63 protein-coding genes (2 of these 63 cut by a window edge) are annotated in these 56,390 nt (G+C 39.3%); 43 read left to right on the top strand and 20 right to left on the bottom strand.

The window, feature by feature from the left end; translation table 11 throughout:
- Positions 1–59: the end of a bifunctional D-glycero-beta-D-manno-heptose-7-phosphate kinase/D-glycero-beta-D-manno-heptose 1-phosphate adenylyltransferase HldE gene (gene hldE / locus I6E69_RS11665; protein WP_197121297.1), read on the top strand. The gene continues 1,381 nt to the left of window position 1, outside the view; only the last 59 of its 1,440 coding nucleotides appear in the window; the start codon falls outside the window, past its left edge; the stop codon is at positions 57–59.
- A 99-nt stretch (positions 60–158) separates the two neighbouring features.
- On the opposite strand, the gene I6E69_RS11660 is transcribed toward hldE, so the two are convergent.
- The gene (locus tag I6E69_RS11660) at positions 159–1,664 is read right to left on the bottom strand and encodes a capsule assembly Wzi family protein (protein WP_149603118.1); all 1,506 of its coding nucleotides are present in this window, start codon (positions 1,662–1,664) and stop codon (positions 159–161) included.
- Positions 1,665–1,875: 211 nt separating this feature from the next.
- Between I6E69_RS11660 and I6E69_RS11655 the strand changes: the two genes are divergently transcribed.
- Together I6E69_RS11655 and I6E69_RS11650 are read left to right on the top strand one after the other, a co-directional pair.
- Positions 1,876–2,949 carry a glycosyltransferase gene (locus tag I6E69_RS11655; protein ID WP_197121296.1) on the top strand — a complete coding sequence of 358 codons (1,074 nt, stop codon included), beginning with the start codon at positions 1,876–1,878 and terminating at the stop codon, positions 2,947–2,949.
- Positions 2,946–4,031, top strand: a complete 1,086-nt coding sequence (locus I6E69_RS11650; protein WP_149603116.1) for a glycosyltransferase — start codon at positions 2,946–2,948, stop codon at positions 4,029–4,031. The genes I6E69_RS11655 and I6E69_RS11650 overlap by 4 nt, the downstream gene beginning before the upstream one ends.
- A 16-nt stretch (positions 4,032–4,047) precedes the next feature.
- On the opposite strand, the gene I6E69_RS11645 is transcribed toward I6E69_RS11650, so the two are convergent.
- Entirely contained in the window at positions 4,048–4,776 is a 729-nt protein-coding gene (locus I6E69_RS11645; RefSeq protein WP_197121295.1) for a 3-deoxy-D-manno-octulosonic acid kinase, read from the bottom strand.
- A gap of 122 nt (positions 4,777–4,898) precedes the next feature.
- Between I6E69_RS11645 and I6E69_RS11640 the strand changes: the two genes are divergently transcribed.
- From I6E69_RS11640 to glpG, 6 genes are all read left to right on the top strand, one after another.
- Positions 4,899–5,957, top strand: coding sequence for a glycosyltransferase family 9 protein (locus I6E69_RS11640; RefSeq protein WP_002961059.1), 1,059 nt, complete (start codon positions 4,899–4,901; stop codon positions 5,955–5,957).
- Positions 5,957–6,520 carry a D-glycero-beta-D-manno-heptose 1,7-bisphosphate 7-phosphatase gene (gmhB, locus tag I6E69_RS11635; protein WP_193226230.1) on the top strand — a complete coding sequence of 188 codons (564 nt, stop codon included), beginning with the start codon at positions 5,957–5,959 and terminating at the stop codon, positions 6,518–6,520. Before I6E69_RS11640 ends, gmhB begins: the two co-directional genes overlap by 1 nt.
- Before the next feature lie 159 nt (positions 6,521–6,679).
- A complete protein-coding gene (locus I6E69_RS11630; RefSeq protein WP_002961055.1) occupies positions 6,680–7,873 on the top strand; it encodes a glycine C-acetyltransferase in 1,194 nt (397 codons plus the stop codon).
- 50 nt (positions 7,874–7,923) lie between these two features.
- Positions 7,924–8,949 (top strand): L-threonine 3-dehydrogenase, encoded by a 1,026-nt coding sequence (gene tdh / locus I6E69_RS11625; RefSeq protein ID WP_024595694.1) that lies wholly within the window; start codon positions 7,924–7,926, stop codon positions 8,947–8,949.
- 68 nt (positions 8,950–9,017) lie between these two features.
- Positions 9,018–9,335, top strand: coding sequence for a thiosulfate sulfurtransferase GlpE (glpE, locus tag I6E69_RS11620; protein ID WP_077537084.1), 318 nt, complete (start codon positions 9,018–9,020; stop codon positions 9,333–9,335).
- Positions 9,332–10,150, top strand: a complete 819-nt coding sequence (gene glpG / locus I6E69_RS11615; protein ID WP_197121294.1) for a rhomboid family intramembrane serine protease GlpG — start codon at positions 9,332–9,334, stop codon at positions 10,148–10,150. Before glpE ends, glpG begins: the two co-directional genes overlap by 4 nt.
- A 3-nt stretch (positions 10,151–10,153) precedes the next feature.
- On the opposite strand, the gene I6E69_RS11610 is transcribed toward glpG, so the two are convergent.
- Positions 10,154–10,552 carry a flagellar basal body-associated protein FliL gene (locus I6E69_RS11610; RefSeq protein WP_002961049.1) on the bottom strand — a complete coding sequence of 133 codons (399 nt, stop codon included), beginning with the start codon at positions 10,550–10,552 and terminating at the stop codon, positions 10,154–10,156.
- 154 nt (positions 10,553–10,706) lie between these two features.
- Between I6E69_RS11610 and I6E69_RS11605 the strand changes: the two genes are divergently transcribed.
- Both I6E69_RS11605 and ubiA read left to right on the top strand, forming a co-directional pair.
- Entirely contained in the window at positions 10,707–11,246 is a 540-nt protein-coding gene (locus tag I6E69_RS11605) for a chorismate lyase (RefSeq protein ID WP_197121293.1), read from the top strand.
- Complete coding sequence (gene ubiA / locus I6E69_RS11600) at positions 11,243–12,121, top strand: 4-hydroxybenzoate octaprenyltransferase (RefSeq protein ID WP_138489550.1); 879 nt, start codon at positions 11,243–11,245, stop codon at positions 12,119–12,121. Before I6E69_RS11605 ends, ubiA begins: the two co-directional genes overlap by 4 nt.
- Positions 12,122–12,159: 38 nt before the next feature.
- Here the strand turns inward: ubiA and I6E69_RS11595 are convergent, their stop codons facing one another.
- The 3 genes from I6E69_RS11595 to I6E69_RS11585 form a co-directional block, all read right to left on the bottom strand.
- Complete coding sequence (locus tag I6E69_RS11595; RefSeq protein ID WP_002961046.1) at positions 12,160–12,780, bottom strand: 2OG-Fe(II) oxygenase; 621 nt, start codon at positions 12,778–12,780, stop codon at positions 12,160–12,162.
- A gap of 91 nt (positions 12,781–12,871) precedes the next feature.
- Positions 12,872–13,756, bottom strand: coding sequence for a LysR family transcriptional regulator (locus tag I6E69_RS11590; protein ID WP_138489549.1), 885 nt, complete (start codon positions 13,754–13,756; stop codon positions 12,872–12,874).
- 377 nt (positions 13,757–14,133) lie between these two features.
- A complete protein-coding gene (locus tag I6E69_RS11585; protein WP_002961042.1) occupies positions 14,134–14,556 on the bottom strand; it encodes a DUF2721 domain-containing protein in 423 nt (140 codons plus the stop codon).
- A gap of 75 nt (positions 14,557–14,631) precedes the next feature.
- Here I6E69_RS11585 and I6E69_RS11580 point away from each other — a divergent pair, with 75 nt between their 5' ends.
- From I6E69_RS11580 to tsaD, 3 genes are read left to right on the top strand one after another with little or no spacing between them, the layout of a single operon-like run.
- Positions 14,632–14,985, top strand: a complete 354-nt coding sequence (locus tag I6E69_RS11580; RefSeq protein ID WP_002961041.1) for a DUF2007 domain-containing protein — start codon at positions 14,632–14,634, stop codon at positions 14,983–14,985.
- Positions 14,978–15,568, top strand: coding sequence for a YjaG family protein (locus I6E69_RS11575; RefSeq protein ID WP_002961040.1), 591 nt, complete (start codon positions 14,978–14,980; stop codon positions 15,566–15,568). The genes I6E69_RS11580 and I6E69_RS11575 overlap by 8 nt, the downstream gene beginning before the upstream one ends.
- 38 nt (positions 15,569–15,606) lie before the next feature.
- Complete coding sequence (gene tsaD, locus I6E69_RS11570) at positions 15,607–16,620, top strand: tRNA (adenosine(37)-N6)-threonylcarbamoyltransferase complex transferase subunit TsaD (RefSeq protein ID WP_165744224.1); 1,014 nt, start codon at positions 15,607–15,609, stop codon at positions 16,618–16,620.
- An 11-nt stretch (positions 16,621–16,631) separates the two neighbouring features.
- Here the strand turns inward: tsaD and plsY are convergent, their stop codons facing one another.
- Entirely contained in the window at positions 16,632–17,243 is a 612-nt protein-coding gene (plsY, locus tag I6E69_RS11565) for a glycerol-3-phosphate 1-O-acyltransferase PlsY (protein ID WP_002961038.1), read from the bottom strand.
- A gap of 230 nt (positions 17,244–17,473) precedes the next feature.
- Between plsY and folB the strand changes: the two genes are divergently transcribed.
- The 3 genes from folB to I6E69_RS11550 are packed head-to-tail and all read left to right on the top strand — an operon-like array spanning position 17,474 to position 19,119.
- The gene (gene folB / locus I6E69_RS11560) at positions 17,474–17,833 is read left to right on the top strand and encodes a dihydroneopterin aldolase (protein WP_024604056.1); all 360 of its coding nucleotides are present in this window, start codon (positions 17,474–17,476) and stop codon (positions 17,831–17,833) included.
- Positions 17,834–18,322 carry a 2-amino-4-hydroxy-6-hydroxymethyldihydropteridine diphosphokinase gene (folK, locus tag I6E69_RS11555; RefSeq protein WP_024604057.1) on the top strand — a complete coding sequence of 163 codons (489 nt, stop codon included), beginning with the start codon at positions 17,834–17,836 and terminating at the stop codon, positions 18,320–18,322. It abuts the gene before it with no gap.
- Entirely contained in the window at positions 18,319–19,119 is an 801-nt protein-coding gene (locus tag I6E69_RS11550) for an undecaprenyl-diphosphate phosphatase (RefSeq protein ID WP_197121292.1), read from the top strand. The genes folK and I6E69_RS11550 overlap by 4 nt, the downstream gene beginning before the upstream one ends.
- Positions 19,120–19,206: 87 nt before the next feature.
- Here I6E69_RS11550 and I6E69_RS11545 read toward each other — a convergent pair whose 3' ends face one another.
- The gene (locus tag I6E69_RS11545; RefSeq protein ID WP_197121291.1) at positions 19,207–19,995 is read right to left on the bottom strand and encodes a hypothetical protein; all 789 of its coding nucleotides are present in this window, start codon (positions 19,993–19,995) and stop codon (positions 19,207–19,209) included.
- A gap of 251 nt (positions 19,996–20,246) precedes the next feature.
- On the opposite strand from I6E69_RS11545, the gene mpl reads away from it, so the two are divergent.
- From mpl to I6E69_RS11520, 5 genes are read left to right on the top strand one after another with little or no spacing between them, the layout of a single operon-like run.
- A complete protein-coding gene (gene mpl, locus I6E69_RS11540; RefSeq protein ID WP_039489678.1) occupies positions 20,247–21,602 on the top strand; it encodes a UDP-N-acetylmuramate:L-alanyl-gamma-D-glutamyl-meso-diaminopimelate ligase in 1,356 nt (451 codons plus the stop codon).
- Between the two features lies 1 nt (position 21,603).
- Positions 21,604–22,224 carry a flavin prenyltransferase UbiX gene (locus I6E69_RS11535; RefSeq protein ID WP_149603104.1) on the top strand — a complete coding sequence of 207 codons (621 nt, stop codon included), beginning with the start codon at positions 21,604–21,606 and terminating at the stop codon, positions 22,222–22,224.
- Positions 22,224–23,153 carry an ABC transporter ATP-binding protein gene (locus I6E69_RS11530; protein WP_149603103.1) on the top strand — a complete coding sequence of 310 codons (930 nt, stop codon included), beginning with the start codon at positions 22,224–22,226 and terminating at the stop codon, positions 23,151–23,153. Before I6E69_RS11535 ends, I6E69_RS11530 begins: the two co-directional genes overlap by 1 nt.
- Entirely contained in the window at positions 23,154–23,921 is a 768-nt protein-coding gene (locus tag I6E69_RS11525; protein ID WP_002961025.1) for an ABC transporter permease, read from the top strand. It abuts the gene before it with no gap.
- Positions 23,921–24,592 (top strand): tRNA (guanosine(46)-N(7))-methyltransferase TrmB, encoded by a 672-nt coding sequence (locus tag I6E69_RS11520; protein ID WP_197121290.1) that lies wholly within the window; start codon positions 23,921–23,923, stop codon positions 24,590–24,592. The genes I6E69_RS11525 and I6E69_RS11520 overlap by 1 nt, the downstream gene beginning before the upstream one ends.
- 6 nt (positions 24,593–24,598) lie before the next feature.
- Here I6E69_RS11520 and I6E69_RS11515 read toward each other — a convergent pair whose 3' ends face one another.
- Entirely contained in the window at positions 24,599–26,479 is a 1,881-nt protein-coding gene (locus I6E69_RS11515; protein WP_033020723.1) for a GGDEF domain-containing protein, read from the bottom strand.
- 266 nt (positions 26,480–26,745) lie between these two features.
- Here I6E69_RS11515 and panP point away from each other — a divergent pair, with 266 nt between their 5' ends.
- The gene (gene panP, locus I6E69_RS11510; RefSeq protein ID WP_002958981.1) at positions 26,746–28,371 is read left to right on the top strand and encodes a pyridoxal-dependent aspartate 1-decarboxylase PanP; all 1,626 of its coding nucleotides are present in this window, start codon (positions 26,746–26,748) and stop codon (positions 28,369–28,371) included.
- A 51-nt stretch (positions 28,372–28,422) separates the two neighbouring features.
- On the opposite strand, the gene serA is transcribed toward panP, so the two are convergent.
- The 5 genes from serA to metK form a co-directional block, all read right to left on the bottom strand.
- Positions 28,423–29,652: a phosphoglycerate dehydrogenase gene (gene serA, locus I6E69_RS11505; protein ID WP_024595232.1), complete on the bottom strand. Its 1,230-nt coding sequence runs from the start codon at positions 29,650–29,652 to the stop codon at positions 28,423–28,425.
- 9 nt (positions 29,653–29,661) lie between these two features.
- A complete protein-coding gene (rpiA, locus tag I6E69_RS11500; RefSeq protein ID WP_002958979.1) occupies positions 29,662–30,315 on the bottom strand; it encodes a ribose-5-phosphate isomerase RpiA in 654 nt (217 codons plus the stop codon).
- A 53-nt stretch (positions 30,316–30,368) separates the two neighbouring features.
- On the bottom strand, positions 30,369–30,965 hold the full coding sequence (locus I6E69_RS11495; protein ID WP_197121289.1) for a 5-formyltetrahydrofolate cyclo-ligase: 597 nt from the start codon (positions 30,963–30,965) through the stop codon (positions 30,369–30,371).
- A gap of 18 nt (positions 30,966–30,983) precedes the next feature.
- Complete coding sequence (locus I6E69_RS11490) at positions 30,984–31,532, bottom strand: hypothetical protein (RefSeq protein WP_024595234.1); 549 nt, start codon at positions 31,530–31,532, stop codon at positions 30,984–30,986.
- 175 nt (positions 31,533–31,707) lie between these two features.
- Positions 31,708–32,859 carry a methionine adenosyltransferase gene (metK, locus tag I6E69_RS11485; protein WP_002958976.1) on the bottom strand — a complete coding sequence of 384 codons (1,152 nt, stop codon included), beginning with the start codon at positions 32,857–32,859 and terminating at the stop codon, positions 31,708–31,710.
- A gap of 304 nt (positions 32,860–33,163) precedes the next feature.
- Here metK and tkt point away from each other — a divergent pair, with 304 nt between their 5' ends.
- The 7 genes from tkt (at position 33,164) to I6E69_RS11450 (ending at position 38,804) form a co-directional block, all read left to right on the top strand.
- Positions 33,164–35,155, top strand: coding sequence for a transketolase (tkt, locus tag I6E69_RS11480; protein WP_197121288.1), 1,992 nt, complete (start codon positions 33,164–33,166; stop codon positions 35,153–35,155).
- A gap of 184 nt (positions 35,156–35,339) precedes the next feature.
- Positions 35,340–35,654: a pyrimidine/purine nucleoside phosphorylase gene (locus tag I6E69_RS11475; protein WP_002958974.1), complete on the top strand. Its 315-nt coding sequence runs from the start codon at positions 35,340–35,342 to the stop codon at positions 35,652–35,654.
- A gap of 177 nt (positions 35,655–35,831) precedes the next feature.
- Positions 35,832–36,188 (top strand): ribosome-associated translation inhibitor RaiA, encoded by a 357-nt coding sequence (gene raiA, locus I6E69_RS11470; RefSeq protein WP_007376058.1) that lies wholly within the window; start codon positions 35,832–35,834, stop codon positions 36,186–36,188.
- A gap of 202 nt (positions 36,189–36,390) precedes the next feature.
- Complete coding sequence (locus I6E69_RS11465) at positions 36,391–37,566, top strand: NRAMP family divalent metal transporter (protein WP_197121305.1); 1,176 nt, start codon at positions 36,391–36,393, stop codon at positions 37,564–37,566.
- 71 nt (positions 37,567–37,637) lie between these two features.
- A complete protein-coding gene (locus I6E69_RS11460) occupies positions 37,638–38,093 on the top strand; it encodes a GNAT family N-acetyltransferase (RefSeq protein WP_197121287.1) in 456 nt (151 codons plus the stop codon).
- Positions 38,094–38,170: 77 nt separating this feature from the next.
- The gene (locus tag I6E69_RS11455; RefSeq protein WP_039486712.1) at positions 38,171–38,503 is read left to right on the top strand and encodes a type II toxin-antitoxin system RelE/ParE family toxin; all 333 of its coding nucleotides are present in this window, start codon (positions 38,171–38,173) and stop codon (positions 38,501–38,503) included.
- Positions 38,490–38,804, top strand: a complete 315-nt coding sequence (locus I6E69_RS11450; RefSeq protein WP_039486714.1) for a DNA-binding transcriptional regulator — start codon at positions 38,490–38,492, stop codon at positions 38,802–38,804. The genes I6E69_RS11455 and I6E69_RS11450 overlap by 14 nt, the downstream gene beginning before the upstream one ends.
- A 126-nt stretch (positions 38,805–38,930) precedes the next feature.
- Here I6E69_RS11450 and I6E69_RS11445 read toward each other — a convergent pair whose 3' ends face one another.
- From I6E69_RS11445 to I6E69_RS11430, 4 genes are read right to left on the bottom strand one after another with little or no spacing between them, the layout of a single operon-like run.
- Positions 38,931–39,692, bottom strand: a complete 762-nt coding sequence (locus tag I6E69_RS11445; protein WP_002958969.1) for a hypothetical protein — start codon at positions 39,690–39,692, stop codon at positions 38,931–38,933.
- A gap of 9 nt (positions 39,693–39,701) precedes the next feature.
- Positions 39,702–40,889, bottom strand: a complete 1,188-nt coding sequence (locus I6E69_RS11440) for a VWA domain-containing protein (RefSeq protein ID WP_197121286.1) — start codon at positions 40,887–40,889, stop codon at positions 39,702–39,704.
- Position 40,890: 1 nt separating this feature from the next.
- Entirely contained in the window at positions 40,891–41,739 is an 849-nt protein-coding gene (locus tag I6E69_RS11435) for a MoxR family ATPase (protein WP_024610526.1), read from the bottom strand.
- A 52-nt stretch (positions 41,740–41,791) separates the two neighbouring features.
- Entirely contained in the window at positions 41,792–42,031 is a 240-nt protein-coding gene (locus tag I6E69_RS11430) for a DUF1653 domain-containing protein (RefSeq protein ID WP_138489539.1), read from the bottom strand.
- Positions 42,032–42,091: 60 nt separating this feature from the next.
- On the opposite strand from I6E69_RS11430, the gene I6E69_RS11425 reads away from it, so the two are divergent.
- The 11 genes from I6E69_RS11425 (at position 42,092) to rpoS (ending at position 49,678) form a co-directional block, all read left to right on the top strand.
- Entirely contained in the window at positions 42,092–42,571 is a 480-nt protein-coding gene (locus I6E69_RS11425; protein WP_002958965.1) for a DUF2947 domain-containing protein, read from the top strand.
- 75 nt (positions 42,572–42,646) lie between these two features.
- Entirely contained in the window at positions 42,647–43,282 is a 636-nt protein-coding gene (locus tag I6E69_RS11420; RefSeq protein ID WP_002958964.1) for a hypothetical protein, read from the top strand.
- 37 nt (positions 43,283–43,319) lie between these two features.
- Positions 43,320–43,607, top strand: a complete 288-nt coding sequence (gene ftsB, locus I6E69_RS11415; protein ID WP_002958963.1) for a cell division protein FtsB — start codon at positions 43,320–43,322, stop codon at positions 43,605–43,607.
- Positions 43,597–44,298: a 2-C-methyl-D-erythritol 4-phosphate cytidylyltransferase gene (gene ispD / locus I6E69_RS11410; protein WP_197121285.1), complete on the top strand. Its 702-nt coding sequence runs from the start codon at positions 43,597–43,599 to the stop codon at positions 44,296–44,298. The genes ftsB and ispD overlap by 11 nt, the downstream gene beginning before the upstream one ends.
- The gene (gene ispF, locus I6E69_RS11405) at positions 44,295–44,792 is read left to right on the top strand and encodes a 2-C-methyl-D-erythritol 2,4-cyclodiphosphate synthase (RefSeq protein ID WP_197121284.1); all 498 of its coding nucleotides are present in this window, start codon (positions 44,295–44,297) and stop codon (positions 44,790–44,792) included. Before ispD ends, ispF begins: the two co-directional genes overlap by 4 nt.
- Complete coding sequence (truD, locus tag I6E69_RS11400; protein ID WP_165743874.1) at positions 44,789–45,841, top strand: tRNA pseudouridine(13) synthase TruD; 1,053 nt, start codon at positions 44,789–44,791, stop codon at positions 45,839–45,841. The genes ispF and truD overlap by 4 nt, the downstream gene beginning before the upstream one ends.
- Positions 45,822–46,586: a 5'/3'-nucleotidase SurE gene (surE, locus tag I6E69_RS11395; RefSeq protein WP_024600608.1), complete on the top strand. Its 765-nt coding sequence runs from the start codon at positions 45,822–45,824 to the stop codon at positions 46,584–46,586. The genes truD and surE overlap by 20 nt, the downstream gene beginning before the upstream one ends.
- Positions 46,576–47,214: a protein-L-isoaspartate(D-aspartate) O-methyltransferase gene (locus I6E69_RS11390; RefSeq protein WP_002958958.1), complete on the top strand. Its 639-nt coding sequence runs from the start codon at positions 46,576–46,578 to the stop codon at positions 47,212–47,214. Before surE ends, I6E69_RS11390 begins: the two co-directional genes overlap by 11 nt.
- 9 nt (positions 47,215–47,223) lie before the next feature.
- The gene (locus I6E69_RS11385) at positions 47,224–47,802 is read left to right on the top strand and encodes a YqaA family protein (protein WP_002958957.1); all 579 of its coding nucleotides are present in this window, start codon (positions 47,224–47,226) and stop codon (positions 47,800–47,802) included.
- Between the two features lie 41 nt (positions 47,803–47,843).
- On the top strand, positions 47,844–48,668 hold the full coding sequence (locus tag I6E69_RS11380) for a peptidoglycan DD-metalloendopeptidase family protein (RefSeq protein ID WP_197121283.1): 825 nt from the start codon (positions 47,844–47,846) through the stop codon (positions 48,666–48,668).
- A gap of 35 nt (positions 48,669–48,703) precedes the next feature.
- Complete coding sequence (gene rpoS / locus I6E69_RS11375) at positions 48,704–49,678, top strand: RNA polymerase sigma factor RpoS (protein WP_138489536.1); 975 nt, start codon at positions 48,704–48,706, stop codon at positions 49,676–49,678.
- Between the two features lie 253 nt (positions 49,679–49,931).
- Here rpoS and mutS read toward each other — a convergent pair whose 3' ends face one another.
- Positions 49,932–52,517 (bottom strand): DNA mismatch repair protein MutS, encoded by a 2,586-nt coding sequence (mutS, locus tag I6E69_RS11370; protein WP_197121282.1) that lies wholly within the window; start codon positions 52,515–52,517, stop codon positions 49,932–49,934.
- A 21-nt stretch (positions 52,518–52,538) separates the two neighbouring features.
- Here mutS and I6E69_RS11365 point away from each other — a divergent pair, with 21 nt between their 5' ends.
- The gene (locus I6E69_RS11365; RefSeq protein ID WP_002958953.1) at positions 52,539–53,027 is read left to right on the top strand and encodes a CinA family protein; all 489 of its coding nucleotides are present in this window, start codon (positions 52,539–52,541) and stop codon (positions 53,025–53,027) included.
- 67 nt (positions 53,028–53,094) lie between these two features.
- Positions 53,095–54,138 (top strand): recombinase RecA, encoded by a 1,044-nt coding sequence (gene recA, locus I6E69_RS11360; protein WP_002958952.1) that lies wholly within the window; start codon positions 53,095–53,097, stop codon positions 54,136–54,138.
- A gap of 255 nt (positions 54,139–54,393) precedes the next feature.
- Here the strand turns inward: recA and I6E69_RS11355 are convergent, their stop codons facing one another.
- A protein-coding gene (locus I6E69_RS11355) for a TonB-dependent siderophore receptor (RefSeq protein ID WP_039486739.1) crosses the window boundary here: on the bottom strand, positions 54,394–56,390 show its 3' portion. It continues 112 nt past the right edge of the window; only the last 1,997 of its 2,109 coding nucleotides appear in the window; its start codon lies off the right edge, out of view; its stop codon occupies positions 54,394–54,396.

Genomic DNA, 56,390 nt, shown 5'->3' with positions numbered 1-56,390 from the left:
TGCTTGAATTTTTAGATGGGTGCTCAACATCAAAAGTAATTAATAAAATTAAACAGTAATTACTAATTAATTTTACTTAACAAATACAAAAAAGGGATGAAAACACTGTTTTCATCCCTTTTTTACATTTAATACGTTACTTTATTAATAGTAACGTATTAAAAGTTATATTCGTACTTGGCAAATGCTGATGTATCGTTTTCAGCACCGTCGTTGTTAGATGCAAAAGCACCTAAAGTGACTCGCCCTCCCATCGAAAGCATTCTATAACGAAGCTCTAATTGCTTACTATTAAACCCTGTTTTAGTAATTGTATTTCCTAAGTCTGGATTGTTAGGATAAAGGTCACGGTTATCGCTGTTGTAATCAACACTGCGTAATTTTACCTGCCAATCGTCTCCATTAGATAACTGACCTAACAGGGTTAAAACAACTGACTGTGCATCGTTATCATAAGTAGAGCCAATAGTGCGACCGTGGTAACGGTAACCCGATTTGTAATCTGAATGCTCATAGTAGCAATTTTCATTGGTAGACTCTGCTGAACATGAAACACCTGTGTCTATGTACTCTACATTTATTAATAAGTTTTGATCATATACACGTTGTGTTGTCTGTACACCAAATAAGTAGGCTCTATCAGCGGGTTTAAATTGTGAACTGGCATCTTCGCCAATCGTACTGGCATAAACAGCATAAGGTTGGTTGAAAAGTGTATCTGACCAGCGAATATCTATGCCAGCTAATTGATTACCTATTTTTGACTCTAATTGGCTATCGCAACTAACATTGCCATCAATACATGCTGTTTGCCCAGTTATGACATCAATAAAATCACCCGCAGAGCCCGGTTGTCCGTCACCTGCCCATTGCGCAGACCAGCTAACAGCAATTTCTAATTGTTGTATTGGGCGTATATTTAATCTACTGCTCCAAAGTAAAGCATCAGGAATTACACGTGTAGACTCAAGTTTAGCCATTTGTGCGGTAAAGCCCCATTGACCAATCCAGCTTAACCATGGTGTTTCAAAAGCAGTACTTTTTTCTCTGGTTACACTTAGTGCAGGTAAAGGTTTCGCATTACCAGACATAATTAAGCTGTTATCAACACCAGGTCCCCAAAATTGCTCAACAGCACCGGCTCTAAAAATCCAGTTACCCAAACGGTAAGCTAAGTAACTATCGTCAAGTGAGGTATCGTTACAATCGGTTAAAGCTTGCTCATCGGTAACTATATCGTCAGTCGTTTTTCCATCAACTAAACATTTTTTACCGTCTTTTCTGTAATTTATAGCTACTTTAGCTGCAAAGTTATCGCCTAAATAAGCGTAAGCTGCTGAAAGCTCTGTTTCTTGTGTATTTGTTGCACCAAAGCTTGTTGCTATGATCGGATCTGTGGCTGCAAAAGCTGATAATTGAAGACTATGCGAGCTGCTATTTTCTGATTTATATCGATGCTTAACGCGAAGTAAAGCATCTTGCAAGCTTGGAGATAATTGCTCAAGCGGCATGCTTTGCACATCACTTATAAAACTTTTCCACATAAGCGGATAGGTAGTTACAGGAGCTAAAATAACACCGGCATCAGCTAATTGTTGAATATCAGCTCTAAGACCGTAATCATCGGGTTTTACCCATGGCTCAGCATTAACTGACGCGCTCATAGCGCAAAAAAGAGTAGAAAGGAGAAAAATTCTGTTTCGCAAAGTTCAGATCCTTGTGATTTAGATTGCGGCTAAGTTTATCAACCTAAGCTTGTTATTGCAGTAAATAATCAAATTTATAGGGCTAATTTAATATATAAAAATGTAACCTAGCTATCGTAATAAGTATCTGATTGGTATACTGGAGTTCAAATAGGAAATTGAGAATGTAATGAGCAACAAACGACTTTTATTTATTCCCGTATCATCACCAGAAGGCATTGGTGAATATATGCGCTCGTTGTTGTTGGCTCAAAGTTTAAAGGCAGAACTTACTGATTCTCTCGATATTCACTTCATACTAAACAAGCATACAAGCTACGCAAAAAAGTGTCCTTTTGAAGCCACATTGCTTGAACACTCAGCGACTAAAGAGCTTGATTCTGTTTGCGACTTTATAGAGCAATTTAAACCTGACGTCGTTGTTTTTGATTGTGCAGGACGTGCAGGGCATATGAAAGCGGCTAAAAAAGTAGGCGCTAAAGTTGTATTTATTTCTCAGCATGCAAAAAAACGCGCTAAGGGATTGAAGCTAAACAGGATTAATTTAATTGATACACATTGGGTTGTACAGCCTGATTATTGTATTGAGCCACTTACGTGGGCTGAAAGTGCGAAGTTAGACATGTTTCCCTTGGCACACCCTCGTAATGTAGGCCCTTTTGTTCCATTTGCTTCTTGTGAGCAAAAACGTGATGTTTTAAATCGCTATAACTTAGTATCTGATGGCTATTTTATTGTTAATGCGGGTTCTGGCGGGCATATATTAAATAATCTTAATTGTGCTGAGGTTTACTTTAAAGCCGCGCTTAAAATCACTAAAAATACTGGTTTAAAAGCAGTTGTTGTGTTTGGTGCAAATTATAATAAAGCAATTCCGAAAAGTGATGAGGTTACTTGTTTATCAAGCCTGCAAGGAACCGAATTTTTGGCATTAATGAGCCAAGCTAAAGTCGCATTACTTAGTGGTGGAGATACTTTATTGCAAGCAATTGCAGTTCAAACCCCTGTTGTGGCATGTGCTATCTCAAAAGATCAAAATACACGTTTGGATCATTGCGTTAATGCAGGTGTTGTAATAAAAGCGAATCTTGATATTGATGAAATTGCTACGAAAATAGCTCAAGTTATTACCGAGCCTTTTTATAGTGAATTTATTGGTAAGTATAAGCAACTCGATAGCACACACAGCTTCGACGTGATCACTACCGGCATAAAAAATATGCTTGTAGGAGATCGCTTATGAATATAGTGATTGTAATTGATTCACTAGTAGGTGGTGGTGCTGAAAAAGTAATGCTTACTTTGGCTGAAAAAATGGCGAAACTACAGCACAACGTCACTATATTATCTCTTGCGAGCAACGCTGAGTATGACATTCCTGATATAGTTAAAGTTGATAGCCTTTTTCCTGATAGAGCATCTAAAGTAGATAGATTCTGGCAGCGAAAAAATAGTATTTTGCGATTAGAAGCGTGGTTTGAAAAAAAACAAAGCGAGATTGGCAATATTGACCTAGTACTTTCTAACCTTGATAGAAGTAATAATTTACTTGCACGTAGTAATATCAAAAATGTTCATTTTGTTATTCATAACTCAGTTAATGCAGAACTTGCCCGTCAAAAAAAGTTAGGTCCATTTTCATATTTATACCTTAAAAAAAGTAAGCAAAACTTAAATGGTAAATCACTTATTTGCGTATCAAAGGGTGTTGAAAAAGAAATAACACAAGGGGATTTAATTAACCCAAGTGCAATCGCGACTATTTATAACCCGTTCGATTTTGAAAAAATAAACCAACAAGCAAATGAGAAAAATAACGACATCCCAAATGAGCCTTACTTAATTCATGTAGGAAGGCTCGCCAAACAAAAACGCCACGATATATTATTTGCAGCATTTGCAAAGCTTGATAAAAAATACAAGTTAGTCCTTTTATGTAATAAACCGGCTAAAGCGTTAAAGCTTGCACAGCAATATGGCATAGATAAACAGTTAGTAGTGCCTGGATTTCAACAAAACCCGTACAACTGGATTCAGCATGCCAAAGCTTTAGTTTTGAGCTCTGATTTTGAAGGGCTGCCAACGGTATTAATTGAGGCTTTAGCGGTGGGTACTCCGGTAGTTAGCACTAATTGTACATTTGGACCAAGCGAGATATTAACAGGCGAGCTGAGTAAATATTTAGTACCCGTTCAACAAAGTGAGGCATTAGCCAATGCCGTTAAGCAGGTGCTAGCAGATAAGCCAAATGTAGAAAACGCAGATATTTTAAAACAAGTACAGGCAGAGCAAGTTGCTCTGCAGTATTTAGCCTTGGCTAACTAAGTTAACTTATATTAGGTTAACTGATATTGGCGAGCGCTTTGAAGTAGTTACTGTGCAGAGTTTGCCAGTCACTCGTTTGCCAATTAAATACATCATTTCGACCTTGCTCTTTTAAAAATGAGCGCTCAAGGCGTGCCATATTACTTTGTTGCCACTGTGGGTTAGGCGCTCTTATTTCACCTCTATCAAAGTCGATAATATACACATCACCAATATCATTAAATAAAATGTTATTAATGTTTAAATCGGCGTGATACACACCTTTTGAATGAAATAGCGCGATTGTTTTCGCAATGCGCTCCAACTCATCTTCAGTCAATGGGCGTTCAATTAATATATCGAGTACACTTTTAGCGCCTTTAACAGCCTCGGTAATAATATCACCACGATAAATTAACCCGCTGCGGGTTACTTTAGCTGCAATAGGGGTGGGTACGTTTAAACCAAGCTCTATAAGCTTACTCATTAAGCTAAACTCTTTATACACACGGGTTTGTTCAAGTCCTGGGTATAAATACTGATCGCTTAGCAATTTACCCACTAAACCACCACGCCAATAATGCCTCAGCACGGCTGTTAATTCGTTTTGCTTAAAAAACCACGCAGTTGCTCGACCTTTTTTAGCACCCACAATTTTATTTCGTTGTTGCCAATAATTTGCATCAAACCAATCGAGGGTAATTTGGCTTGTGTATTTAGGGTGGCTTAATAGCGTGTGATTGCCTTGCACGTGTTGTTTAAACATAGCTCTGTGTAATTGCTAAATAATGTGTCTATATTAGCGCGTTTTAAAGCGCAGGATAAGTGCTTGCAATAGCGTGATTATAATTTAAGATCGGCTTTTGTATTTAATACCTAAGGGAATGTGTGACTCAAGCTCCTAATTATTCATCTATTTGTATATTAAGACTCTCAGCCATTGGTGACGTATGTCATGGTGTGAGTGCTGTACAAGCTATTCAAAAAGCACACCCTAATGCAAAAATTACGTGGGTTATTGGCAAAGTAGAAGCCATGCTACTTGCCGACTTACCGGGTGTTGAGCTGGTGGTATTTGATAAAAAACAAGGCAAAGCAGCGCTGAAAAGCTTAAAGCAACACTTCAAAAACCAAAAATTTGATGTGTTACTTAACATGCAAGTTGCATTAAGGGCTGGGTTTGTAGCGCGTTGTATTCCTGCAAAAGTAAAAATAGGGTTCGATTGGGCTCGTTCAAAAGAATTGCACAGCTTATTTATTAATAAACGAATAGACCCACAAGCCCAGGCGCATGTGCTTGAAGGCTTTAAAGGTTTTGCAAAAGCCATTGGTGTAGCTGATTATAAACCGAGTTGGGACATGCCATATACCGAGCAAGACCAAGCGGTTGCAGATGAGTTATTAACATCAGAATACCTAACTAATAAACTATTAGTAATATCGCCCGCAGCTAGTAAAGCGCAGCGTAATTGGCTCGCTGATCGTTATGCCACATTGGCTGATTATGCAAGCGAGCAAGGCTTTAAGGTGGTATTGACGGGTGGCCCAACAGAACTTGAAATTAACCTAGCAAATAGCATTATTGAGCACAGCAACACGCCTATTTTAAATTTAGTAGGCAAAACAAAACTCAAAGAGTTGTTGTGCGTGTTAAAGCGTGGCAGCTTAGTGCTTGCGCCCGACACGGGTCCTGCGCATATGGCAGTAACAGTTGGTACGCCGGTTATTGGTTTATATGCACATTCAAATCCAGCACGCACAGGTCCTTATTTATATCAAGACTACGTGGTAGAGGTTTATCATCAAAACTTGTTTAAGCAAACAGGTAAAACGGCTGAGCAAGTCTCGTGGGGTACACGCGTAAAAGGCGATGATTTAATGAGCCAAATTACAGTTGATGATGTAAAAGCGATGTTTGACCATGTTGTACAAAAAGAGTCTTTGTAATGAATACACAACAAAAAAATAAAGCGCTTTTTTTAGATCGAGATGGCGTGGTAAATGTTGATCATGGTTATGTGTATCAAAGCGATAAATTTGAATTTATTGACGGTGTTTTTAGCACTTGTAAAGCATTTTATGATGCAGGCTATAAAATCATAATCGTCACTAATCAATCTGGAATTGGTCGAGGTTATTACACCGAAGCTGATTTTTTAGCACTGACCGACTGGATGAAAGACCAGTTTAGTGCCCACAGCATTGAAGTTACAGATGTGTATTTTTGCCCGCATCACCCAAAAAAAGCGCACCCTGAATATTTGAAAGAGTGCAGTTGCAGAAAGCCTGCGCCAGGTATGTTATTACAAGGCATACAAGAGCATAACATCGACTCTGCTTGCAGTATTATGGTGGGCGATAAACTCAGTGATATGCAGGCTGCGAAAAAAGCAGGGATCACTACACGCGTTTTAGTGCGTTCAGGTCAAAGCTTTGACGAAAGCGCTAAGCAAGAAGCTGATTTAATTATCGATTCTATAAGTAGTTTACCTGCACTTTTAAACACATAAATAAACAGCCTGTAAACTGGCAGGAATTCCTTCCAACTTAGGGCGTTTGCGACGAACTGCAAACCGTGCATTTTACCCATTAAACTTTTACAATACCCCGCATAATAAACAGCCGCGAAAGTGCGGTTGTTTACCCGTTCAAATATATGGAGAACCTAGATGAGAGCATCTGCTTTTTTTAGCCAGCTACAACAGCAAATTGAAGACGTAAAAACCGAAGGTTTGTATAAAAACGAACGTATTATCAAGTCCCAGCAGCAAGCTCAAATCGAAGTTGCATCAGGTAAAGTAATCAACTTTTGTGCTAATAACTATTTAGGTTTAGCTAATAGTCCAGAGTTAATTGAAGCGGCGCAGAATGGTTTAAATAATCATGGTTTTGGTGTGGCTTCAGTACGTTTTATTTGTGGCACTCAAGATATCCATAAAACACTAGAGCAAAAAATCAGTGCGTTTTTAGAAACAGAGGATACTATTTTATATTCTTCATGTTTTGATGCAAACACAGGTTTGTTTGAAACTATTTTAGGCGCAGAAGACGCTATTATTTCTGATTCATTAAATCATGCATCAATTATTGATGGTGTACGTTTATGTAAAGCTAAACGTTTTCGTTATGCAAATAACGACATGGCTGATCTTGAGAAGCAACTTATTGCAGCAGACGAAGCCGGTGCTAAAACTAAACTAATTGCTACCGATGGCGTGTTTTCTATGGACGGCGTTATTTGTAATTTAGAAGCTGTGTGCGACTTAGCCGATAAATATGATGCGCTTGTAATGGTAGATGACTCTCACGCAGTTGGCTTTGTTGGCGAAAACGGTAAGGGTACACCTGAGTACTGTAATGTATTAGACCGTGTAGATATTATCACCGGTACATTAGGTAAAGCGCTGGGCGGTGCTTCAGGTGGTTATACATCAGGTAAAAAAGAAATTGTTGAATGGTTACGTCAGCGTTCACGCCCGTACTTGTTCTCAAACTCATTAGCGCCTTCAATTGTTACTGCATCAATTAAAGTACTTGAAATGCTTGAAAATGGCGGCGAGCTTCGCGCTAAACTTTGGTCAAATGCTAAATATTTCCGTGAGCAAATGGAAGCTGCTGGTTTTACGTGTGCAGGTAAAGATCATGCAATTATCCCTGTAATGCTAGGAGATGCCAAAGTAGCCTCGTTAATGGCTGATAAATTACTTGCTGAAGGCATTTACGTAACCGGTTTTTCATTCCCTGTAGTACCAAAAGGGCAAGCGCGTATTCGTACACAAATTTCAGCGGCACATAGTATTGAGCAACTCGATACAGCTATCGATGCATTTACCCGTATTGGTAAAGAAATGGGCGTTATTTAATTTTATTTTAAACCGAAGCCTCGCTTCGGTTTTTTAGTTGAGTGTGGATTATGAAAGCATTATCTAAATTAAAAGCAGAACCGGGCATTTGGATGACAGATGCACCAAAGCCAGAAGTAGGTCATAACGACTTACTGATTAAAATTCGCAAAACAGCTATTTGTGGTACCGACGTACATATTTACAAGTGGGACGAATGGGCAAGTAAAACCATTCCAACGCCTATGGTTGTTGGCCATGAATATGTTGGTGAAGTCGTTGATATGGGTCAAGAAGTTCGTGGCTTTCAGGTTGGCGACCGCGTATCTGGCGAAGGGCATATTACGTGTGGTCACTGTCGAAATTGTCGTGCAGGGCGTGTACATTTATGCCGTAATACAACGGGGGTAGGTGTAAACCGTGAAGGTGCGTTTGCCGAATATTTAGTTATTCCTGCGTTTAACGCATTTAAAATTCCAGATAATATTTCTGACGAACTCGCTTCTATTTTTGACCCATTTGGTAACGCAGTTCATACCGCATTATCGTTCGACTTAGTTGGCGAAGATGTACTTATCACTGGTGCAGGCCCAATTGGTATTATGGCAGCAGCTGTTGCAAAACATGTTGGTGCTCGCCACGTTGTAATTACCGACGTAAACGAATACCGCCTAGATTTAGCACGTAAAATGGGGGCTTCACGCGCTGTAAACGTTGCCAATGAAAAGCTTGAAGATGTAATGAAAGAGCTAGGTATGACAGAGGGTTTTGATATTGGCCTTGAAATGTCAGGTGTGCCAAGCGCGTTTAATTCAATGCTTAATAATATGAACCACGGCGGTAAAATTGCCATGCTAGGTATTCCACCATCTGATATGGCAGTTGACTGGAACCAAGTTATTTTTAAAGGTTTAGTGATTAAAGGTATTTACGGTCGCGAAATGTTCGAAACGTGGTACAAAATGGCAAGTTTGATTCAATCTGGCCTAGATTTAAACCCAATCATTACACATCAATATTCTGTGGATGACTTCCAAGCTGGCTTTGATATGATGATTTCAGGTCAGTCAGGTAAAGTAATTTTAAACTGGGATTAGTTCCTCACTAAATTACAAGAAGGGCGGCTTAGGCCGCCTTTTTTATACTATTAATTAAAGAGATTTCAATGGCATTTAAACATATTTCTATAGCGCAAACGTTAGAGCTTTTAGATAAAGAAGACGTGGTAATTGCAGATATTCGCGATCCTAATTCGTATCAAGCCGGTCATATTCCAGGCTCTGAAGCGCTGTCTAACGGTAATATTGCGCAATTTATGATGGAAAAAGAGTTCGATCAGCCAATTATTATCGTGTGTTATCACGGGATGAGCTCTCAAGGTGCCGCTAGCTATTTAGTTGAGCAAGGTTTTGAAGACGTTTACAGTATGGATGGTGGTTTTACTGCTTGGGAAGCGGCTTATAGCGAGAAAGTAGAGCGATGATAGAGCTTGGCAGTTTAAATAACCCGCGCGCCGCACAAGGCTTTATAGATTATTTAAAAAGCCAAGGCCTAGATGCAAAGATACACTCGGCAGATGGCAGTAATGTCATTATTAGCGTGACTGAGGAGGACTTTCATCAAGTTCAGCCGTTATGGGCCGAATTTACACAAAACCCTAACCATGAACGCTATCAACAAGCTTCATGGGATGTAGGTAGCACACAATCGCCGCTTAAATATCAAGGGCAATCACTTAATCTAATGACGCGATTTAAAGCGCTCAGCTGGTTAAATCAAACCGTAAGTATTGTAAGCGTTATAATTTATTTTGCTTTTTTACTAGGTGGTTTTGAGACCATTTACACCATGATGCAGTTTAAACCTACGCAGCCTTTAAGTTGGTTAACGCCCGCCCTCGTACATTTTAGCGCAATGCATATAGTGTTTAATTTAATTTGGTGGATTTCGCTTGGTGACAATATCGAAAAACAATGCGGGAAACTAAGCTTAATAGGCTTGTTTTTAGTGACTGCACTTATTAGTAATTGGGCACAATACCTAATGGTTGGTCCTAACTTTGGCGGTTTGAGTGGCGTAGTATATGGATTACTTGGTTTTTGTTGGATTCATAGCTTTTTAAATCCGAACAAACCTGCCCTAGTTAGTACGGCTATTGTTGGTTTTATGTTGATTTGGTTGGTGCTTGGGTTTGCTGATGTATTGTTTGTAGGTATGGCTAATTGGGCGCACTTAGGTGGGTTAGTTAGCGGTATGGCTTTTGCTTATACCGCCAAAATATTTAACGCAAAACGTTAAATACTAATGATATAAATATTTAGTGAACAAGACTTCACGGATGATCTCTTGTCCTGTTTCTTCTTTTAGCAGGCTTTTTAGTTTTTCGGCGCACTTTGCACGTATTTCTTCACGGCCAGTAAGTGATTTTATTTTTTCTTCTGGTTCTTTAGATAAAATCTCTACTAGGGCATCACGAAGTAATGGCGTGTGGTGTTCAACCACTGCAATATCAGAAGTATCAGTAAGCATTAAATCAATAGTTACACGTACATAGCCCATTTTTTTACTTGATGCGCCAATGTAGTTGGTGATTATATCTGGCTCAAAACCAAAATAACCAACTGTGGATTCAGCACGAGCTGTAAAGCTTATAACGCTTACAAAGAACGTAAAAAGACCTGCGTATACTATTTTTTTCATATTTAAAGCGTTTCTTAAAACTTGTTACAAATAGTTTATACTTAATAGTAGGTAATAAACAGCGCCAAGCAATTATTTATGGTTATAAAACATCACTTTTTCAAAAGCTTTGGCAATGGTATCATCTCGTTGTTTTTTATTTTGTTGAGCTATTGTGATTACTTATCCTCTGTCTATATCTGCTAATTGGCAGTCCACTTCTTATATAAGTGACTTATCTCCTCTAGAGCAAGAGTGGCTTTTTGAACAGAATTCATTAACGGCTAAATTAAAAAGTAACTCAAAAAATTTTAATGTAAAGGTATTAAGTGAGCAGTTATTTACTTTAAGCCCAGAGCAAAACTTACTACTAAACAGCACAGCTAAAACAGCTATTAATCGAGAAGTTCTCTTACTGTGCGATAACAAACCTGTGGTGTACGCACAAAGCTGGCTTCCGAAAAATGATTCTATTAATCCTTTGCACAATATGGGCGAGCGTCCTTTAGGTGATGTGATTTTTCAAGACCCAGCATTAAAACGAACGGATATAGAAATTGCTTATTTTGATGACACGCACCCTATTCAGCAGTTAGTTACAAAATTGAACTTACCCGAGAAAAACTTACTAGGGCGTCGAAGTGTATTCTCACTCAAAGAATATAAGTTTTTAGTGTGTGAAGTGTTTTTACCTGGAGCATATTTATACTCATGAAATTAGCCGCTTTAAAGCCAAAACATATTCCTTATTATATACAGTTAATGCGTATAGATAAGCCCATTGGTACCTTGTTATTACTTTGGCCAACATACTGGGCTTTATGGCTTGCTAATAGTGGGATGCCGAGCTTACTCAACTTTATTATATTCACGCTGGGCGTTGTTGTTATGCGTAGCGCAGGGTGTGTAATTAATGATTTTGCAGATAGAAAAATAGACGGCTCGGTAAAACGCACAGCTCAACGGCCGCTAGCTTCAGGGCAGGTGAGTAGTGGTGAAGCACTTAGTCTATTTTTACTACTCATAGTTATTGCGTTCATTTTAGTATTAATGCTTAGCGTTAATACTATTTTGCTTTCTTTTGGAGCTTTGGCTTTAGCCTTTTGTTACCCCTTTATGAAGCGCTATACACAGTTACCTCAAGTTGTTTTAGGGGCTGCATTTGGTTGGGCTATTCCTATGGCGTATATGGCTTCAATTAATGCACTACCACAGCAGGCATGGTTATTATTTATAGCCAATATTTGCTGGACAGTGGCTTACGACACCATGTATGCGATGGTTGATAGGGACGACGATTTAAAAATAGGGGTAAAATCAACCGCTATTTTATTTGGTAAATACGACCGCCATATTATCTTTTTACTTAATGCTGTATTTATAGCGTTGGTTGCTTTTATTGGTATAAGCAATCATTTAAGTGTCGCGTTTGGCGTTGGTTTAAGTATTGCTGCGGGCCTATTGGCATACCAACAAACGCTTATTCATAAACGTGAAAGAGATGCCTGTTTTAAAGCGTTTTTAAATAATCATTACGTGGGTTTGGCTATTTTTATAGGGTTATTACTTTCATACCCAATAGCATTTTAAAAGCCTCAATAAAGGCTATTAAAATGCTCTATTAGGAGTTATCGGGGCGGATCAATAATGCCGCTAATAGAGGCGTTTTTTCTAAACCAGCCTGCAATAGAATAGCGATCGTCAACGGCGGGAAGTACTTCGTGAGCAAAGCGTTCGCTTTCAAACATTACTAATGTGCCAGCAGTTGGTTTAATTGTTATTTCTATCTCTTTACTTTTAGGTTTATAAATAACAAGTTCGCCACCTTGCTTAGGCGTATTTAAATAAAGTACCGTTGTAAATACTCGATTAGAGCGACCTTTAAATGCATCTAAGTGCTTTTTGTAAAAATCACCCTGTGTATATTTTGCATAATGGCATTCGTAATCAAATAACCCCATAAAAAAACTGCGATTTAACGTGGTCTTTATACTTTGCATTATTGCTTGATAGGTAAGCTGTGCTTGAGAGCTGCCGTCAAACCAATAGGTTTTATCAGTACGTACGGTTTTATCTATTTGTAAGTCATTTAATCGACCAATACCAGCAAGGCTAAAGTGAGGGTTTATACGGTGGCAGTCTGCAACTAAATCGTTAACTAAATCGGCAATAAGCGCGTTATGAATTACGGTATATCCTTGGCGTTCTATATCATCTAAATAGACATCAGGACCAAAAAGTGTGTTCATTCACATCAGCTGTTTAAAAAAGGTGCGACAGTGTAGCCGAAAAGCTGTTAAAAGCTACTGTTTATTGTGCCGCACTTTTTGAAACATCAGATTAGCTAAATGCAGCACCCGCTTTTTTTATAAGCGATAGTAAATGCTCTACATGTTCAGTAATCGACGTCTGTTGGCTTGTTTGTACAACGAGTTGTTCGTGGTTTAAATCTTTATTTGTTTTTAGTTGTACTAATTCAGAATTCTCTGCGATTGCATTAGCATGTTCAATGCTTGCAATAGCAAAATGATCTGATTTAACTACACCTGCCATTACTTGCTCAATACTACCCACTTTAATACTTGATGATTTATTTAAAGAATCAATTGCTTCATTAAGCATAGTTTGTACTTGTTTAGACTCAGAGAAACAGCCAAACATCGGATAGCTATCAAGGTTTTGTTTACTTATATCGTTTTTATGGGCAAGAGGGTGGTTTTTTGAAACAAATAACACAAGCTGATCAGGTAAGTGAATGTCACTGCCAATACTATTAATAGCTTGAGAGTATACGCTAATGTCTATTTCACCTTGTTGGAGTTTGCGTGTTAGCTCTTGCTGATCTTGTAGCTGCATCTCAATTTTTATATGAGGGTATTGAGCTAAAAACTGTCCACAAGAAATAGGGACTATGCTGCTTGCCTTATTGGTATACCCAATAACGAGCTTTTCATTGGCATTACCGTTTACTGATTGAAAAATCCGCTTTTTCGTTAGCTCAAGTTCCGATAGGGTTGTTTTAGCATATTCTAGAAAAAGCTCGCCTTCTGGCGTTAATTTAACAGAGCGTGTTGAGCGTTTTACTAATTCATATCCCATTTCATCTTCAAGTGTTTGAATGCTGCGCGTTAGCGCTGAAGTACTAATTTGGGTTTGTTCAGCAGCTTGTCTAAAATGACGTAATATACCAAGTGCTACAAATTGCTCTAATTGTTCAAATCTCACTTTATAGTCCCTTTTTATAAGTAAGTCGCAGATACCACGGACATCAAATATATTAATTTTTATTCTAAAGTTTAGTAAAATTCTATATTGAAATACGGTTGCAAGTTCATACGTGTTTCCAGCAGGATACCCCCCTTTTAGTATTAATTAAAGAGAAAAGCGACCAAATAGTATTACTTTTTAAATTCATAACTAGTTGTTTATTGTATTTTATCTATGTTTTTGCAATGGGCTAGCTAAGTAAACTTATTTGTAGTCAGTAAGTTAGTTAGTATATTTGGATTAAATTGTTCTAATTAATAAAAAAGTACGCCCCAAAAAGGGGCGTTCATACAACATGATTGTGACAAATAATAGAGTGTTTTATTTATAATACTCTATTTTACAAAATTTCTATTTATTCGGCTGCTTAGTGGTTTATTTTCAATGCTTTGCAGTTCTATCTCGATTGCATCACAGGAAATATGTATTTCAAATAAAGACGTTAATAACGATAAACTTAAGCAAGCTAAGCTAATGCCAAATAAAATAATTCCTGTGGCATTAAACTCAATAAATAATGCAAACATTGATAGTGTACACAGTAGAAAAGAGGCTACCCCGTACACTTGCATCGTTCTAATTAGCTTAATACGTTTACGTAAGTTAGTGATTTGAGCCACTACAACAGGCCGAATAGATTCACCTTCACGTGCATTTAGCTCCCTAATTAATTGCGCTAAAACTAAAAATCGGTTTGTATAGGCGAGTAATAGCAGCGATATGGCCGGAAAAAGTAAGCCTGGGGTTGTTAGTGTCATGTTTATTCCTTAAAAGTACAGCATGCTAATAATCTAGCGCAGGATATTGTTAACACAAAATAAATGAGGTGAATATTGCAAAATATTAATAATAACAATTCAACAGATAGCTCTTTTCAATGGGTTACAATTTATAAAGCTGAAAATACCTTGGAAGCGAATATCGTAAAAGGCTTAATACAAACTGCTGGAATAGAGTGTAAAATTAAAGGCGAGATGCTCCAAGGGGCGCTTGGAGAAATCCCATATGATCAGGCGCAAGTTAGTGTGCAGGTTTATGCGATAAAAGAGCGCCATGCGCGGCAAATATTGGTAAACTATCAACAAGTAAAACAATCCGCTCCAGATTGGGTATGCCCTAATTGTAATGAGCATAATGGATCAACATTTGATTTTTGTTGGTCGTGTGAGACGTTAAAGAATGACTAAAGCAAATAATTTTCAGCGTATTAGAGAGCTTAACTATTTACAAAAGGCCGTCTTAGCAAGTGCTTTAATAGAGCGAATGCTGCCAAATTACGGTTTATTTAGCGAAGCAACGGGGTTTGGTGATGAAACCTTATTACGTAATTCGCTTAATGTTTGTTGGGAAAAAATATTACTGCCTAAAAGTAAAATAGATCTCGAAAAACAAGTTGAAAAAATAGAGCCAAATGTTCCTGAACTTGCTGATTTTGATATGTTTGGTACTTATCCTGCTATTGATGCTGCAACGTCTTTACTTAGCTTAATGCATGGTTTAGTGGCGCAAGATGAGCAAGAGTTCATTAGTGTGAGCAAAATATCTCAAGCAACAGTGGCTCGCTTTATTGAATATCAAATGACGGTTGAAGGTGAGATTGCTGATAATACAGCAGTGAGAGAGCACCCATTAATGCAGTACGAAATTGAAGTATTAGGTGAGCTAATTGATTTTGTAGAAAACATGGGGCGTATTACCTCTGATAGCGTAAAGGCACTAAAAAAGTTTGCCCTTGAAGATGGCCAAACAAATATTGGTCTTACGTTATAAAAGTAGCAAAGTAGAATTTAAAAGGCAGGAGAAGTACAGTGCGAATTTTAGGCATTGAATCGTCATGTGATGAAACGGGTATTGCAATATATGATGACGAAAAAGGCTTGTTAGCTCATCAATTATACAGCCAAGTAAAAGTACACGCTGATTACGGCGGTGTAGTGCCGGAACTTGCATCGCGCGATCATGTTCGTAAAACATTACCACTTATAGATGCAGCTTTTGCACAAGCAGGTTGTGGTCCTGAAGATTTAGACGGTATTGCTTATACTGCAGGCCCAGGTCTAGTTGGTGCATTATTGGTAGGTACGTCTATTGGTCGCTCATTAGCATACGGTTGGGATATACCTGCGGTAGCAGTACATCACATGGAAGGGCATTTACTTGCTCCGATGCTTGAGGAAAATACCCCTGAGTTTCCGTTTATTGCATTGCTTGTATCGGGCGGTCATACCATGATGGTTAAAGTAGCGGGTATTGGACAATACGAAGTACTAGGTGAGTCAGTTGATGATGCCGCAGGCGAGGCCTTTGATAAAACGGCTAAGTTACTTGGTCTTGATTACCCCGGTGGCCCGCGCTTAGCTAAAATGGCTGAACAAGGCGTAGCAAAGCGCTTTGTATTTCCTCGCCCTATGACCGACAAGCCAGGTCTTGATTTTAGTTTTAGTGGTTTAAAAACAGCGGCATCAATCACGATTCGTGAAAATGACGACGACGATCAAACCAAAGCTGATATAGCGCATGCATTTCAAACTGCGGTTATTGATACCCTCGTTATTAAGTGTAAGCGTGCGCTTAAACAAACAGGTATTAAGCGTTTGGTTATCGCCGGTGGTGTGAGTGCAAATACACAGCTTCGACTGCAGCTCGAACGCGTAATGAAAGGTATGAAAGGCGAAGTGTTTTATCCGCGTACTGAATTTTGTACCGACAATGGTGCAATGATTGCTTATGCCGGAATGCAACGTTTAAAAGCAGGGCAATTTGCCACGCTTGATATGAAAACAAAACCTCGTTGGCCTATAGATAGCCTTGAGCCGATTTAATGACTCATATTTTAGATATTTTTGTTTTCATCGGTGGGTGCTTTTTTAGCACCCACTTTTGGTTCTTCCCCACTAAATAATCGAATAATATTAGTACGGTGACGAAATATAATTAACAGCGTGATAAAAGTAACGGGAAGAGTATAAAGTGGCTTTATTAGCCATGTATACAAGGGCGCTAAAGATACAGCTACAAGCGCCGCCAGTGATGAGTAGCGTGTTATTGCCACTATAACTAACCAAGTACACACAAGTAAACCTGCCAATGATAAGCCAATAGGTAATAATGAGCCAAATGCCGTTGCTACGGCTTTACCGCCTTTGAAGCTAAAAAACAGTGGGTACATATGGCCTAAACAAGCAGCTACTGCGACTAAACCAAGCTCTAAAGGTTCAACTTCTAAAAAATAAGCCCCCCATACCGGAATAGTGCCTTTTAAAATATCAAACACTAGAACCAAGCAAGCCGGAAATGCTCCGCCTAATCTATAAACATTTGTAGCTCCTGGGTTGTTAGAACCACTATTACGAGGGTCTGGGAGTTTGAACAACCGCGACACTAAAATAGCCGACGAAATCGACCCAAGTAAATAAGCTAAAACAAACATTATAGTGGCTAACACGCGCTTCCTTATTTTTTAATTGCTATACCAATTGATAGTGCTTTTAGGCTATTATTGGCAGCAAAATTTATAGTAAAAATTATTAACAGGCTATTTAATAGCTAGTTTAGTTATTTTGCTATTGTAGAAGTTATTTTTACATATTTAAACACTGGCTAAACCATATACAGTATTAATTTTATTGATGCTTAGTATAGTTGCTTAGTAGTTTGTTGTTATTTGGAGTATCAATGGATAAGGTTTTTATATCTCAATTGCACGTCGACACTATTATTGGAGTGTACGACTTTGAAAAAGAAAGTAAACAGAGCCTTTATTTTGATATTGAAATGCTAAGCGATATTAAGCCTGCAGCTGAAAATGACGATATTAATTTAGCACTCGATTACTCAAAAGTAAGTGAGCGAGTTATTGAGCACTGCACTTTAAAACCTGTAGAGTTGCTAGAAACTTTAGTTGAACAATTAGCGCATATTATTTTAAGCGAGTTTAATACTCCACAAGTTACTATAAGAGTAAGTAAACCAGCAGCAGTAGCACAAGCGCAAACTGTAGGTGTTGAAATTACACGTGTTAAGGCAACTGACTAAATGGCTCAAATTTATATCAGCCTAGGGTCAAATATAAATAAAGCGCATTATATACAATGTGCATTAATTGCACTTAAGCAGCACTTTGAACATATTGTACACTCGTCTGTTTTTGAAAGTGAAGCAGTTGGGTTTGCTGGGAATAATTTTTATAATTCAGTCGTTGGCGCTACAACTGATATGTCGCTTGTTGATGTATGCGCTTTATTAAAACAAATAGAGCGTGATAATGGACGCACAGCGAACGATAAAAAATTTAGTCCACGAACGCTCGATTTAGATTTACTATTTTATGATGATGTAATTTGCGCTTCTCCAGCACAATTACCACGAGATGAAATAACTAAAAACGCATTTGTATTACAACCTCTTAGCGAGGTTGCCCCAGATTTCTATCATCCTGTAGCTAAACAAACGATTGCGCAGTTATGGAATGAATATAATAACCCTCAACAAAAGCTATGGAAGGTGGAGTTTTCTAACCCATGAGTATCATCGAAATAATTATTTTAGCCCTCATACAGGGATTTACTGAGTTTTTACCAATATCGAGTTCTGCGCACTTAATTCTCCCATCGCAAATTTTAGGCTGGGAAGATCAAGGGCTTGCGTTTGACGTGGCAGTACATGTTGGTACTTTAATTGCCGTTGTTATTTATTTTCGCAAAGAGGTCGTCGACATACTCAGTGCGTGGTTTAAATCCTTTGGAGCACAGGGTACTACTGATGATAGTAAGCTAGGTTGGTGGATAATTTTAGGCACTGTGCCTGCTGCTATTTTAGGCTTACTTTTAAAAGACTTTATAGAGTTGTACCTACGAAGCGCTTGGGTAATTGCTACTACCACAATTGTGTTTGGTTTATTGCTTTGGTACGCGGATGTAAAAGGTAAGCAAATTAAAACTATTTATCAGCTTAATTGGAAAACAGCACTTATTATTGGTTTTGCACAAGCTGTTGCAATGATCCCGGGAACTTCTCGCTCAGGTATCACGATGACTGCTGGTTTAATGCTTGGAATGAATAAGCAAAGCGCAGCGCGTTTTTCGTTCTTACTGGCAATTCCAATTATTTCTATGATGGGGCTTTATTATACTGCAGAGCTTGCTTTGGGTGACCATGTGGTTGATTGGAATACATTATTACTAGGTGTGGTGCTATCGTTCTTATCGGCTTATGCATGTATATTTATGTTTTTAAAAGTAATAGAGCGAATGGGTATGTTGCCATTTGTGATATATCGTTTATTGCTTGGTGTAGGTTTGATTGTATTTTTAATGATGTAAGTAGTCGTTAACCACTAATTAAATGTAACTGCTATACACAAAGCCAAAAAAGCACCTTGAGGTGCTTTTTTGATTTTTAAATTTAGCTTACAAATTTAACAAATAAGATTCTATAAACTGACGTTGGTTAGCGGCTTTTGGCGCTGTTTTAAATATCAGAGTATTACCATTTTTACGTAACTTTAGCTCATTAGTAAATTTACATTCAATAGCGTTAAATTGTGCAATGTCATTTTTAAAGCTTTGATCTTCTTCGCACATGTAAGCCATTTCGTTTGCAACTTGTGCACAAAATGAACCCACGGCATATTTTTTTAAGTTTTCATCATCAATGCCTTCCCAATTTACATTGGTATTTATTTTTAATCCACATTGCTTATCTATTTCGTTATTAGCGGCAGCTATATTTTTTTGTTGATACCCTAAATGCTTTTCACGATTAAACTTCGCTAGTTTAGCTTGAGTACCTTTATTCAACTGTTGATCGTATTGCGCTTTTAAATCTTCAACAATGGCAGGGTTTGATTCTTCTTTTTTTGATAAGTAAGTTCCATCACGAGTGTCTGGAATATAAAGGGTGTAAGAGCAGCAGCGATAGCCTTCTTCAACACTTACTAAACTTCTTTGTGACCCATCGTAAGTATATTTGTACGCTTTATTACTACCGTGGGGCTTTAAATCGGTTAAAAATACAATGCCATCAATATCATGATTTATACCGGTTACTTTTACTAAAGCTTGTTTTTTATCTGTTGTTGGGGCAATAACAACATTAACGCCTTCGCCTGAACTTAGTTCTATTGGGTACTTAGCAAATTCCAAAGCAAAGCTTTTTTGACTAAGTAAAATACAGGCTATAAAGAATAGTTTTTTCATATTAAGTCCTTTTTAAGTTTTAAAGTTATACAGCAAGCTGGTTTATAACATTGATAATAATTGATTAAAAGCAATGCAGGGTAGGTGAACGTGCCTATTTTTTGATTTTTAGCGTTTAAAAAACTAATTAACGTGTTTTTGGCACGAGTGAATTGTGCAGACGTACATAGTAACTAAGCACGAATTTTGGCATTATAGCGCCATTAAACTTTGCATAGCTGTAAAGTGAGCATACGATTTAAGGAAAGTATATGCATATACATATTTTGGGTATTTGTGGCACGTTTATGGGCGGTATTGCAGCCATTGCTAAATCGTTGGGTCATAAAGTAACGGGTTCCGATCAAAACGTTTACCCACCAATGAGTACGCAACTTGAAGAGCTTGGCATTGAACTGACTCAAGGCTACGACGTATCTCAATTAGAGCCAAAGCCAGATATGGTCGTTATTGGTAATGCAATGAGCCGGGGTAACCCATGTGTTGAATATGTGCTTGATAAAGGTCTGCCTTATACATCTGGCCCTGAGTGGCTTAAGCATAACTTACTGCAAGATTCTTGGGTGCTTGCGGTTGCTGGTACGCATGGTAAAACAACCACAGCAAGTATGCTTGCGTGGGTGTTAGAGTACGCAGGTTTGAAACCAGGGTTTTTAATTGGCGGCATAGTGCAAAATTTTGGTGTATCGGCAAAAGTGGGTGAAACGCCATTTTTTGTTATTGAAGCCGATGAATACGACACTGCTTTTTTTGATAAGCGCAGTAAGTTTGTACACTACCTCCCGCGTACACTTATCTTAAATAATCTTGAATTCGATCACGCTGATATTTTTGAAGATTTAAACGCAATAAAAAAACAATTTCATCACTTAATGCGTACATTACCTCAAAGCGGCAAGGTAATTTGGCCAAAGCAAGACGTAGCGCTTAATGACGTAATAGCACAAGGGCTTTGGAGCGAAAGCGAAACGCTAGGCGATGATTGGAGCTATGAATTAATAAAAGCCGATGGAAGTGAGTTTAATGTATTACTTAATGGCGAAAAGCAGGGCACTGTCTGTTGGCAAGCAATAGGCGAGCATAACGTTAAAAATGCGATTATGACTATCGCAGCAGCGCGCCATGTGGGTATAGCCATTGATCATAGTATTGATGCGTTAGGAGAATTTATTAGCCCTAAAAGACGTATGGAGCTAAAGGCGGATATAAATAATATTAAAGTGTATGACGACTTTGCGCATCACCCAACAGCAATTAAAACTACGCTTGCAGGATTGCGCGCAAAAGTAGGCGATGAAAAAATTATTGCTATTTTAGAGCCGCGCTCAAACACCATGAAAATGGGCGTGCACCAATATACATTATTAGATTCATTACGTGATGCTGACAACGTACTCCTTTTTGAGCCAGAGAATCTAAATTGGTCGTTAAAAGAGCAAGCAGACAAAGCAGGTATGCAGTGCTTTAGCAGCACACAAACAATTATTGATACAGTGCTTGAAAATATTGAGCCTAATCAACACATTTTAATTATGAGCAATGGCGGCTTTAATGGCCTTCATCAACACCTTGTTGATGGTTTAGCTGATAAATACAGCGGAGAATAGTGTGCAATTTAAAGATAGAATTACGCTCGCTTTTAGTGGTGCATCGGGTGCGCCTTATGGGCTTAGGTTACTTGAAGTATTACTAGAGCAGCAATTTCAGGTCTACGTTCTCATCTCAAGTGCAGCACGCGTGGTGCTTGATACAGAATCAAATATTAAGCTCTCTGGAAATGAAGATAAAGCCACAGAGCAGTTAAGTACGCTGTTTAATGCCAAACCTGATCAGCTAAAAGTATACGGTAAAGATAACTGGTTTAGCCCTGTGGCTTCGGGCTCTGCTGCTCCTAAAAAAATGGTAGTATGCCCATGTAGTGCCGGGTCGGTTTCTGCAATTGCAGTGGGGGCGTCTGATAATTTATTAGAGCGCGCCGCTGATGTGGTAATTAAAGAACGCGGACAGCTCATTTTAGTGCCTCGCGAAACACCATTTAACGAAATTCATTTAGAAAACATGCTTAAGTTATCTCGTTTAGGGGTAACAATTATGCCAGCCGCACCTGGTTTTTATCATAAGCCACAAAGTATTGAAGACTTAGTTGATTTTATGGTGGCGAGAATTTTAGATCATTTAAATATTGAGCATAACCTAACAGAACGTTGGGGTTATGGTGAGGGTAAGTAATGAATGAGCAAAATATTGCTTTAAATATAGAAGGCCTTACCAAGGTTTATAAAAATGGTGTTGAGGCTATTAAAGGCGTTGATTTACAAGTTGAAGAGGGCGATTTTTTCGCTTTGCTTGGTCCAAATGGAGCTGGTAAATCAACTACTATTGGTGTTATTTCGTCACTTGTTAATAAAACAAAAGGCAAAGTAGAAGTATTTGGCTGTGATATTGATACTGATTTAGAAGCTGCAAAAGCGCATTTAGGCTTAGTGCCGCAAGAGTTTAACTTTAGCCAGTTTGAAACGCTTAGCCAAATACTGGTTAACCAAGCCGGTTATTATGGTGTGCCACGTGGCGAAGCCCATAAACGTGCTGATAAATATTTAGCGCAGCTAGGGTTATTAGAGAAAAAAGACAAGCAAGCACGTACGCTTTCAGGCGGAATGAAACGTCGATTAATGATTGCACGCGCCCTTATGCACGAGCCAAAATTACTTATACTTGATGAGCCAACAGCGGGTGTAGACATAGAACTTCGTCGTTCAATGTGGGATTTTTTACGCCAAATAAATGAGCAAGGCGTTACTATTATTTTAACCACACACTACCTTGAAGAAGCTGAGTTACTGTGTAAAAACATAGCGATTATTGATTCTGGTCGAATTGTGGAAAACACCACCATTAAAGCACTGCTTGCAAAACTTGATAAAGAAACCTTTATTTTAGATTTAAAGATGCCAGCAAACCCTGTCACGCTTGAAGGTTATAAGTTTACGATGACGGACGATCATACTGTTGAAGTAGAAGTCGCTAAATCACAGGGCTTAAATGCGGTATTTAGCGCATTAACAACCCAAGGTAATACAGTATTGAGTATGCGAAATAAAGCAAACAGACTAGAAGAGTTATTTGTAGGATTATTAGAGCAAGGGCGGGGCGAATAAATGTTTAAATATGGCGTAGCCTTAAAGAGTTTATGGATTAAAGAGTGTATTCGTTTTTTACGTATCTGGGTACAAACCTTAGTGCCGCCAGCAATTACGATGAGCTTATATTTTGTTATTTTTGGTAACTTAATTGGTTCACGTATTGGTGATATGGGCGGCTTTAGTTATATGGAGTTTATTGTACCTGGCCTTATAATGATGTCGGTTATTACTAATTCCTATTCCAACGTAGCCTCTAGTTTTTACTCAACAAAATTTCAAAAAAGCATTGAAGAGCTTTTAGTTGCACCTGTGCCTAATTACATCATTGTACTGGGTTATATGGGCGGCGGTATGACGCGTGGTATTATGGTGGGCTTTATAGTTACCTGTGTATCGTTATTATTTGTTGATATTCAAATTCATAATATTTTTGTAATTATGGCGACCGTTATTTTAACCTCAGCTGTGTTTGCTTTAGGTGGTTTAATTAATGCAATTTACGCAAATAGCTTTGACGATATAAGCATTATTCCCACCTTTATACTAACGCCATTAACTTACTTAGGCGGTGTATTTTATTCAATAACGTTATTGCCAGAATTTTGGCAAAACGTATCGCAAATAAATCCTATTATTTACATGGTAAATGCATTTCGCTATGGCTTTTTAGGTGTGTCGGATGTTGATTTAAGTGTAGCGCTAGGTGTTATTTTGGTGTTTATTACGGTGTTATTTACTTTAGCGCTAACTTTAATTAAAAAAGGTGTGGGGCTAAGACACTAATGAGTGATGCAAATTCACGTAGTATTGTATCTAATCAAGCGGGTATTCACGAAAAGCTTGATGAAATAGTAAATAAGCACTTAGAGGCTGAGTTTAAAAAACCGATTGCAGCGCATACTCAGGCCGCATTTGATGAAGTAAACGCTAAAGTACAGGCCTTTAATGGCCCGCTTATTTTAGACTCGTGCTGTGGCGTGGGTGAAAGCTCAGCTAACTTAGCTAAGCGCCATCCTGATGCACTTGTCATTGGTATTGATAAGTCATCACACCGATTAGATAAGCACGATGTTGAATATAAGCAAACCGACAGTGGTCAGTACATCTTAGTGCAAGCAGATTTAAATGACTTTTGGCGTTTAGCGGTAGCCGCCAATTGGCAACCTACGCACCATTATTTGTTGTATCCAAACCCGTGGCCTAAATCTAAGCATATTCGTAGGCGCTGGCATGGCGCAGCTATTTTTCCATTTATCGTTAAGTTAGGTGGAAAATTAGAAGTGCGCAGCAATTGGGATATTTACGTTAAGGAGTTTGCTCGGGCGCTTGAATTAACAGGCAACCCTTGCGATGTAACACTTTATGAGTCAGACGATGCAATTACGCCTTTTGAGCGTAAATACTGGGCCAGTGGCCAGCAAAGCCACCGACTCGTTATAAACTTACCTTGCTAAAGTAAGTTAAAGTGCTAATTCTTCTGTAACCGTATTAACATGTGGCACTGGGTGGGCAAAATAGTTGCCTTGCATTAGTGTCACATTCGCCTTTTTAAGTGCGGTTACTATGGTTGTATTTTCTACCGACTCTGCCATTAATTGTAAACCAAGTTGATTGGCAAAACTGGCTATATGTTCTATAAACAAGTAGATATCTTTGTCATTCACTATTTGCTTTATTAGTGCGCCATCTAATTTAATACCATCTACTTCAAGCTTAAGTACGTTTGATATATTTGAATAACCACTACCAAAGTCATCAATAATAACCTTAACGCCTTTTGTTTTAACCATTCCAATAAATGCTTTTACTTCAGAGAAGTTGGCAATAGCTTGGGTTTCTAAAAGCTCTAATGTGATATTACCTGGATGCGGGTAGCGCTTAAGTTCGTCCGCAATAAACTCACTTAAATTAGGGTCGAGCATATCTTGTGCTGTTATATTTAAACTCCAGCAAATATCGGTTTTTCTAAAGCGACTAACACATTGTGAAAATATAGTACGGGTAAGTATTCCGTCCATTCTTGAGCGGGTAACAACATTTAAAAATGCATCAGGTTTTAATACTTCCCCTTGCGCTGTTACCATTCGAGCTAAACATTCGTATTGAACGACCTTATTGGTATTTGTGTCAATAATGGGTTGAAAGTAAGGCACTATACGATTGTTATCAAACGCTTCTCGCACTTCTTTAGCCATTTCTACATTGTACTGATATTGCGTTTTTACATCGTGTAGCGCTTTTGAGTAGTTAACTACACTATGCCTGCCTTGTTTAGCTTGCAGCGCTGCTATATGAGCGTTTTCAAGTAGTAGCGATTTGTTACCACTGGCAATACCTGCACATAGGGTTATGTAGATAAAAGGGTCAGTTAACACCGGTGTATTAAAGTTATATGTTTTTACGAGGTCGGTAAATTCGTCATTACTCATTTCCTTAGGCGCGAGTAATACTATTTTATTTGTTGCTAGTCTGTATATATGGCAATGCGTAGAGCTTCTAAGTTTAAAGTGAATAAGTAAGTTTTTCATTACCTTGTCACCCACTTCCGTGCCGTAAAAACTGTTTATATCTTCTATTTCATTAACCCAAATAACGGCTAATTGCATGTGATGTGCATTACTTTTTTTAATAAAGTACTCAAGTGCAATATGATTTGAAAAACCAGTACTTGAGTCAGTTGCTAAAGACCGTTTTAGTAAATAAATATATATGGCGGCAACGAGTATCGCGATAAAAAAGAAGAAGCTAGCCATTGCAGCAGCTTTCGATACGCTTTCTTTAAGTTTCTCGTTTAAATCATAAATAGTTATATCGGCACCCGTTAAATAGGTATTGCCGTTAATTGGGTCAACGTAAGGAATAAAAATTGTTTTAAAGTGGCCCCACTGATCGCTCGATATTTCAAATACTGGCTCTGTTGAATAAAAAGCACTTATATTTGCATCGGTAGCTTCAGGGTAGAGATCTAAAAATTGAGTTACCTTGCCATTATTCTGATCGTCTTGCGTGTAGCTTGATGAGCTAAAAAGCACCTTACCGTCTTTTAAAATCATTGAATAGACATAAGCAATATCAAGTGCTTGAGCAAACTCAGAGAGTTGTTTACTTTTATCTTGATAGTAAGAAAAACTTATATTATCGCCTTGATTAACCGCACTTAAATAATCGTCACCTAAAATATGTTTAACGCTGGTGGCGGCATTAAGTAAGCGATTATCAACCGACTGCATTATTTCAGCACGCGTGGTTTGGTAAGTGTAGTAAACGTAGGTTAGCAAGCTTATTAAAAACAAGCTAAAGCCTGCCACTATCCAACTAACTTTGACTCTTCCTTCTGGCATATGTGTCCCTTTTTTGTTATCAAATTTATTATACCCAAAATAAGTAAATGCCCAATAAATAATTAGGTTTGGTAGAGTTTTAATTAAATTATCATTTTTTTGTCATCGCTTTGATTGCTTTTATAGGTTTAGACGAGACATTTTAGTTATATTGCAGTAAAGTTAGCGCAATTTTTAAAGAAACACGATTGCTCCAAATGTCCTAATAAGTAGGCGTTTTTGATGGGTAAGCGCGTGTTTTAGCTACACACACACTAGGTATTAAGATGGATCAAAAGCGTTGTGCCGTCGCCTCTAAAGAAAGCCTTAAGCGTATATTTACTGTACCTGAAGCGCCAGACTCAACTTTAAGCAAAATCGAGCTTGAAATTTCGAGTAATTTAGCAGGTTTTCTAAACGAAAATATAGCGGCAATTGAAAAACCATTACATGAAATAGAAAAAGATTTTCAATCGGCAGTGATCCCAGAAGATCCAACGTTTGTCTCTGCTTATGCCCAAGACATAATGGAGCAGCTTGTTGCACATTCTGTGCATACAGCTGCGCCTAGTTTTATTGGTCACATGACCTCTGCCTTGCCGCACTTTTTATTACCGCTGTCAAAATTGATGGTAGGGCTAAATCAAAATCTAGTAAAAATAGAAACATCTAAAGCGTTTACGCCTCTTGAGCGTCAAGTGCTTGGGATGATGCATCATTTAGCTTATGGGCAAGAAGACTCATTTTATTCTAAATGGATGCACAGTGCTAAAACCTCATTAGGTGCATTTTGCTCTGGTGGTACGGTTGCTAATATTACTGCGCTTTGGATTGCGCGAAACCGCTTATTAAAACCTGATGGCGATTTTAGAGGTATCGGCGCACAAGGCTTAATTGCTGGTATGCTGCATTACGGCTATAAAGGTTTAGCGGTATTAATATCAGAACGCGGGCATTACTCGTTAGGTAAATCGGTTGATTTACTCGGCATTGGTCGCGATAACTTAATTGGTATTAAAACCTGCGAAAATAACAAAGTCGATGTAACAGCTATGCGCGAAAAAGCACGTGAGCTTGAAGCGCAAGGCATTAAAGTAATGGCGATTATTGGGGTCGCGGGGACAACCGAAACTGGTAATATTGACCCACTTGATGAAATGGCCGACTTAGCACAAGACATTAACTGCCATTTTCATGTAGATGCTGCATGGGGGGGAGCGACCCTTTTATCGAGTACGCACCGTCCTTTACTAAAAGGGATTGAGCGAGCAGATTCAATTACCATCGATGCACATAAACAAATGTATGTACCAATGGGAGCGGGTTTGGTTTTATTTAAAGACCCCGCTGCAACTGATGCAATAGAACATCACGCTGAGTATATATTACGTAAAGGTTCAAAAGACTTAGGTAGCCACACGCTTGAAGGCAGCCGACCGGGTATGGCAATGTTAGTACACGCTTGCTTACGTGTTATTGGTCGCAAAGGTTACGAAATGCTGATTGATCGAAGCATCAAAAAAGCACATTACTTTGCTGATTTAATTAAGGCTGATGAAGACTTTGAGCTTATTTCGGAGCCTGAGTTGTGCTTATTAACGTATCGTTATGTACCTAAGCAAATTAAACAAGCAATAGCTGATGCTGATGCCGCAACTCGGTTAGATATTTTTGCTTCACTGAACCGTTTTACTGCCAGTATGCAAAAGCGTCAACGCGAGTCTGGTCGCTCATTTGTATCACGTACACGCTTAACGCCTTCTAAATACGACAATCAACCAACGGTTGTATTTAGAGTGGTCCTTGCTAACCCGCTTACCTCAGGCGCTATTTTAAAAGAGATATTAGCTGAGCAAAAAGAGTTGGCTGCAACAGATCCGGTATTCAAAAAATACTTGAGAAAGTATATGTAATCTAAATACAAAAAAGGGTCATAAGGACCCTTTTTTAATATCAAAGAATGGTTAATGTAAAATACGTGCTCTAATTGTACCCTCAACAGCGCTTAGTTCTTTAAGTGCTACTTCAGATTGATCTGTATCAACATCAATAACTACATAACCAATAGATGCGTCTGTTTGTAGGTATTGCGCAGCAATATTAATACCGTGCTGTGCAAACGCTTGGTTAATTTGCGTTAGTACACCAGGGCGGTTGTGGTGTACGTGTAATAAACGGCTACGATTAGCAAGCTCAGGTAGCGATACTTCAGGGAAGTTAACCGCAGTAATAGTTGAGCCATTATCTGAATATTTAGCCAATTTACCCGCTACTTCAATACCAATGTTTTCTTGCGCTTCTTGTGTAGAACCACCAATGTGTGGCGTCAAAATAACATTGTCGAATTGGCGCAGTGGCGATACAAATTCTTCATCGTTAGATTTTGGCTCAGTAGGGAACACATCGATTGCTGCACCACTTAGTTTTTTCTCTGTAAGCGCTTCTGCAAGTGCATCAATATCAACAACAGTTCCGCGTGAGGCATTGATCAAAATAGACCCCTGCTTCATAACTGCAAGTTCTGCTGTACCAATAAGGTTTTTAGTTTGCGGTGTTTCTGGTACATGTAAGCTAATAATATCAGAGCGTTGTAACAGCTGAGTTAGGTTATGAACTTGTGTTGCATTACCCAGTGATAACTTATCTTCGATATCGTAAAACTCCACGTTCATACCGATATTTTCAGCCATAATACCTAGCTGAGTACCAATGTGACCGTAGCCAATAATACCTAATGTTTTACCACGTGCTTCAAACGAACCATTTGCTGTTTTTAACCAGCCACCACGATGAGCCGCTGCATTACGCTCTGGAATACCACGTAATAAAAGTAGTATTTCGCCAAGTACAAGTTCAGCAACTGAACGAGTATTAGAAAATGGAGCGTTAAATACAGCAATACCACGTTCGCGTGCTGCATCTAAATCAACTTGGTTTGTACCAATACAAAAACAACCAATAGCAACTAGCTTTTCAGCTGAGTCTAATACGGCTTGGTTAATATGAGTACGAGAACGAAGTCCTACAAAGTGAACATCTTTAATGCGCTCTTTAAGCTCGTCCTCAGGTAAGGATGTTTTAACGTAGTCGATATTGCTGTAACCGTTACGTTTTAGCGTTTCAACAGCGCTTTGGTGAACACCTTCAAGCAAGAGAATTTTAATTTTGTCTTTTGCTAACGATACCTTACTCATAACCTCATCCTATTTAATTTGTGGCCCATTTTTTGTACCGATAATCACTTTATCAGCACCTCGCATCGCAAATAGGCCGTTGGTAACTACGCCAACAATTGAATTTATTTGTGTTTCAAGTTGTTTGGCATTGGTAATTTTTAAGTTAAATACATCTAATATAACGTTACCATTATCGGTAACTACGCCTTGGCGATAAACAGGGTCACCACCAAGTTTTAATAATTCTCGTGCAACGTAGCTGCGCGCCATTGGAATAACTTCTACCGGAAGCGGGAAGTCGCCCAATGTATCTACCAGCTTTGTGTCATCAACAATACACACAAACTGTTTTGCAACTGCTGCTACTATTTTTTCACGTGTTAGCGCTGCGCCGCCGCCTTTAATCATTTCGTTTTGAGCGTTTATTTCGTCAGCGCCGTCAACGTATACATCTAAAGCATCAACGTTATTAAGTTCAAACACTTCAATACCTAACGCTTCCAAACGTGCAGTTGACGCTTCTGAGCTTGATACAGCGCCTACAATAGTGTCCTTTACTGAGCCAAGGGCATCGATAAAGTGATTAACAGTAGAGCCTGTACCGACACCTACAATGGTGTTTTCTTTTACAAACTCGAGTGCTGCCCAGGCAGCTGCTTTTTTTAATTCGTCTTGTGTCATTGCTTTGTGCTCATGTATGTCAGAAATATGCGGTTAGTAACCAAAATTAAATGTTACCAACAGTATGTTTTATCTGGGGTGATAATGGTTTCAAGTGGTACGTCCCATGACTCGATTGGTAGAGCATCAACTTTTTGGCATTCATGTGCAAGGCCAATTAGTTGCGGTTTTTGCCAATTTTGTTCATGTAAACGCGCCAATGTCCGGTCGTAAAACCCACCTCCCATTCCTAGGCGATTACCTTGTTTATCAAATGCAACTAATGGCATAAGGAGGTAATCAAGCGCTGGTAATGGGCATATTTGAGAGCAGTTCAGCTTAGGCTCCAAGATACCATAGCGATTTGCCCTCATGGGTGAGTTTTTCTCATAGCGCTGAAATAGTAAATTAGCGCCATTGAATGGGTGTATTATAGGTAGATAAACAACGTGGTTTAAGTTCCATAATTCTTTAATTAACAATGAAGTGTCTAGTTCTCCGTCGTTACTTAAATAAATGGCAATATGCTTTGAATTCGTTGTTTTTTCGCTTTTTAAGTGTTGAATAAAATTCATTTTTAGCGATTGCGCAGCAATTATTTGCTGATTATTTGACAAGTTTTTACGGGTGTTACGAATTTCAGCTCTTATTTGTGCGCGTTTATTGCTCATTAAACTAATTAGCCATTTTTAAAAAGAGAATAAATCGGGAAAAATTAAAAAAACAGCCAGTACGACTAGCAAAATGGTGGCAGTTGCAATCAATGAATATAAAAGTAAGTTACTGCGTTTTTTAGGAGTCGCTAAATCCTCATCTAGCATTAGGTCGTCATTTTGCCATTCGTCTACACTTTCGTCTGGTGTATTTAATTGAGCTTCAGGAAGGCGTTGCTCTAGCTCATCTAGCTTTTCTTCAAGGCGTATTAAGCTGCTAGTGATGTAATCAAGTGCATCAAAAATACGTTCATCACGTTGGTTGTTATTTGCAGCTGCGGGGGAGCTATTTTGAATCGCATTTGAAACAGCTTGCAGCTTACTTTTAATACCTAGGCTTGCTAATAATTTAGTCTGTTTTAACGCTTTGTCTTTATCGCTTGGCGCAAACAGCGGCTTACCTTTAAAAAAAAGAGCTACTTTTTCATCTGACGTTTTTAATTTTGCAGCTAAGTTTGCGCACGCTGTTTTTATGTCAACGTTATCGGCAAGTCCTGCAAATATAACGCGAAAGTTATCGGCCATTTAACTATCCCTAAAGCTTTTATAATGAAATGAGTATATACCTAAAGTACAAAAGAATTCGAGGTTGATTTTATAGTTATTTTGTAGACGTACTACAAACAATGTAACTGATAAGTTTTAGATACAAAAACGGCCCTATTAAGGGCCGTTTTTAATTTACTTCAACACTTTTAGCTTAAAGGCCAGCAGCTGCACGAAGTGCATCAGCTTTATCTGTACGTTCCCAAGGGAATTCGTCACGACCAAAGTGGCCGTAAGCCGCTGTAGGAAGGTAGATAGGGCGCTCTAAATCAAGCATTTGAATTAAGCCGTAAGGGCGCAGGTCAAAGTGTTCACGAATAAGTTCGATTAAACGGCTTTCTTCTAACTTGCTGGTACCAAACGTTTCAACGCTGATAGATGTAGGCTCTGCAACACCGATTGCGTAAGAAACTTGTAATTCACATTTATCAGCAAGACCAGCCGCAACTACGTTTTTAGCAACGTAACGTGCAGCGTATGCAGCTGAGCGGTCAACTTTTGATGGATCTTTACCAGAGAAAGCACCACCACCGTGACGAGCCATACCACCGTATGTATCAACGATGATTTTACGACCTGTTAGACCACAATCGCCCATTGGTCCGCCAATTACAAAGCGACCCGTCGGGTTAATGAAAAATTTAGTCGCGCTTGTAATAAGCTCTGCAGGAAGTACCGGCTTGATGATAGTTTCCATCACCGCTTCTACTAAATCTTTTTGCGAAATGTCTTCGCTGTGCTGAGTAGATAGTACTACTGCATCAATACCTACTGGCTTACCATTTTCGTATGCAAAAGTAACTTGAGATTTTGCATCTGGACGTAACCAGTTAAGCTCGCCGCTTTTACGTACTTGCGCTTGGCGCTGTACTAAACGGTGTGAGTAAGTAATTGGCGCAGGCATTAGCACTTCTGTTTCGTTACATGCGTAACCAAACATAAGACCTTGGTCGCCAGCACCTTGTTCTTCTGGGCTAGTACGGTCAACACCTTGGTTAATGTCAGGAGACTGTTTACCAATAGTGTTTAAAATTGCACATGAATCTGCATCGAAACCCATGTCTGAATGCGTGTAGCCAATTTCACGTACTGTTTTACGTGTAATTTCTTCAATATCAACCCATGCGCTAGTAGTGATTTCACCACCAACCATAACCATACCGGTTTTTACGTAAGTTTCGCACGCAACACGGGCATGAGAGTCTTGCTCTAGGATAGCATCAAGTACCGCATCAGAGATTTGATCGGCGATTTTATCCGGATGACCTTCAGAAACTGATTCAGAAGTAAATAAATGTTTTGCCATTGTATTTCTGCTCACAAATATTGCGCTTCACAAACGTCGGTATTAGCGCTAAAAAATTAAGGGGCGTATTTTATCGAAAACAAAACACCTTGCATAGTGTTTTTACGCCTAGACGTCTAAATAAAATTACTAATAACTTTTTGGTCTTAAAAAATATTCATAATGCCTCACTTTTATAGGGTTTTTAATTGCACACAGCCCCCACAATAAGTAAGAATGGTCGATATAAACAAACCCAAGTTACTTGGGTGCATAAACAAACACATAAATACCCGCGCAAATACACATAAAGGTAGGAGAATTCATGCCATCTCGCAAAGAACTTGCAAATGCTATTCGCGTCTTGTCAATGGACGCAGTACAAAAGGCCAAATCTGGTCACCCTGGAGCCCCTATGGGCATGGCTGATATCGCAGAAGTATTATGGCGCGATTATCTAAAACACAACCCAACAAATCCAGAGTGGGCTGACCGTGACAGATTTATTCTTTCAAACGGCCACGGTTCAATGCTTATCTATTCTCTATTGCACCTAAGTGGTTACGACTTACCACTGGACGAAATTAAAAACTTCCGTCAAATGCATTCTAAAACACCAGGTCACCCTGAATATGGCTATGCACCAGGAATCGAAACTACTACGGGTCCATTAGGTCAAGGGATCACAAATGCCGTAGGTATGGCAATTGCTGAAAAAGCGCTAGCTGCACAGTTTAACCGCGAAGGTCACGATATTGTTGATCACTTTACCTATGCATTTATGGGCGATGGCTGCCTTATGGAAGGTATTTCTCATGAAGCTGGTTCACTTGCAGGCACATTAGGTCTTGGTAAACTTGTTGCATTTTGGGATGACAACGGCATTTCAATCGATGGTGAAGTAGAAGGTTGGTTTACAGATGACACGCCAGCTCGCTTTAAAGCATACGGTTGGCATGTAATCAGTGGTGTTGATGGCCACGACAGCGATGCTATAAGTGCTGCAATTGCAGAAGCTAAAAGTGTTACCGATAAACCATCACTAATTTGTTGTAAAACAATTATTGGTTACGGCTCACCTAATAAATCTGGTAGCCACGATTGTCACGGTGCACCACTAGGTGATGACGAAATTAAAGCGTCTCGCGAATTCTTAGGTTGGACTGGCGATGCGTTCGAAATTCCTGGTGATATTTACGCACAATGGGATAGCAAAGAAAAAGGTCAGCAGCTTGAATCAAGCTGGGACGAAAAATTTGCAGCATACGCAAAAGCATACCCAGAGCTTGCAGCTGAATACAAGCGTCGTATTAATAACGAACTGCCTGGCGATTGGGCTGAAAAATCTCAAGCGTACATTGAGCAATTACAAGCAAACCCTGCAAACCCAGCGTCTCGTAAAGCATCACAAAATGCATTAAACGCATTTGGTCCGTTATTACCAGAATTTATGGGTGGTTCAGCCGATTTAGCAGGCTCAAACTTAACAATTTGGGATGGTTCTAAAGGCTTAACACACGACGATGCAAGCGGTAACTACATTTACTACGGTGTACGTGAGTTTGGTATGTCGGCAATTATGAATGGTATTGCCCTTCATAAAGGCTTTATTCCTTACGGTGCTACGTTCTTAATGTTTGTTGAATATGCAAAAAATGCCATACGTATGGCTGCATTAATGAAGCAACCAAGCATTTTTGTATACACGCACGATTCAATCGGTTTAGGTGAAGATGGTCCAACTCACCAACCAGTAGAGCAAATTGCAAGCATGCGTTTAACGCCTAACTTATACAACTGGCGCCCATGTGACCAAGTTGAGTCGGCAATTGCATGGCAACAAGCTATTGAGCGTAAAGACGGTCCTACATCGTTAATCTTTACTCGCCAAGGTCTTGAGCAACAAGCGCGTGACGCACAGCAATTAAGCGACGTTAAAAAGGGTGGTTACATCCTTAGCTGTGACGGCAACCCTGAAATTATTTTCATTGCAACGGGTTCTGAAGTGCAACTAGCACAAGATTCAGCAACTGAGCTACGCAGCCAAGGTAAAAAGGTACGTGTTGTATCTATGCCATGTACTGATGCCTTTGAAGATCAAAGCGCAGAGTATAAAGAAAGCGTATTACCGGCATCTGTTACACGCCGCGTAGCAGTAGAAGCAGGTATTGCTGACTACTGGTACAAGTACGTAGGTCTAAATGGCGCAGTAGTAGGTATGACTACCTTTGGTGAGTCAGCACCTGCTGGTGAGCTGTTTGAGCACTTTGGTTTTACAGTGGCAAACATTGTAAGCAAAGCAAACGAGCTTTTTTAATCGCTTTGATTAAATAAAGTAAGTAATTGAAAAACCCGCACATGTTGCGGGTTTTTTTATGCCCTAACATGAAGCAACTTCACCTTGAACAATGCTGCTTTCCTTGCAAGAAAGTAAGCTATCAGGCAAGGTAGTGCGATAAAATTTATAAATAAAAATCTTAAATTAATAGCAGGAGCTAAAAATGCCAAAGTTCGATAACGTAAGTGTAGTAAAAAAAGCCAATGTATATTTTGATGGAAAAGTGTCGAGCCGTACCGTTATTTTAGGTGATGGCGAAGCGAAAACGTTAGGCTTTATGCAACCTGGTGAGTTTGTTTTTGATACAAACCAAAAAGAATGCATGGAGCTTTTAGCTGGCCAATGGGATATTTTATTACCAGGGGCAAGTGAGTGGAAAACATTTAACGCGGGTGAATCGTTTAATGTTGATGCAAATGTAAGCTTTAAAGTAAAAGTATCTGATTTTGCTGACTACTGTTGTTCGTACACAGATTAATCAATACAGCTAGACGTCTGAAAGCCCATGCACTATGGGCTTTGCATAAACTTTGCACAACGCATGATTTAAATCACCAAAAACCGCAAATAAACCTCAAATATCTCTCTTTTTTCCTTGTGTTAATCTAAATAGCCCCCAATACTATTTATGAGGTAACAAATAAAAGGATACCCTATGAAAATTAATCTTTCTGGTCACCATGTTGAAGTTACTGACTCTATTAGAGAGCACATCAACGAAAAATTTTCAAAAATCGAGAGCCACTTTCCATCGCTTATTGCACTCGATATTATTTTGTCAAAAGAGCATCATAAAATCCAAGCTGAAATTAGCACTAATTACGAAGGCACGCGCATATCGGTAAAAGGGGAAAACGAAGTTATGTACCCTGCCATTGCAAGCGCAGCTAAAAAACTCGATGCGGCACTAAAACATCGAAAAGGGCAGATAAAAGCAAACTTACACGAAAAGCCTGTTAGCACTACACCTGAAATCGCACACGAGATCATCCAAGAGATGGATCTTAAATAAAATTTAGTTCCAAAGTATTGTAAAAAAGAGCCGTATGGCTCTTTTTTATTGCCTGTAATTTAGGTAAGTTATGCGTTCTTGCAGTTTATTAATTAAAAAAATTAATAAAAAGAACACACAACACACATATTTTGAGAAATTAATGCACACAACAAAAGCAGTATGGAAGTCTCGACTAGGTGCGCTTGGACCTGGAATACTCATGGCAACAGCCGCTATTGGCGGTTCTCACTTAGTTGCCTCTACGCAGGCTGGAGCAATATTTGGCTGGCAATTATTTTGGCTTATCCTCGTTGTTAATGTTTTAAAGTACCCGTTTTTTCGCTTTGGTATGGAATACACACTCGCCACTAAAAATAGCCTAGTGGAGGGCTATAAAAGCAAAGGCCCGTTTTATTTTTACAGTTTTATCGGTTTAAACATTGTAGCCGCCGTAGTGAATACCGCTGGCGTATTACTGCTTACCGCAAGCTTACTGCATTACGCGCTGCCCGTGGTTATTGAAGTAACCTTGCTTTGTTGGATGCTGCTGGGTGTATGTTTAGTTATATTGCTACTTGGACACTTTAAAGCGCTAGATAACGTTGCCAAAGGCATTATGGGGCTGCTTACGCTCGCTACTTTGATTGCCCTTGCCATTGCATTTAGTAACGGCCCAATGGCACCTGCTGATTATGTTGGCCCATCACCTTACGAGCTGGCTATGCTTAGCTTTATGGTGGCTTTAATGGGCTGGATGCCAGCGCCTATCGAAATATCTGCATTAAGTTCTTTATGGCTAAAAGAAAAACAAGCGCAGCAAACGGTGACTAAAGGCCAAGGCTTGTTCGATTTTAACGTAGGTTACTGGCTTACAGCAGGCTTAGCGCTGGTGTTTTTTAGCTTAGGTGTATTAGTGCAATACGGGCAAGCCAGCAGCATAGAACTCGGTGGTGTTGCCTTTGCCAAGCAGCTGATTGATATGTACGCGTTAACAATAGGGGAGTGGGCAAGGCCGCTTGTATCAGCAATCGCTTTTTTATGCATGTTTGGCACCACACTCACCGTGCTTGATGGCTACGCCCGCACGCTTAACGAATCTCATAAATTACTTGGCTTTGGGCAATCAAAACACAGCCTAAATATTTGGTTAATACTACAAGCACTTGCCGGCATGGCGGTTATTTTATTTTTTAAATCAGCCCTTGGCCCCATGCTTACCTTTGCAATGACGCTTTCATTTGTTACAACGCCTGTATTTGCATGGCTCAACTTTAGCCTTGTGCGATCAGAGCCTGATATTAAACACAGCGTGTTACTGCGCTGTTTAAGTTGGCTGGGTTTGGTGTATTTAGTTGGTTTTGCAGTAGCATTTGTAGTGTGGAAACTAGCATTCTAAATACAGCCACTTACTTTAGGGTTTTAATTAAAGCCCTCAAGCATTAAATTCTAGGATTAAACGAGGTATAAATGGATATTAGAATAGGTGAGCTTTCAAACCCACACGTTATAAAGTTACTACAAGCGCATCATAACGATATGCTAAAACACTCACCCGTTGAGAGCGTGCATGCACTTGATGTGAGTAAACTCACTCAGCCCGATATAACTTTTTATAGCTTATGGATTGATAATAATTTAGCGGGTGTTGGCGCTTTAAAAGCACTAAATACAACGCATGGCGAAATTAAATCAATGCGCACATCAAGCAACTATTTACGCCAAGGCATCGCTGCTAAATTGCTCACGCATATTATTGAGCAAGCGACCTTGCGAGGTTATAAAAAGTTAAGTTTAGAAACAGGCACTGCAAAGGCATTTTTACCCGCACAAAAGCTTTACGCTCAATTTGGCTTTAAAGAGTGCGAACCATTTGGTGATTATGAGTTAGATCCTTACAGCTTGTTTATGAGTAAAGCGCTTTAGCTAAAGCAAGAGATACCTGCGCCAATCGTTTAAAATCTTTAATTGAATTTATACGCTATCTGCGTATACTTTAATGTATGAAAAGCCTATTTGTTGAATCAAACATATTCGAAAAGTACCGAGAGTTGTACTTGAGTGATGACGAGTATCGTTTATTTCAAGCAGATCTAATGGTTAACCCAAAACAGGGCGATGTTATTCAAGGAACAGGCGGCTTACGTAAAATACGAGTTGCGAGCAAAGGAAAGGGTAAGCGTGGTGGTTCAAGAGTTATATATTATTACTTGGACGATAAAAGACGTTTTTATTTGCTCACTATTTACAGTAAAAACGAAGTCACCGATTTAACAGCAGATCAGAAAAAGCAATTAAAAGAATTCTTAGAGGTGTGGCGCAATGAGCAAACGTGATTTATTTTCAGAATTAACTACAGCACTTGTGGACGCTAAAGCGCATTCACAAGGTAAGCTTACGTTACGTTCTCATGCAGTAAAGGATATCAACGATCTTGCTATCTCACCTGATGAAATAGTAAATATTCGAGAAACATTTAATATGTCGCGTGGTGTGTTTGCTAACATTCTTCATACTTCAGCAAGAACGCTTGAAAACTGGGAACAAGGGCGAAGCGCACCAAATGGGCAAGCAATTACCTTGTTAAAGCTTGTGCAGCGACATCCTGAAACATTGAACCATATAGCTGAGTTGTAGGGTTTTAATAAGGTAGTGCGGACTGGATGCTTGCTCGTATATTTATTATTTATTGAAAAATGAACTGGTCATGCAAGAAGTTAATTTTATGTAGTGAGCGAAAAATGAATTTCGAATACGAAAAAGTTAGTCGTCACAATAAACATCGCTGAATTTATATTTTCCTTCGTATTTTTTAAAAAGTTTCGATTCTTTTAGTTTAGGTAAGTCCAAAATATCTAGATCATTTTCAGCCACTGTTTTTGATAGAAGCTTATACCTTGGTGAAATAGTTTCGTAAAACTCTGCGGTATTTATCTCTATGCTTTTTATAAGCCCTAAAGCTTCGTTGCCCCAGCTAACTAAAGATGAGTTGACTAATGCTGCGTTTTTATATTTTATTTGCTCTTTTTTTAAGGTGCCATGAGCGCGATATTTCTCTTCATAATCCCGAATACTCGCCTCCCTAGCTGTTTTTATTCTAGAAAGCTCAGCTTGCAAAGATGCATCAGGTAAACTTCTTTCATCAGCAATTTTAAAAGCTTCAGCATCATCATATTCTGAAAGTCTCAAATGTTCATATAGATCGAAAATTTGAACTTGAGATTCTCTAAGCTCAAAAGAGATACAGTAAAAAGAAGATATATCATTTAGCAAAATAGCGCTTAAGTTGTATTTTTTTTCATTAACCCAAGTGTTTCTTACTTTCCAAGCTATACAGGCTAAAGCGATAGTTGCTACCATTATTACAAAGGTACTGATAGAAGTTATCCAGTTAGCAAGGCTATCCTGTTTAAATTTGCTCAGTAATATATCCATAATTGAATTCGTAGAAATACCCACGATAAATCCAATTAATATGAGAAGAGTACAAACAAGCCATTCATTTGAATAAATACTTTTTTTCATGTTATTCCTTTAACTCAGCTCTTTTATCGCTTTACTTATTCCATCTAAACTCAGCGGGTACATTCTATTACCCATTAACTCTTTTATAAAGCCAATTGATTGATAGTACGGCCAGTGTTCAACGGGTTGTGGGTTGAGCCAGGCGACTTTATCAAAGTGATTTGTTATACGTTGCAACCATGCACTGCCGGGCTCTTCGTTGTAATGTTCTACGGAGCCGCCAGGGTAGGCTATTTCGTAAGGTCCCATAGTGGCATCGCCAACAAATATTACTTTATAGTCGCTGGTAAATTTATTAATCAGTGTCATGGTGTCTATTACGTTTGAATGGCGGCGCGCGTTGTCTTGCCAGACGTGCTCGTATAAACAGTTATGAAAGTAGTAAAACTCTAAGTGTTTAAACTCGCTGTGAGCGGCGCTAAATAGCTCTTCGCAGGTGTGGATATAGTCATCCATTGATCCGCCAATATCAAACAGCATCAATACTTTTACTGCATTGTGGCGTTCGGGTGCCATTTTTACATCAAGCATGCCGCCTTGTTTGGCAGTAGCGCGAATAGTCTCGTTTAAATCAAGCGTGTCGCTTGCGCCTGTGCGGGCAAACTTACGTAACTTTTTAAGGGCGAGCTTAACTGTGCGCGAACTAATTTCTCTGTCGGTGTCGAGGTTTTTGTATTCTCGTTTATCCCACACTTTTACTGCTTGGCGGTTACGGTTGCCGTCTTGCCCTATACGCACACCTTCTGGGTTATAGCCGTATGCACCAAAAGGTGATGTGCCGCCAGTACCTACCCATTTATTACCGCCAGCGTGGCGTTTTTGTTGCTCTTCTAAACGCTCTTTTAAGGTTTTCATAAGCTCGTCGAGCCCGCCCATGGCTTTAAGTTGGGCTTTTTCTTCATCGCTTAGGTTTTTTTCAAACTCTTTACGTAGCCAATCTTCAGGTAAGTTGTGCTGTTGCTTTAAACTCTCGAGCAAATCAAGGTCGGCAATACCGCTAAAGTAGTCGCTAAAGGCTTTGTCGAATCGATCAAAGTGCGTTTCATCTTTTACCATGATGGTGCGTGCTAAATGGTAAAAGGCGTCTACGTCGGCAAATATAACGCCTTTTTTTAAGGCGTTTATTAAATCGAGTAACTCGCGCAGGCTTACAGGCAAGCGGTATTCACGTAATTTGAAGAAAAACGCAATCAACATCTTAGCGACGACTCATAAACGCGAGCTTTTCGATTAGGCTTATGTCTTGCTCATTTTTAAGTAATGCGCCAAACATTGGCATTAATCCGCCTTTTTTAGCTTTGTCGTGCAGTGTTTTAGCGTCTATGTCTTCAGCCATTAAAAGCTTTAACCAATCGAGTAATTCGCTGGTGGAGGGCTTCTTTTTAAGGCCATTGGCTTCACGTAAGTTAAAAAACACCTCAAGTGCTTGGCGTACTAAATCTTGTTTAACGTTAGGGTAGTGCACGTCAATAATTTGCTGCATTTCATCGCTGCTAGGAAAATCAATGTAATGAAAAAAGCAGCGGCGTAAAAATGCGTCCGGCAATTCTTTTTCGTTATTCGATGTGATGATCACAATAGGGCGCTCTTTTGCGACAATGCGCTCGTTAGTCTCATAAACATGAAACTCCATTTTATCGAGCTCAAGTAGTAAGTCGTTTGGAAACTCTATGTCGGCTTTGTCTATTTCATCAATTAAAAGCACTGGGCGTTTGCCGTTAAGCTCTGCATACGTAAATGCCTGCCAAAGCTTACCTTTAACGATGTAGTTACTAATGTTGTGTACACGCTCGTCACCTAATTGACTGTCGCGCAGGCGCGAAACCGCATCGTACTCGTATAAGCCTTGCTGCGCTTTTGTGGTCGATTTTATATGCCACTGAATAAGCGTGGTATCTAAGCTTTTAGCCAACTCCTCAGCCAGCATGGTTTTACCTGTGCCAGGTTCGCCTTTAATTAAAAGTGGTTTTTCGAGCATAATGGCAGCATTTACAGCTTGTTTAAGCGCGCTACTCGCTATGTAATTGTCAGTTGAATTAAATTGCACGGTGTACCCTTGTCTGGTCTGAGCAGTAAGTTATTTTGTTATAATGCCATAGTTAAGCAGCAGGTCCAATATAAGCAAAACGCTGTTTGACCTCACCTTCTTTTTCAACAGTTTCTAAAAACATACTAAGTGGGCGCGCCCATATACCAAATTCACCATAAAGTGCTTGGTAAATCACAAGTTGTTCCTCGGTTTCGCTATGGGTGGCAACATGAATAACTTTATATTGCGGGCCTTTGTAGTGTTGGTATATGCCTGGTTTTAGGGAAAGTGGTTTTATTGCTGTAGTCATGTTTTGATCTCTTGTATAATTTGGCTTTGCACTTTTAATGTTAACTAATTTGCCAATACTATGAACTATATTTCTTTAGATGATTACAAAAAGGCGTGGGTTTTTCGCCACAAAGATTTACCTGTATCTGATGAAGACGCAGCAAAAATAAAGCCTATGAGCGACGAGCGCGCAGCCGTACTTTGGACAACCATGGTGAGCCGTGAGTTTGATCACCCTGATTTTTTTGAAGACACCGATTGGTGTGGTCAAGAAAAAAGCTTTAGCCAAGAAGTAGATTGGCAAGATGCGTGGGAAAATGGCGATGCGTTACCACCAGAAGCAATCTTAACGTTTTTAGATTGGGAAGCTAACACCACGGTTTATTTTTGTATGGCACGCGATAATATTATCGAAACAACATTTGATGTATTTAAACGCAATTGGCAAAACTTTATGTTTTTAGCTGATGGCAGTTTATTGATTGGTAAAAAGCGTAATACGGTTGTGCAATTTTTAGAATCAGGTAAAGCAAAATTAGGTGAAAAGCCAAGCGCTTAAAATAGTGCGCTGCGCTTAAAAAACATTCAATACTGTGTTATAAAACATTTACCTGAATATTTTTGAGTACAGCTTTTGGTCGCTAAAAATCAGTCACTTGGTGCTCAACAGCAAGTTGAAATTTGGCAAACTGATGCACAAAAAGTGTTGTATGCACAATTGTGCAATGCGTTTTATCAGCGTGAGGTTCAGCGATTAGTTGCAGAGCCTAATGCCGATAAACTGCGCCGCCAGTTAAAAAGCCTACCTTATTATATTGAGCGAGCGGCAACGTTAGTTGCCAATGGTGACACGCCTTTTACGCTTGATGCACAAAATGGTACGTGGCTTGAAAAGCAAAAACCGACCCCACCCGATGTGAATGTTCAAGCTAATGAACTTTTTTATCAAACGTATGCCAAAGTGGGGCTTATTGTGCCCGTTATATTGCATGGCTACGATCAGGTGCGTCTTAGAATAGACAGTATCGATCAGTTAGGCGAAAATAAGCTGCATTGTAACGAGCTTGGTTGGTTTGATTTTTTAGGAAATGGGTTAGAGCAGCAAAATGCTCAGCTAATAAAGCCAAGTAAAGTGAGTTTAACCGCTGCATGTTGCGGGCATCAGTGGCAATTTTCGAAGCGTTGTATGCCACGGGTTTTATCACTACGCGAAATGCTTTTAGCGGGTAGTATTAATTGGCGCAATTTAAAGCGCCCCTTAGCGTATTAAAGTTAAGGTATTTGGAATTTAAAATAAGGAGTGTTAAATGCGTATTTTTCAAGTTGGCTTACTGTGCTTAGCACTGTTTGTACAATACAGGTTATGGTTTGGTCATAATGGTTTACAAGACTACACACGACTAAAAGGTGCAGTAACGTCGCATCATCAAACCAACGAAAAACTCATTAAACGTAATAAAGTACTCAAAGCAGATATTGAAGACTTAAAGCTTGGCCAAGAAGGCATTGAAGAGCGTGCACGCAACGAATTGGGAATGATTAAACCGGACGAAACATTTATTCGTGTTTTACCGGGCAAACAATATGACAAATAAACAGACTATTGCAGCAATTGTACCTGCTGCGGGTGTTGGCAGTAGAATGCAGCACAATGCGCCTAAGCAATATATACAATTAGCCGGTAAAACCATTTTAGAACACACCTTAGCTAAACTTTCTCAATTACCTCAATTACGCACTATTGTTGTTGCCCTTAGCGACAGCGACCCCTATTTTGACGAACTCCCACTGCTTGATAATCGCATTGTGCGAGCCAGTGGCGGAAAAGAGCGAGCCGACTCGGTGCTCAATAGCTTGCTTTTTTTAGCGCCTACCCCACCAACATGGGTGCTTGTACATGATGCTGCACGCCCGTTAGTTAATATCAGTGATATAGAACGTTTAATTGATGAATGTATACGCGCTGATGAAGGCGGTATTTTAGCTAGCAAAGTAAAAGACACTATAAAACGTGGCCACACTCATGCCCTACAAACTGTGCCACGAGACGATTTATGGCAAGCACTTACCCCGCAGTTTTTTAAATATGACGAGCTTAAAAATGCACTGCAAAACGCATTAGCAAGCGGGGCTACTATTACCGATGAAGCCAGTGCAATTGAGTGGGCGGGTAAACCGGTTAAGCTTGTAGCAGGTCGTAGCGATAATATTAAAATAACCACGCCAGAGGATTTAGACCTGGCTGGGTTTTTATTACATAAACAACAAAACGAGAGTGGATTATGATACGAATTGGCCATGGTTTTGACGTACATAAATTTGGCGGCGAAGGCCCGTTAACTATTTGTGGTGAAAAAATTGATTACCCACAGGGCTTTTTAGCGCACTCAGATGGTGATGTTGCTATTCATGCATTATGCGATGCTATTTTAGGCTCACTTGCAATGGGTGATATTGGTAAGCACTTTCCCGATACGGCTAGCGAGTATGAAAATATCGATAGCCGTATTTTACTTCGCCATGTGGTGGGCTTAGCTAGAGAACAAGGTTATGTACTTGGTAATGGCGATGTGACTATTGTTGCTCAGGCACCAAAAATGTTGCCACATATTCAAGCTATGCGCGCTAATTTAGCCAGCGATTTAAATTGCGACCTTAGCCAAATTAACGTTAAAGCCACTACTACCGAAAAGCTAGGCTTTGAAGGGCGCAAAGAAGGTATTTCTAGTCATGCAGTAGTTATTATGAGTAAAGAGCTTGCGAGTACAAAAAACGCATGAGCGATTTAAATTATTTATACGGTGCACCGCTTTCTAAAGCTGATTTTAAAACCACAGCTGAAGACTTTATGGTTGATGAAGACTTAGGTATAGAATTTACCGGCAGTGGCGAACACGTGTGTTTGCAGGTGGTTAAAAAAGGCGAAAACACGCAATACGTTGCAAAGCTAATTGCGCAGCGTGCGGGTGTTTCACCGCGAGACGTAAGCTATGCAGGCATGAAAGATCGCCACGGTGTGTGTTCGCAGTGGTTTAGTGTAAAAGTACCAATTAAAAAGCCTATCGATTTTAGTGATTTAAATAGTGAGAGTATTTTTATTGTGTCGCAACAGCGCCACGACCGTAAGTTGCGTACGGGCTGCCACAAAGGTAATAAATTTACTATTACGCTTCGTAACGTAACCAACCCTCTTGATATTTTATGTCGTATTAACGCAGTACGCGCAGGTGTGCCTAATTATTTTGGCGAACAGCGCTTTGGGCATGGCGGTCATAACTTAGTTATGGCTGAAAAAATGTTTGCCGGTGAGCGTATTCGCGATAAAAAGTTGCGCGGTATTATTATTTCAGCAGCACGATCGCATGTATTTAATCAGTTAGTAAGCCTACGTGTAAAAGAGCATGGTTTAGCTAAAACAATGCACCGTGAAGTATTTATGCTCAGCGGCAGCAATGCATTTTTTGAAGATGCAATTAATGACGAAAACATAGAGCGATTAGCCACCGGTGATATTATGATGTCGGCACCTATGGTGGGAAAAAGCGAAAAAGGCTTAACCGAACAAGAAAAAATATGGCTCGAACCTTTCCAAACATGGTGCGATGGCTTGGGTGAATTAGGCCTTAAAAATGAGCGCCGAATGCTGCGCTTAATTCCACAAAACTTAACCGTTGAAACACTTGATGAAACCACACTAAAACTAAGCTTTGGTTTGCCAAAAGGGTGTTTTGCAACCGCATTATTACGTGAGCTGGTGGATTACACTGATGCTAGCCCTCGAGAGCGCAAAGAAAAGGATAATGGCATAAATGAAGATACTGTTAAGTAACGATGATGGCGTAAATGCCAAAGGCATTGCGGTTTTATATCAGGCGCTTATACAAATTGCAGATGTAACCCTTGTTGCACCTGATCGCAACTGTAGTGGCGCGAGTAATTCTTTAACACTTATGAACCCGCTACGAGCGACTACACTCGAAAATGGTTTTATGTCAGTTAATGGCACACCCACTGATTGCGTACATTTAGGCGTAAATCAGTTAGCTGATGAAAAGCCAGATCTAGTTGTTGCAGGTATTAACCATGGTGCCAATTTGGGTGATGACACGCTTTATTCCGGTACTGTTGCCGCTGCAACTGAAGGTCGCCATTTAGGTCTGCCTGCAATTGCGGTATCGCTTTGCTCACATAATGGCGATCATTTTGAAACAGCCGCTGCAGTTACCGTCAATATTATTAAAGGCTTGGCTTCACATCCGCTTCCAAAAGATCAAATAATAAATATTAATGTGCCAGATATTCCATTAAGTGAATTAAAAGGGGTGCAAGTAACACGTTTAGGTGCTCGTCATAAAGCCGAAACGATGACGAAACAAACCGATCCTTGGGGCCGTGATATTTATTGGTACGGATCGCTTGGCACCGAAAGCGATGCTGGTGAAGGCACCGACTTTTACGCAATCAATAATGGCTATGCCTCAGTTACGCCACTGAGTGTTGATATGACAGCTAAAGATAGCTTAAAGGCAGTAGGAGAATGGTTAGCCGATTTGGAGATTAATCGTGCTCGCTAATTATACCCGCAGTGCAAAAGCGCTTTCTGACTTACTAAAGCGTGAAGGTGTTGAAGATACGCAAGTACTTAGTGCTATAGCTGATATTCCGCGCCATATTTTTATAGATGATGTGCTAAAACACAAAGCTTATGAAAATACAGCGCTCCCTATTGGGCAAGGGCAAACAATTTCTCAGCCTTACATAGTAGCGCGCATGACAGAGCTACTTCGTTTAGCTGGTGTGCGCAATAAAGTGTTAGAAATAGGTACAGGATCTGGGTATCAAACTGCAATATTGGCCAAAACGTTTACAAAGGTTTACTCGGTAGAGCGTATTAAAACACTTCAGTGGCAGGCAAAAAGACGTTTGCAGCAACTCGATTTATATAATGTAACCATGAAGCATGGCGATGGTTGGCAAGGCTGGCAATCACAAGCACCGTTTGATGGTATTATAGTGACTGCTGCGGCCTCTAAAGTTCCGCAAGACTTACTTGCTCAGTTGGCCGATGGTGGCGTGTTATTAGCCCCAATTGGTGAGAGCGATCAAAAATTAGTAATGGTTATCCGCAAAGGCGATAATTATAAAGAGCATGTTATTGCTCCCGTTAGATTTGTGCCGTTAGTACCTGGCGATATTGAATAGGAATTCATTTTGAAGTTGTTTACCAAGTTATACGATATGGCCCTAGTGTGGGCAAAACACCGTCATGCGGAACGTTACTTAGCTGCTATGAGCTTTGCAGAATCAGTTTTTTTCCCGATACCACCCGATGTAATGCTTGCACCTATGTCGCTTGCGCAACCAAACAAAGCATGGCGATTTGCAAGCTTTGCCACAATAGCATCGGTTATTGGTGGAGTGGTTGGTTACTTACTTGGTTTTTGGCTATTTGAACCCGTTGTAGAGCCATTGATTGCACAAATGCACTGGCAAGAAAAGTTTGATATAGCGCTAAACTGGTTTAAGGATTACGGTGTTTGGGTTGTGTTTTTAGCTGGTTTTTCGCCAATACCATATAAAGTATTTACGATTGGCGCAGGTGTTTTACAAATGGCATTTTTGCCATTTTTAATAGCATCAGCCATTGGGCGCGGTGCGCGATTCTTTTTAGTTTCAGCCTTAATGAAGTGGGGCGGGGCTCAAATGGAGCGAAAATTACGTCAGTATATTGAAATACTTGGTTGGGGATTAGTGGTATTAATTGCGCTAGCTTACTTTTTATTGCGTTAAGCGTAAAAAATATTAATTGTCTAATATAAAGGAAAAATACAATGAGTAAGCAGTTCTTACTGTATATAGCTATATTTATTAGTATTTTTCTCTTTGGTTGTTCTTCTCGCCATGTTCCTGCACCTGTTAGCAGCCTAAATAATAATGTTAATGATTTAGGCCATACTATTAACATTAATGGGAGTAGTTATAAAGTGCAAAAAGGGGATACACTTTACTCTATTGCCTTTAGTGCTGGGCAAGACTTTAGGGAGTTGGCAAAAAATAATTCAATTTCATCACCTTACACAATTTTCCCAGGGCAAAACATCTCCTTAATCCCCAAGCCCGAAAAAACAAAAAGGGATGAAAAATATACGAATCCGAGTAAAAAGTCTATAAAAAATTCACAAAAAAATAACAAAATTTTAAAGAAAGAGCTTGATCCCCCAAAACAACGAGAGTATGTTCAGAAACAAGCCAGTAACAAAATTAGTAATACTAAACGTTTGTCGAGCAGTAAAGTTAAGTGGTTTTGGCCTGCAAAGGGCAAAATTACCAAACGCTTCTCTAATAAGGAAAACGGTTATAAAGGTTTACAGATTACTAATCGCAAAGGGGCTTCAGTCTTAGCTGCGGCACAAGGAACAGTGGTATACGCGGGTAACGCCCTTCGAGGTTATGGCAGTTTAATCATATTGAAACATAATGATGATTACCTAAGTGCTTACGCACATAACTCGAAATTACTTGTTAAAGAAAAGCAGAAGGTTAAGGCAGGACAAAAAATAGCAGAAATTGGTAATTCAGAATCTCCGGTCACCGCGCTTCGCTTTGAAATTCGCTACCGAGGGCAAGCTGTCAATCCTGCTAAATACCTACCCTAATTTTTAGGTATTGATAATTGCTCGGGAGAAGGCTTATGGCTAGCGCAGCAAAACTTGACAAACATACTACGACTGACGAAAAATTCGATGACATCGATGTTGATGAAAGCACAGCTCTACTAGATAAAGTAGACGACGATGAAATCTTTGCTAAAGAAGAAGTAACTAAAAATCTTGACGCAACTCAACTTTATTTAGGCGAAATTGGTTTTTCTCCTTTGCTAAGTGCTGAAGAAGAAGTGTTTTTTTCTCGCAAATCACTTCGAGGGTGTGAAGCCTCACGTAAACGTATGATTGAAAGTAACTTACGTTTGGTTGTTAAAATAGCACGTCGTTACAATAATCGCGGCCTTGCTCTACTTGATTTAATTGAAGAGGGTAACTTAGGCTTAATTCGCGCAGTTGAAAAATTTGACCCTGAGCGTGGATTTAGATTCTCTACTTACGCTACATGGTGGATACGTCAAACAATTGAACGTGCCATTATGAACCAAACGCGTACCATTCGCTTACCTATTCATGTAGTTAAAGAGCTTAATGTTTATTTACGTACAGCGCGTGAGTTAACTCAAAAGCTTGACCATGAGCCAACAGCTGACGAAATTGCAGCTTGCCTAGATAGACCCGTTGAAGACGTTACTAAAATGCTACGTTTAAACGAAAGAATTGCATCAGTAGACATGCCTATTGGCAGTGAAAACGATAGTGTTTTACTTGATATCATCCCTGATGAAAAAAGTTTTGGTCCTGAAGGCGAAGTACAAAATAATGATATTAATAAACATATTGTAGATTGGTTAGGAGAATTAAACCCTAAACAACGTGAAGTGTTAGCACGTCGATTTGGACTGCTTGGCTATGAGCCATCTACACTTGAAGATGTAGGTCGTGAAATAGGCTTAACACGTGAGCGTGTAAGACAAATCCAGGTAGAGGCATTACGTCGTCTAAAAGACATTTTGCAACAAGAAGGTTTAAGTACAGATAGCTTGTTTAATCAGTTTTCGTAGCTAGTTAAATAGTATAAGAGACTATGTGTGTTAAAAAGCCGAAGAATTTATTCTTCGGCTTTTTTTATGCTTGTAAATTAGATGATATAATACCAATCTGCTTATATATGGGGTCTATTTAACGTTAAGAAAATTACGCTAGAACTAGGCAAAAATTTTTGTATCTAGTTGTTCTAAATAAAAAATTTTTAACGACGTTATAGTGCAATTTAATTCGTTAAATTGATCAAAGATTTATGCAGGTTGGTATAAATTACAACAATGCTTTTAGTTTATATAACAAATCGTGCGCTTGGCGTGGCGATAAATTATCAGGGTCGATTGCGCTTAACTGCTCTTCAACTTCTGAAGGTGTACTTTGTGTAATTTCGTTATTAAAAGTAAAGGCTTGTTGTTCTGTATTTGGTGCAGTAACGCTTTGATGATTTTCAAGCAACTTAAGTTTTTGCTTTGCTTGTGCAATCACAGCTTTTGGCACTCCAGCAAGAGCGGCTACTTGTAAACCAAAGCTTTTACTTGCTGCACCGTCGAGAACTGTATGCATAAACGCAATCGTGTCATTATGCTCTATTGCATCAAGGTGTACGTTTACAAGGCCCGTAGTTTGCTCAGCAAGTTCTGTTAATTCAAAGTAGTGCGTAGCAAACAATGTTTTAGCAGATATTTTTGATGCTAAATGATCGGCTGTTGCATACGCAAGAGAGAGTCCATCGTAAGTACTTGTACCGCGACCAATCTCATCCATTAATACTAAAGACTGCGCAGTTGCATTATTTAAAATCGTTGCTGTTTCGGTCATTTCTACCATGAAGGTTGAACGCCCTGATGCTAAATCATCGCTTGCACCAATACGTGTAAATATGCGGTCGATATTACCAATTTTAGCGCTGTCAGCGGGTACATAACTGCCAATGTGAGCCATTAAAACAATAAGTGCCGTTTGGCGCATATAGGTTGATTTACCGCCCATGTTTGGACCGGTAATAATTAGCATTTTACGTTGGCTGTTTAATTCAACAGGGTTAGCAATAAACGGTTCTTTCATTACTTGTTCAACAACAGGGTGACGACCTTGCTTAATGCTTATATTGTCGTTATCGCACAATTCTGGTTTTGCATAATTGAGTGCGAATGCACGCTCAGCTAAATTGTTTAAAACGTCTAAATCGGCCAATGCTGCTGCCATCATTTGCAACTGCTCAATATGTGGAGCAATAAATCTAAACAGCTCCTCGTATAGTTGTTTTTCAAGCGCGAGAGCTTTTGATTGGCTACCGAGTACTTTATCCTCGTGCTCTTTAAGCTCAGGAATAATATAGCGTTCGTTATTTTTAAGTGTTTGGCGACGAATGTAGTCGGCTGGAACCAAGTGCGCATTAGCTCTACTTACTTCAATAAAAAAGCCATGTACGCGGTTATAACCGATTTTAAGCGTACTAATGCCCGTACGTTCGCGTTCACGCAGTTCTAATTGCTCAAGTACGTCGGTTGCACCTTTACTTAAGTTACGCCACTCATCAAGCTCACTATTATAACCTGGAGCAATAACACCACCGTCACGGATAAGTACCGGTGGGTTTTCTATCACAGCTCGTTCTAATAACGCTTGTAAATCAGGGAGTTCAGGCGAGTGCTTGATGATACCTGCTATACGAGGATCGTTAGCGTCAGCTAACAAAGTATGCAGTGGTGCAAGTGCTTGTAGCGCACTGCGCAGGCGAGTTAAATCACGCGGGCGTGCAGTACATAAAGCTAGGCGTGCAATAACACGCTCTACATCACCAATCTCTTTTAATGATTCGTGTAATTCACCGCAAAGCTGCGCATCTAAAATAGCGCTAATTGCATTTAAACGTGAATTTAGCTCGTCTTTATTACGAATTGGTGTATGAATACGGCGCTTAAGTAAGCGAGAACCCATTGGCGTTGCTGTTTTATCAAGTACTTGAGCAAGTGTATTTTCAAACCCGCCCGATAAATTAACAGTTAATTCTAAATTTTTACGGGTAGCGGCATCTAAAATAACAGCGTGTTCGTTGTGCTCAAGCGTAATTGCACGAATATGTGGCAGTGCAATACGTTGTGTATCTTTTACGTATTGCATTAGGCAACCTGCAGCAACAAGCGCGCTATGGGCTTTATCAACACCAAAGCCAACTAAATCTTTAGTACCAAACTGATCGCATAATAAGTGCTGAGCCGTATCTAAGTCGAACTCCCACTCTGGGCGACGGCGAGCACCTTTTATATGTTCAATTAAATGAACGTTTTCAAAGCTTTCGCTATACAGAAGTTCGGCTGGTGATAGGCGCTGAATAGTTGAGCTAAAGGCTTCGTCGGTATTTACCTCGACAATATTAAAACGACCAGAGTTAATGTCTAAATAAGCAATCCCGTATAAGCCTTTTTTACTTTGCCAAACGCTGGTAAGGAGATTGTCTTGTCGTTCTTGTAAAAGTGCTTCATCAGAAATTGTACCGGGTGTAACTATACGCACTACTTTACGATCAACAGGGCCTTTACTGGTTGCAGGGTCTCCCACTTGTTCGCAGATAGCGACTGATTCACCCATTTGGACTAGACGTGCTAAGTAGTTTTCTACCGCATGGTAAGGTACACCCGCCATAGGGATAGGATCGCCGCCAGCTTTACCACGATGAGTTTGCGAAATATCGAGTAATTGAGCGGCGCGTTTAGCGTCATCAAAAAAAAGTTCGTAAAAATCGCCCATACGATAAAACAATAAAATATCGCGATGCTCTGATTTTATTTTTAGATACTGCTGCATCATAGGGGTTTGTTGTTTTATAGTGTGTGGTGCATAAAGATCAAACGACATGTATTTACCCAAAGGCTGAATATGGAATTACATCAAGAGATTAAAACACTTGCTGCGCAATTAGGCGCTATTTTAACGGATAAATGCTTATGGATCACTACTGCTGAGTCATGTACTGGTGGCGGAGTGAGTTATGCGCTTACCGATACACCTGGAAGTTCAGCTTATATCGACCGTGCATTTGTCACTTATAGTAACCAAGCAAAGCAAGATTTGCTCAATGTTAGTGCTAGTACATTAAATCAATACGGTGCTGTGAGCGAGCAAACAGTCCATGAAATGGCAGTAGGTGCTATTAAAGCAACAAACGCTAATATATCGATAGCTGTATCGGGCATTGCAGGGCCTGGCGGGGCAACAGAAGGTAAACCTGTTGGACTTGTATGGTTTGGCATACAAATTAATGACAAAGTACTGACCTTTAAACAAATATTTACTGGTGATAGGGCTCAAGTAAGACTGCAAGCTATTGTATTTGCATTAAAAAGTGTAATAGATGAGATAAAATGAAAAAATTAGCTTGATACTGTGATTTCATACAGTATACTTGTTCGCATTAGCTGGATTGGAGAACAAAATGAACGATAACAAACAAAAAGCGTTAGACGCAGCACTATCACAAATTGAACGTCAATTTGGTAAAGGCTCAATTATGAAATTGGGTGATAACAAAGCGTTAAACATTGAATCTGTATCTACAGGTTCACTAGGTATTGATATTGCCTTAGGCATAGGTGGCTTACCTATGGGACGTATTGTTGAAGTGTATGGTCCTGAGTCATCTGGTAAAACAACGCTTACTTTACAAGTTATCGCAGAAGCTCAAAAAGAAGGTAAAACATGTGCCTTTATTGATGCTGAGCATGCTCTTGATCCTGTATATGCACAAAAACTAGGTGTAAATATTGATGACCTTTTTGTATCTCAACCTGATACAGGTGAGCAAGCACTAGAAATTTGTGACATGTTAGTACGTTCAAGCGCAGTAGACGTTGTTATTATTGACTCGGTTGCTGCACTTACACCAAAAGCTGAGATTGAAGGCGACATGGGCGACTCGCACATGGGCTTACAAGCACGTTTAATGTCACAGGCATTACGTAAGCTTACTGGTAATATTAAACGCTCTAACACGTTATGTATTTTCATTAACCAAATCCGTATGAAAATTGGTGTTATGTTTGGTAACCCAGAAACAACAACGGGTGGTAATGCACTTAAGTTTTACGCATCGGTACGTATTGATATTCGTCGTATTGGTTCTGTGAAAGAAGGTGATGAAGTTGTTGGTAACGAAACCCGCGTTAAAATTGTTAAAAACAAAGTAGCGCCGCCATTTAAACAAGCTGAATTTATCATCATGTATGGCGAAGGTATTTCTAAGCAAGGCGAGTTAATTGATTTAGGTGTTAAGCATAAAATTGTTGAAAAAGCAGGTGCTTGGTACAGTTACAGTGGCAACAAGGTTGGCCAAGGTAAATCTAACTCAATTAAGTTTTTGAAAGAAAACCCAGAAATTGCAGATGAGATCGAAGGTAAGTTACGCGAAATGCTTTTACTAAAAGCAACTATTGAACCTGAAGACGGTGAAGATAAGTTAGGCGACGATCCAGACCTTTAAACTGCACCCAAATGAGTTTTTAAGCTTGATTTGACCCGAGCTTTGAAAAGCGCTAATCAGTAATGATTAGCGCTTTTTTGTTATTAAAAACTTAAAGTAGATAAAATAAAAATCTACGATTACATAGCGCATGAGCAGGCACTACATTAGTAATTATTATACTAAATGAAGAGCAGAACGATCATACGCTATACGTTTCAATCAGGTAAAAGCATCCTCTAATAGTTAAGAATGCGCCCTAATTAAAATAGAACTTTAAAAGCGATAAGTTAAGCTAACTTTTCCGCTAATAGGAGAGCCATAAAAACCAACATTGGCTAAGCTAGTAATATGTTTTTCATCTGTGATGTTATCAATGTTAGCTTGAATTGATAAGTCTTCGCTAGCATCCCATCGAGCAAATGCGTTCATAAGTAAATAAGAATCCTGTTTAACATTACTGGCTATATTTTCTGTTTTAGATTGCCATTTCCCGGCTAAACCAAATTGAAACTCAGGTAGCTGAGGTAGCGTATAATCTAATGAAAAATTAACAACGTTTTCAGGCTCCCACTCATGAGAGCTATCGCCAGCATCATCATTAATATCTAAGTATGTATAAGCAAATACAGCGTTTAGATCATCAGTTATTTGTCCTGTTAATTCTAATTCAAAACCCTGCGTATCTTGATCGGCTCCTTTATAGTAAGTAAACCCAGATGCATTTAGCCCAGCATATGTTGCAATGTTATCTTGTTTTGCGCTAAATACTGCAAAGGTTGCAAGTAGGTGATCATCAAACCATTGAGTTTTAACACCTACTTCGTAATTAACACCTTTACTTGGATCTAAAAAGTTACCATCGTAGTCGTATTGTTCTTGTGGTTGATAAATATCGGAGTAGCTTACATACAAGTTAACATCATCATTAATTGCATACGTTGTTGCTAGGTAAGGGCTTACTTCACTCTCATTATTATCTATATCAACGCCTTGGCTAAATCCTGAGCGCTCATAATCAATAGCGTTAAAGCCTGCAATAACAAATAGGTCACTTGTTAGATTTAATTTAGTTGAACCAAAAAAACGCTTCAAAGTAACATCAATATCAGCATATTTAGTTTGCTCGCCCCAAATAGGTTCAGCGATTGCATCTAAAGCATATGGAAAAGCAGGAGCTAAACCATAAGCTTCTGTCGTTGCAGCATCGTAAGAGTTAGTAAAAGAGTAAGATGTGCTTTGTGAAATACTTCCACCAAGCATTAACTCATGCTCTTGACCAAACAAGCTATATTCACCTTTAGCCGTTATATCAAATAAGTCAGCTGAGAACTCTGTATCATACCGTCCAGGAATACTGACTAAACCTAAATTAGTTCCACTATCAAACATTCCATAAGGGTCATAAAGATAAAGTAATTTGCTTTGATCTTCTGAGTCTTGGTAATTATAAGTTGTTTTAATTTCCCAGTTATTATCAAATACATAAGTATATTCAATAAAAGCAGTGGTATTAAGAGTGTCCCATTTAGTCCATTCTTGAGTTGGGCTCGCACTTACGTCCCACTCTGCTTGCGTACCATCGGCATAAGATAGTGGCAAACCTCCCCACATTGTCCCATCTGTATTTGCATCTTGATATGAGGCACCGAATGAAAGTGTTGAATTACCAGTAAGCTGTCCGTCAATTACTGCAGAGAGGTAAGTGCGATCGTTTTCTAAGCCGTCTAGGTAGGAATCAGAATCCTCTGCGGCTGCAACAAATCGAGCTGCCCAACTGCCTGAGTCTGTTAATAAAAATGAATAATCTGCTTGCAATCGTTTTAAGCCATAAGAACCTACAGATATACCCACTTCACCTTCATTTTCATTTGTTGGGCGCTTTCGAACATAGTTAATAGTGCCCGCAGCATTACCTACACCTGTTAATTGCCCATTAGCACCACGAATAACTTCTATTTTTTCATAACCATAGCTTTCCATAGCACCAGTAACAAGACCCCAGTTATTAGGTAGACCAACACCATCTACTTGAGTACTTTTAATATCAAAACCACGAGATGTATATCTTGTGCGGTTAGTTTCACCTTGTTCTACAGTAATACCCGTAGCCATTTTCAATGCATCATTAATACTATTTGCTGCAAAGTTTTGAAGTTGTTCTGCGCCAATTACACTAATAGATTGTGGTGTTTCGTTAAGCTCCATAGTTAAACCGGTAGCACCTTTGCTAACGCGATCTTGGCGTACACCTACTATTAATATTTCTTCCA

This window comes from Pseudoalteromonas sp. NZS100 (assembly GCF_015864815.1).
In the GTDB taxonomy this organism is placed as follows: domain Bacteria; phylum Pseudomonadota; class Gammaproteobacteria; order Enterobacterales; family Alteromonadaceae; genus Pseudoalteromonas; species Pseudoalteromonas distincta.
This window is presented reverse-complemented; position numbering and strand designations above follow the sequence as displayed.

What these genes read in the sequence shown, in the direction of transcription:
- I6E69_RS11550 (WP_197121292.1), top strand. Translation starts at nt 18,319, where the DNA reads ATGAGTATCATCGAAATAATTATTTTAGCCCTCATACAGGGATTTACT.
- glpE (WP_077537084.1), top strand. Translation starts at nt 9,018, where the DNA reads ATGGCATTTAAACATATTTCTATAGCGCAAACGTTAGAGCTTTTAGAT.
- serA (WP_024595232.1), bottom strand. Translation starts at nt 29,652, where the DNA reads ATGAGTAAGGTATCGTTAGCAAAAGACAAAATTAAAATTCTCTTGCTT.
- truD (WP_165743874.1), top strand. Translation starts at nt 44,789, where the DNA reads ATGAGCGATTTAAATTATTTATACGGTGCACCGCTTTCTAAAGCTGAT.
- ubiA (WP_138489550.1), top strand. Translation starts at nt 11,243, where the DNA reads ATGAAATTAGCCGCTTTAAAGCCAAAACATATTCCTTATTATATACAG.
- I6E69_RS11520 (WP_197121290.1), top strand. Translation starts at nt 23,921, where the DNA reads ATGAGTGATGCAAATTCACGTAGTATTGTATCTAATCAAGCGGGTATT.
- I6E69_RS11460 (WP_197121287.1), top strand. Translation starts at nt 37,638, where the DNA reads ATGGATATTAGAATAGGTGAGCTTTCAAACCCACACGTTATAAAGTTA.
- I6E69_RS11365 (WP_002958953.1), top strand. Translation starts at nt 52,539, where the DNA reads ATGGAATTACATCAAGAGATTAAAACACTTGCTGCGCAATTAGGCGCT.
- I6E69_RS11425 (WP_002958965.1), top strand. Translation starts at nt 42,092, where the DNA reads ATGAACTATATTTCTTTAGATGATTACAAAAAGGCGTGGGTTTTTCGC.
- ispF (WP_197121284.1), top strand. Translation starts at nt 44,295, where the DNA reads ATGATACGAATTGGCCATGGTTTTGACGTACATAAATTTGGCGGCGAA.
- I6E69_RS11455 (WP_039486712.1), top strand. Translation starts at nt 38,171, where the DNA reads ATGAAAAGCCTATTTGTTGAATCAAACATATTCGAAAAGTACCGAGAG.
- I6E69_RS11525 (WP_002961025.1), top strand. Translation starts at nt 23,154, where the DNA reads ATGTTTAAATATGGCGTAGCCTTAAAGAGTTTATGGATTAAAGAGTGT.
- I6E69_RS11440 (WP_197121286.1), bottom strand. Translation starts at nt 40,889, where the DNA reads ATGTTGATTGCGTTTTTCTTCAAATTACGTGAATACCGCTTGCCTGTA.
- metK (WP_002958976.1), bottom strand. Translation starts at nt 32,859, where the DNA reads ATGGCAAAACATTTATTTACTTCTGAATCAGTTTCTGAAGGTCATCCG.
- I6E69_RS11630 (WP_002961055.1), top strand. Translation starts at nt 6,680, where the DNA reads ATGAGAGCATCTGCTTTTTTTAGCCAGCTACAACAGCAAATTGAAGAC.
- ispD (WP_197121285.1), top strand. Translation starts at nt 43,597, where the DNA reads ATGACAAATAAACAGACTATTGCAGCAATTGTACCTGCTGCGGGTGTT.
- I6E69_RS11530 (WP_149603103.1), top strand. Translation starts at nt 22,224, where the DNA reads ATGAATGAGCAAAATATTGCTTTAAATATAGAAGGCCTTACCAAGGTT.
- I6E69_RS11380 (WP_197121283.1), top strand. Translation starts at nt 47,844, where the DNA reads ATGAGTAAGCAGTTCTTACTGTATATAGCTATATTTATTAGTATTTTT.
- raiA (WP_007376058.1), top strand. Translation starts at nt 35,832, where the DNA reads ATGAAAATTAATCTTTCTGGTCACCATGTTGAAGTTACTGACTCTATT.
- glpG (WP_197121294.1), top strand. Translation starts at nt 9,332, where the DNA reads ATGATAGAGCTTGGCAGTTTAAATAACCCGCGCGCCGCACAAGGCTTT.
- mutS (WP_197121282.1), bottom strand. Translation starts at nt 52,517, where the DNA reads ATGTCGTTTGATCTTTATGCACCACACACTATAAAACAACAAACCCCT.
- I6E69_RS11430 (WP_138489539.1), bottom strand. Translation starts at nt 42,031, where the DNA reads ATGACTACAGCAATAAAACCACTTTCCCTAAAACCAGGCATATACCAA.
- I6E69_RS11585 (WP_002961042.1), bottom strand. Translation starts at nt 14,556, where the DNA reads ATGACACTAACAACCCCAGGCTTACTTTTTCCGGCCATATCGCTGCTA.
- I6E69_RS11575 (WP_002961040.1), top strand. Translation starts at nt 14,978, where the DNA reads ATGACTAAAGCAAATAATTTTCAGCGTATTAGAGAGCTTAACTATTTA.
- I6E69_RS11645 (WP_197121295.1), bottom strand. Translation starts at nt 4,776, where the DNA reads ATGTTTAAACAACACGTGCAAGGCAATCACACGCTATTAAGCCACCCT.
- I6E69_RS11660 (WP_149603118.1), bottom strand. Translation starts at nt 1,664, where the DNA reads ATGAGCGCGTCAGTTAATGCTGAGCCATGGGTAAAACCCGATGATTAC.
- rpiA (WP_002958979.1), bottom strand. Translation starts at nt 30,315, where the DNA reads ATGACACAAGACGAATTAAAAAAAGCAGCTGCCTGGGCAGCACTCGAG.
- I6E69_RS11655 (WP_197121296.1), top strand. Translation starts at nt 1,876, where the DNA reads ATGAGCAACAAACGACTTTTATTTATTCCCGTATCATCACCAGAAGGC.
- I6E69_RS11610 (WP_002961049.1), bottom strand. Translation starts at nt 10,552, where the DNA reads ATGAAAAAAATAGTATACGCAGGTCTTTTTACGTTCTTTGTAAGCGTT.
- I6E69_RS11595 (WP_002961046.1), bottom strand. Translation starts at nt 12,780, where the DNA reads ATGAACACACTTTTTGGTCCTGATGTCTATTTAGATGATATAGAACGC.
- I6E69_RS11490 (WP_024595234.1), bottom strand. Translation starts at nt 31,532, where the DNA reads ATGGCCGATAACTTTCGCGTTATATTTGCAGGACTTGCCGATAACGTT.
- I6E69_RS11650 (WP_149603116.1), top strand. Translation starts at nt 2,946, where the DNA reads ATGAATATAGTGATTGTAATTGATTCACTAGTAGGTGGTGGTGCTGAA.
- I6E69_RS11465 (WP_197121305.1), top strand. Translation starts at nt 36,391, where the DNA reads ATGGCAACAGCCGCTATTGGCGGTTCTCACTTAGTTGCCTCTACGCAG.
- ftsB (WP_002958963.1), top strand. Translation starts at nt 43,320, where the DNA reads ATGCGTATTTTTCAAGTTGGCTTACTGTGCTTAGCACTGTTTGTACAA.
- surE (WP_024600608.1), top strand. Translation starts at nt 45,822, where the DNA reads ATGAAGATACTGTTAAGTAACGATGATGGCGTAAATGCCAAAGGCATT.
- I6E69_RS11545 (WP_197121291.1), bottom strand. Translation starts at nt 19,995, where the DNA reads ATGAAAAAACTATTCTTTATAGCCTGTATTTTACTTAGTCAAAAAAGC.
- I6E69_RS11450 (WP_039486714.1), top strand. Translation starts at nt 38,490, where the DNA reads ATGAGCAAACGTGATTTATTTTCAGAATTAACTACAGCACTTGTGGAC.
- folB (WP_024604056.1), top strand. Translation starts at nt 17,474, where the DNA reads ATGGATAAGGTTTTTATATCTCAATTGCACGTCGACACTATTATTGGA.
- rpoS (WP_138489536.1), top strand. Translation starts at nt 48,704, where the DNA reads ATGGCTAGCGCAGCAAAACTTGACAAACATACTACGACTGACGAAAAA.
- I6E69_RS11495 (WP_197121289.1), bottom strand. Translation starts at nt 30,965, where the DNA reads ATGAGCAATAAACGCGCACAAATAAGAGCTGAAATTCGTAACACCCGT.
- tkt (WP_197121288.1), top strand. Translation starts at nt 33,164, where the DNA reads ATGCCATCTCGCAAAGAACTTGCAAATGCTATTCGCGTCTTGTCAATG.
- I6E69_RS11445 (WP_002958969.1), bottom strand. Translation starts at nt 39,692, where the DNA reads ATGAAAAAAAGTATTTATTCAAATGAATGGCTTGTTTGTACTCTTCTC.
- panP (WP_002958981.1), top strand. Translation starts at nt 26,746, where the DNA reads ATGGATCAAAAGCGTTGTGCCGTCGCCTCTAAAGAAAGCCTTAAGCGT.
- mpl (WP_039489678.1), top strand. Translation starts at nt 20,247, where the DNA reads ATGCATATACATATTTTGGGTATTTGTGGCACGTTTATGGGCGGTATT.
- I6E69_RS11475 (WP_002958974.1), top strand. Translation starts at nt 35,340, where the DNA reads ATGCCAAAGTTCGATAACGTAAGTGTAGTAAAAAAAGCCAATGTATAT.
- tdh (WP_024595694.1), top strand. Translation starts at nt 7,924, where the DNA reads ATGAAAGCATTATCTAAATTAAAAGCAGAACCGGGCATTTGGATGACA.
- recA (WP_002958952.1), top strand. Translation starts at nt 53,095, where the DNA reads ATGAACGATAACAAACAAAAAGCGTTAGACGCAGCACTATCACAAATT.
- I6E69_RS11515 (WP_033020723.1), bottom strand. Translation starts at nt 26,479, where the DNA reads ATGCCAGAAGGAAGAGTCAAAGTTAGTTGGATAGTGGCAGGCTTTAGC.
- gmhB (WP_193226230.1), top strand. Translation starts at nt 5,957, where the DNA reads ATGAATACACAACAAAAAAATAAAGCGCTTTTTTTAGATCGAGATGGC.
- folK (WP_024604057.1), top strand. Translation starts at nt 17,834, where the DNA reads ATGGCTCAAATTTATATCAGCCTAGGGTCAAATATAAATAAAGCGCAT.